The following is a 57,542-nucleotide window of genomic DNA, read 5'->3' on the forward strand; positions in this document are numbered from 1 at the left end:
GGGTCCCGGTGGTGGCGGTGATCGAAAGCCTGCTCGGCGATCTCGATCGCTATGCGCGGCCGTTGCTGCTGGTGCTCGACGACCTGCACCTGGTTAGCAACCCGGACATCTTCACCGGCCTCAACCGCCTGGTGCAGTACGCGCCGCCCGGGCTGGTCCTGGCCCTGGGCACGCGTTCGCAGCCGGCGCTGAGCCTGGCTACCTGGCGGGCCAAGGGGCTGTTGCTGGAAATCGGCCTCGAGGAGCTGCGCCTCGGCTTCGAGGAAACCCGCGAATACCTCGAGCGCAGCGGTCTCTATCTGGACGAGCCCTGCCTGAAGGCGCTCTATGGCCAGACCGAAGGCTGGGTGGTGGGCGTGCATCTCGTCAGCCTGTGGCTGCGCCAGCAACCGCAGGTGCAGGAAATGGCCCTGCTCGACGGCGACAAGCAGGCGGTCAGCGCCTATCTGCTGGCGGCGGTCTTCGAACGCTTGCCTGGCGACCTGCAGGAAGCGCTGCTGGCCCTTGGCGTTGCCAGCCAATTGAGCGGCGACCTGGCCAACGCCCTGACCGGGCGCCAGGACGGCCAGGCGCTGCTGGAGCGCCTGGAGTCCATGCAATTGTTCCTCCTGCCGCTGGATCGCGAACGCCAGTGGTATCGCTTCCACCTGCTGTTCGCCGATTTCCTCCGCAACCGCCTGCGCGACTCCGATCCGGACCGTTTCAAGCAACTGCATTTCAACGCCAGCCTGTGGTTCACCAACCACCACATGCCGACGTTCGCCATCGAGCATGCCTGTGCGGCGGAAGACCCGGAGATGATCGCCGCGCTGGTCGACGGATGCGGACTGGAGCTGATCAACCGCGGCCAGCTCAGCCTGATCTACCGTTGGCGCAAGCATGTGCCGGACGAAATCGCCGAGCGCTATCCGATCCTGGTCCTTACCGATGTCTGGTCGCGGGCCAGCGACCTCAGCCTGGGCGAGGCCAACCGGATCATCGACGAACTGCTGGCGCGCTGGGGGGAGAGCCGCGGCGACGGACCGATGGGCGACCAGTACCTCTCCGCGCTGGCGGTGAAAGCGGTGGTGGCGTTGCAGAAGGACGATCTGGAACTGTGCATCGCCCTGGCTCGCCGGGTCGAGGTCCAGCTCGGGCAGAACGCTGCCTTCCTCGAAGTGGCGGTGTTGATCACCGCCGCGCTGGCCCAGGTGGTCCGTGGCCAGGGCGACCAGGCGCGGCGCCTGCTGGGACTGGCGCAGCAGCGCAATCATTTCCTCGAAGGGCGCTACCTGGACATGCAACTGGCCAACGTCGAGGTGATCCTCGCACTCGAGCAGGGCCAGGTGAAGCAGGCGCAACTGCTCATCGAGCGGCTCCGCCAGCGTGCCCGGCCGCTGTTCGAGAAGTCCAGGAGCGCGCTGGCGCTGCCGACCATCACCGAGGCCCTGACCGCCTACTACAGGATCGAGCTGGACGGGCTGGAAGAGCGCCTGGGCTGGGCGCTCGGGCATGTGGATGTGATCAATCCGATCGATTTCTATGCCCAGGGGCAGATCTGCCTGGCGCGCACCCAGCGCTTGCTGGGACGGCCGAAGGAGGCGCTGGCCAGCCTGGCGGCGATGCAGGCCCTGGCCTCGCGCAATCAGTCGTGGCGCTTCTTCGCCCAGGCCATGGCCGAAGAGATCAACCTGATCCTCCAGGACAGCGGCCCCGACCGCCTGAAGCGCGCCGAGCAGCGGTTGAAGAGCGTGGACTGGAACAAGATGGCGGCACACTACCGCAACATGGCCTTCAACCCGGTCAACTGGTCGCTGGGCGTGAGCCGCGTGCGCCTGTTGCAGGGGCGAGGACATTTCAGCGAGGCGCTGCACGAGATCACTCAGTTGCGCGGCACCTTGCAGCCCGGTTGGCACGGCCTGCAGCGCCTGCGCCTGGATATCCTGGCGGCGCTCAGCTATCAGCGCCTGGGCTACCAGGAACGGGCCAACAGCCTGCTCGGCGAATGCCTGATCAATGCCGAACGGGAAGGGGTGCGCAGCCTCTTCATCGAGGAAGGCGACGGCATTCGCCAGTTGCTCCAGCAACTCGAATCCACCGAGCGCCAGCCGGCGCTACAGACCTTCATTCGCGGCCTGCTCGGCATCTGGCCCGGGCAGGGCGTGCGCAAGCCCCAGGATGCGCTCGAGGAAGGCCTGACGGAGCGCGAGCGCGAAGTGGTCTGCCTGGCCGCACAGGGCCTATCCAACGAAGAAATCGGCCAGCGCCTGTCGCTGGCCCTGGGGACCGTCAAATGGCATCTGCACAACATCTACGAAAAGCTCAAGGTGCGCAATCGCACCCAGGCGATCCGGCGAGCCCGCGAGCTGAGCCTGCTCTGACCATGGGCCATCGCGACGGGGTTCCCGCCAGCACCATCCCGCTGTTGCAGACCAAGCTGTTCCCGCCAGGCGCCGGAGGGCTGCCGCTGCTGCCCCGCCAGGCGCTGATCGACCGCCTGTACGAGGCCCGCGCGCGACGCGCGATGGTGCTCAGCGCGCCGGCCGGCTTCGGCAAGAGCACCATCCTCTGCCAGTTGCGCCTGCGCCTGCTGGAGCAGGGCGCGGCGGTGGCATGGTTGTCCTGCGACGAGACCGACAGCGAACCGCAGCGTCTGATCCAGTACCTGCTGGCGAGCATCCAGCGAGTGGTCCCGGCATTCGGCGGCAATACCGCCAATCTGCTCGGCACCGACGTCGCGGTGCCGCTGGAGGGCATCCTGGATGCCTTCCTCGCCGACCTGCGTCGCCTGGAAGGCCCCTTGTACCTGTTCCTCGACGATTTCCACCGCATCCGCCACGCCGCCTTGCCGCATGGGGTTCGCTACCTGATCGAGAACCTGCCCGATCACGTGCGGGTGGTGGCCTCGACCCGCTTCCGCCCGCGCTTCCTGGTCGACGAACCGACCCTCAAGCCCTGGACCTTCTGCCTGAGCGCGGAAGACCTGCGACTTTCGCGCGAGGAGAGCGATGCGTTTCTCCTCGACCTCAAGGGGCTGGAGCTGGGCGAGCGCGAGCTGAAGCTGCTGTTCAAGCGCACCGAAGGCTGGATCACGGCGTTGCACCTGGCGGCCCTGGCCCTCAGTCGCAATACCGACCGGGAAGGTTTCCTCCGCGGGCTCTCCGGGACCGAACGGAACATCGCCGACTACCTGGCGGAAGACGTGCTGGCCAGCCTGCCCGCCGACCTGCAGCTGTTCCTCGACCAGACCTCGGTGCTCGATGAGTTCAATGCGGAACTGTGCAATGCGCTGACCGGGCGTCGCGACGGCCTGGACATGCTCATGCGCCTGCAGAACGAGCAGTTGTTCGTCATCGCCCTGGACGACCAGCGCGAATGGTTCCGCTACCACCATCTGTTCGCCGAGTTCCTCCAGGGGCGGCTATCCCGGCATGCCGATCCGACCCCGTTGCTGCATGCGGCGGCGCGCTGGTGCGAGGGGCGCGACCTGGCCGACCGGGCGATCAAGTACGCCCTTCGCGCCCGCGACTACCTGTTCGCCGCCGAGTTGCTGGAGCGCCAGGGCGCGCGCCTGATCGCCGGTAACCGGGTGTACGGCATCCTCGGCATGCTCAACGGCATTCCCGCCGAGGTGATCCGCGAGCATCCGGTGTTCCAGATCTTCTACGCCTGGCAACTGGCGTTCGAGCAACGCTTCGCCGAGGCCGAGGCGTTGATCGAGGAGGTCAGCCACCGCCTCTTGCAGGGGCGCGGCAAGGTCATGCACTTCGGGCTCGGCGAGTTGCTCGCCGCCGCCCAGGTGCTCAAGGCCCTGGTGTTGCTCTACCAGGACAAGCTCGAAGCCTGCCTGAAGGTCGCCCGTCACTGGCTGTCCATGGTCCCGAGCAACCAGCCGGTGTTCCGCGCCAGCCTGCTCTGCGTGCAGGCTTCGGCGCATGCGCTGCTCGGCGACTACGCCGAGGCCGCCGGCGCCATCGGTTCCGCGCGGGAGGACCTGAAAGTCGCCGACAGCGAGTACCTGCAGGTGGTGACCAGCCTGATCGAATCCCTGATCTGCAAGGAGAGTGGCGACCTGGAGCGGGGCAGGGCGATCGCCGAGTCGGCGCGCAACCGGGTCGAGCAGGTATTCGGCCGGCGCAGCCGGGTCGGCGGACCCTTGTCGCTGGCCTATGCCGACCTGCTCTACGAGCAGGACCGGCATGCCGGCGTGCTCGCCGAACTACCGCTGGCGACGGTCTGGCGGGATGTCGCGACGCCGGTGGAACTGCTCAGTCGCGGCCAGTTGGTCATGGCCAAGGCGCGCTTCTTCTCCGGCGCCGCCGAGCAGGGGCTGGCGCAACTCGACGAATGGCTGAGCGGTCTGCTCTCGCCCGGCTACGAGCGTGTCTATGCTCACGCCATGAGCTGCAAGGTGCAGTTCCTGCTGTGGCTGCGCCGTCCGAACGAAGCCGAACGGGTCTGCCTGCAACTGGAGCGGCATCTTGCCGGGCTCTCCGGCGAGCGGCATGCCGACGCACAGACCGCCCTGGTCCTGGCGGAGGCTCGGCTGGCATTGTCCGAGCGTCACGCGGAACGCGCGCAGAGCAAGCTGGAAAGCTGTCTGGCCGGCTACTCTTCCGCTTACCAGAGGGATCGGCGGCTGCGTTTGTCCTTGTTACTTTCTGTGGCGTATTGGCAGAAAGGTAACAGCGAAAAAGCCATCGGCCTGTTCCTCGCCACGCTCGAGGAAGCCTGGAATCTCGGCTATCGCCGGCTGTTCCAGGACGACGCGTTGTGGCTGTTGCCGATGTGGGAAAGCTGGAGGGAAGCGGAGCCCAAGCGTGCCGCGGCCTGGCAGGGGCTGGCCGACCTGCTCCGCGAGCAGTGCCGGAAGCTCTCCGTGGACCCGGAAAGTTTCGATGAAAATCAGGATGTTAGCCATCGCGAACGGGAAATCCTGCGGCTGGTGGCGGCGGGCTTGTCGAACCGCGATATCGCGCAGGCGGTGCACCTGTCGGAAGCCACCATCAAGTGGCACCTGCACAACCTGTTCGCCAAGCTGGGTGTGAAGAGCAGAACGCAAGCCGTACTAAAGGGTAAAAGCCTGGGACTGCTGAGCGAGGCGTGAGCGGCAGCCGCCATCGCTCCATCCCTTGGATGGGCTGGCGGCGGAAGGGGTGGCCCAGTAGCTTGGAATCCAGGACGAGAGAGCATGAGGCTCTACCGAATCCATGTCCGGGACACCTAGGGAAGCAGTACCGGACCTGGAGACCGGCGAGATGCCGGTCGATCTGCCGGGGACAGGATGCAAACGGCAGTGCCCTGGGGCAAACCACACCTGAACACTGGAGAAATAACAATGAAAAAGCACCTGTTCCTTGCAACTGCTGTTCTGGCTGCTCCCTTGCTGGCGCATGCCGACCTGAAAGCCATGGACGATGGCGCGCTGTCCGACGTGACCGGCCAGGCAGGCATCAGCATTTCCGGTACTTTCCAGGGCTCCGTCGGGGCCGTGACCTACACCGATACCGACACCAACGGCGGCTCCCTGCGGCTGGAGAACATCAGCCTGCCGGCGCTGACCATCGACGATACCAAGCCGCTGACCATCGACGTCGTCACCACCGATATCGGCGGCAAGTCGACCCAGCAACTGGCCATCGGCCTGCCGGCCATCACCGGCGACGTGACCGTTGGCGCCATCAAGGTGGGCGACACCAGCGCCGCCAGCATCGGCTCGCTGACCGTCTCCGGGCTGAACATGGCCGGTTCCACCATCAAGGTCTGGGGTCACTGATCCAGGAACCGAGTCGAGACGCGAAGACCTCGCCGAGGCATCGGCGGGGTCTTTCTCCGAAAGAGGTACGACGGGGCGATGTTCGAGATTTTGCTGGGAAGTCTGATCGGACTGTTCGGGTTCACCCAGACGGTCGATACCAAGCCGCAACCGCAGGGCACGGTCAACCTCAGCCAGCCTCTGACCCCCAATGGACCCTACCGCGAATCGGTGCAACTGGAGCCGATGAGCCAGTTGCAGTTCCGCAACGTCATCCGCCAGGCCTATGACTACAGCTGCGGCTCGGCGGCGCTTACCACGCTGCTGGACTACTACCTCGGGCGCAACCTCGAGGAACGCCAGGTCATGGAAGGACTGCTGCGCTATGGCGAGGCCGATAAGATCGTGCAGCGCCGCGGTTTCTCGCTGCTCGACATGAAGCGCTACGCCGCTGCGCTGGGCTACAAGAGCGGTGGTTTTCGCGCCGAGTTCAGCGACCTGGACGCTCTCGAGCATCCGGCGCTGGTCCCCATCCACTATGCCGGCTTCAAGCATTTCGTGGTGGTGCGCGATGTCTACAACGATCACGTCTTCGTCGCCGATCCGGCCTTGGGCAACATCAGCTTCACCCGGACGCGCTTCGAGGAAATCTGGGACCAGAACGTCCTGTTCGTGATCTTCCCGAGTGGGCAGGAGCCCCGCAACGCGCTGGCGCTGAACGATCGCGACATGCGCCTGGTGGACGACCGCACCGTCAGCCTGCTGGCGTTCCGCGAGTTTCCGCAGATCAACAAGATCACTGAAAACCAGGTCCGTGAGCTGGGCACTGGTGGCGACGTCATACACCTGCGCACCAAGTAGCAGATACCCAAAAACAAGAACAATCTCTGGGGATAGCGCCATGAGAATCAGGGGGTACACATGCGCGGCGGCGCTGATGCTGTCTATCAGCGGTTTGTCCGTTGCCGAGGAAGCCTCGGTCGACCAGGCCCGTGACGCGCTGGCCAAGAAGAATGACGATGCCGACAGCGCCAAGGCGCTGGAGGAAGTCTTCCAGGCCGCCGAGAAGAGCTACACCTTGCTGAAGAAGGGCGAGCGGACCCTGACCTACGGTTTCGACTACGCGCTGGTGCGCGACCAGCGGCTGACCCTGGTGCCGCTGACCAAGACCAGCGGCGGCACGCAGATCTACGGCCTCGCCGGCCGGCAGAGCCAGTCCCAGCACACCTTCACCAACTCCTTCACCTTCGACTACGGGATCTGGGACAACCTCACCTTCAGTTTCCGCCTGCCGCTGGTAGCCAAGTACGACACCGAGATGGATACCCACGCCTACAGCCTCGGCGACGTGTCCGCGACCTTGCGCTGGCAGCCCTGGGCGGCGGTGCGCGGGCGGCCGGTCACCACGCTGTATACCACCATCGGCCTGCCGACCGGCGACAGTCCCTACAAGACCAACCTGGACAAGGACATCTCCACCGGCAACGGCTACTACAGCCTGGGCTTCGGCGCGAACATGTCCTATGTGATCGACCCGGTGGTCCTCTACGGCTCGCTCGGCTACACCTGGAACCTGCCGGTGGACGACGTGCACCAGACCCTGGCCGACAACTCCCAGCTGGAGAAGGTCTCGCCCGGCAACACGATCAACTTCAACATGGGCATGGCCTACGCGCTGTCCTACGACGTCTCGCTGGCGACTTCGTACCAGATGGCCTACACGCTGAAGAACCGCTACCACACCACTGCCGGTACGTTCGAGTCGTCCGAACAGACCAGTAGCATCATGAACTTCTCGCTCGGCTTGCGGACGTCACCGGACTACATCGTCAACGTCAACGCCGGTTTCGGCCTCACGGAAGACTCGCCGGATGTACTGCTGGGGTTATCCGTACCCCTCGATATCAAAGGGCTGAAGGCCCAGTAACCCGCGAGCGAGGCCTGTTATGAAGATGCGCATTGCGCCGCTCTGGCTGGCGCTGGCAGGGGTGTGCCTGGCCTGGATTCCGCCGGCCGGCGCGCAGATGGCCAACGACCTGACCATCGGCAACCCGAAAGCCATGGCCCTCGGCAACGCCGTGACCGCCGACGAGACCGGCATCGATTCGGTGCACTACAACCCGGCGGCGCTGACCAGGATGAAGGGCCGCCAGGCGACCGTGAAGCTGCTCACCGGGGTGATGGACATCCGCGCCGGCTTCAAGGCGCCGCCGAACTACGGCGAAGGCACCTTCGGCCTGCGCGACGACCCGGTCGCCAACAGCCACAGCCGGACCCTGACCCCGACCATGTACCTGCCCGGCCTCGGCGGCATGACCGACGTGCCGTTGCTGGTGGCGCCGCTGGCCGGGATCTCGATCAACCCGCCGGGCTCCAAGTTCACCTTCGCCACCAACGTCTACACCCCGCAAGCGCTGGGCTACAGCCGCGATTCCGATAGCGATCCGGCGCGCTACCAGGGACGCGAGGTGTCGTTGCAGCGGCTCACCTACTTCTCGCCGACCCTGGCCTACCAGGTCAACGACGAGCTGTCGGTCGGCCTGTCGGTGGGTTTTTCCCACCAGGCAGTAGCGTTGAACGAGGATTTCCGGGCGCCGAACCAGTTGCTCGGGCTGTTGCAGCAGACCAAGGAGATCGGTTGCCTGCCGGGAATGCAGGAGATCCTCGAGGTGTTCTTCAACGTCTGCGGCGGCAACATCGGTCCGTTCCAGAACCTGGCCAATATCGACCTGGACATGCAGCAGTCGCTTTCGCCCAGCTTCAACCTCGGCGTGCTCTGGGAGCCCACCGACTGGTTCGCCTGGGGCGCGACCTACCAGAGCGAGTCGCGGATGAGGCTCAAGGGCAAGTACCGGGTCGACTACGGCCAGGGCTGGCAGGGTTTCTGGACCGGGGTGCACAAGTCGCTCGGCGGTGCGATCCTCGGCCAGATGTTCCCCTACGGGAACGTCGACGAAGAGCATGGCAACGCCACGATGAACATGGTCTATCCGGATGCCTTCTCCACCGGCGTGAAGCTGCGCCCGTTCAAGAAGTGGCAATTCAACTTCGACCTGAAATGGAACGGCTACAGCGACTGGAACGAGTTCAAGATCGAGTTCGACCGCGAGCTCGACCTGTTGCGCATCGCCAAGTACCTCGACTCGAAGGACGCCACCAGCCACAGCATCACCCTCGACCGCGGCTACCGCGATACCTGGAGCTGGGCCATGGGCGTGCAGTACGACGTCAACGACCGTTTGCAGCTGCGCGCCGGCTACGAATACCGGCCTTCGGCGATCCCCAAGGGCCAGGCGGACATCCTGGTGCCGATCGGCGATGCCAATCTCTACGGCCTGGGGCTGGGCTACCAGTGGGACAAGGACACGGTGATCGATGTCGGTTTCAACTACTTCGTCACCAAGCAGAGCGTCAAGGCCGATACCAGCTGCAACCTGAACTGCACCGGGCTCGACAACCTGGTGTACAACCCCTACGCGGGACTGGACGTGGACACCACGGTGAAGGCCTATATTTTCGCCATGACCTACCGTACGACCTTCTGAGGGCTGGAGCATGATGCGCGCATCCATCGTACTTTGCGTCTTCTCCCTGGCGCTGCCGGCATCTTCGCCGGGCTGGGCCTCCGGCGGGCGCTACCTGACCTGGGTGGACGACAATGGCGGGGTGCACAACACCTTCGTCGACGGCCAGTTCGACCGCCAGCAGCGCCAGGCGCGGCAGCGCATCGGCCAGAGCGACCAGGCGCGGGTGCTGAACAAGGCGGACAACGCCACGCAGTGGCCGGGGAACAGCAGCGGAGGGGAGAGCAAGCGTCGCTACTACACCTGGATCGATGCCAACGGCAACGTGCAGAACAGCTTCTATGCCGGCGCCCAGGTCGCCGGCCAGCGCGCCGACTACGTCCTGCCCAACGGCGAGCACTCCGTCGAATACATCGATGCCGAGGCCTTCGAGGGCAAGGGTTTCGTTCGCAGCGAGAACGGCAGTCCCTACTACACCTGGGTGGACGAGAAGGGCCGCATGCACAACTCGCAGATCCCGCCCGAGGAGCGCGCGGCGCGCTTCAAGCGGGAGGCCGCGCCTTCGTCGCAGATCGCCTTCACCGAGGGCCGGCAGATCGAGTTCAAGCAGCGTCCGGCGGCGTTGCCCGGCCTGGATGGCGCCGGCCAGCAGAGCGATGCGCTGAAGGCTTTGCTCAAGGGCACCGAGATGACCATCGACGATCTCTACCAGGACCTGCAACGGCGCTGCTGCGAGCAGATCGCCGAGAGCGACTTCACCGAACTGGATGCCGACGAACCGCGCTACGAGGAGTTGAACCGCTTCTCGCCGAGCTTCGACTTTCCCATGGGCAGGAGCTTCTACGCGGCGATCCGGCTGCCGCGCTCCCAGGGGGTCTACGGCCTGCGCATCCGCAGTTTCGCCAATCGCCAGGTGGTCTACCCGTCGCTGCTGTTCCTCGACGAGCACAAGCGGCCAACCCGGCTGGTCAGCGACGCGGTGTACAAGCTGAACCCGGAAACCTGGTATCGCTACGCTTTCATCGAGGGTACGGTGCCGGTGCGGGCCAATCGCGGCGAGCGCTACGTGCTGCTGCTGACCACCGACGAGGACCGCTCGCTGCAAACCCTCGACAACAAGCCGTTCAAGCGTCCGCTACAGGGCCTGGCGGTGAACGAGGCGGGCATGCAGGTGCATGAGCACGCCCGGCAGGGCGGCTTCGAGCTGGCCGTGGTGCGTTGAAATCCGAGACATGAAAAAGCCCGGCCGGAGCCGGGCTTTTTCATACCGGAAGCACGTCAGCCCTGGTGCTGCTGGACGTGGCCGAACAACTGCTGGGAGAAGCGTACGCGCTCTTCCGCGGACTCTTCGATGCCTTTCGCCTTGAGTTCTTCCAGTCGCGCCTCGACGGCGTGGCAGCGGTGCACCAGGCCGCTGTCGTTGGCGATCTGGATGTTCAGGCCCGGGCGGGCGTTGAGTTCGAGGATCAGCGGGCCTTTCTCCTGGTCGAGAACCATGTCCACGCCGATGTAGCCGAGGCCCGACAACTCGTAGCAACCGGCCGCCAGCTTCATGAAGCCGTCCCAGTTCGGCAGTTGCACGCCGTCCACCGCGTTGGTGGTGTCCGGGTGCTTGGCGATCTTGTTGTTCAGCCAGGTGCCGCGCAGGGTGACGCCGGTGGCCAGGTCGACGCCCACGCCGATGGCGCCCTGGTGCAGGTTGGCCTTGCCGCCCGACTGCCGAGTCGGCAGGCGCAGCATGGCCATCACCGGGTAGCCCATCAGTACGATGATGCGGATGTCCGGCACACCTTCGTAGCTGATGCTCTTGAAGATCTGGTCGGGGGTCACCCGGTACTCGATCAGTACGCGGTCGCGATGGCCGCCGAGGGAGTAGAGGCCGGAGAGGATGCTCGAGATGTGGTGCTCGATCTCCTCGTGGCTGACGATCTTCCCCGACACGGTCTTGTAGCGGCCCTCGAAGCGGTCGGCGATCACCATGATGCCGTCGCCGCCGGCGCCCTGCGCCGGCTTGATGACGAAATCGTTGTGCTCGCCGATGATCTCGTTGAGCTTGTCGATGCCTTTCTCGGTCTCGATGATGCCGTACATCTCCGGCACGTGGATGCCGGCCTCGAGCGCGCGTTCCTTGGTGATGATCTTGTCGTCCACCACCGGATACAGGTGCCGCTTGTTGTACTTCAGGACGTAATCGGCATTGCGTCGGTTGATGCCCATCACGCCTTTCGCGGTCAGGTCTTTCCAGGTCTTCCAGATCGACATGGTTCAGTCCTTGAGCAGGGCCTTGAAGCGGAACAGCTCGGTCAGGCGGTAGCCGCGGTAGCGGCCCATGGCGAGCATGAAGGCGACCAGGATCAGCAGCACGGCCGGGAAGGTGAAGATGAAGTACACCAGTTCCGGGATGCGCATGAGGATGTGCGCCAGCGATGCCGCGAACAGGGTGCCGATGGCCACCTTCATCGCATGGCCGCCGCCGCGCTCTTCCCAGGTGATCGACAGGCGTTCGATGGTCATGGTCAGGATCACCATCGGGAACAGGGCGATCGACAGGCCGCTCTCGAAGCCGAGCTTGTGGCTGAACAGGCTGATCACCGCGATCATCACCACCACGAAGGTCAGCACCACCGAGAGGCGCGGCAGCATCTGCAGCTTCAGGTGCTCGAGATAGGAGCGCAGCGACAGGCCCAGGGCGGTGATCACGGTGAACAGGGCGATACCCCATTGCAGGCCGGTCTCGCGGAAGGCCAGGGCGATCAGAACCGGGGTGAAGGTGCCAAGGGTCTGCAGGCCGATCAGGTTGCGCAGGATCAGGATCACCAGCACGCCGATCGGGATCATGATCATGATCTGGAAGGTCTGCTGGGTGGACAGCGGCAGGCCGTACAGGGAGTACTCGAGGAAGGCCGCCTCGGTGTTCTCGTCGGACAGCTTGGCCAGGCGGATGGCGTTCATCTCGCTGCTGTTCAGGCTGAAGCTGACCTGGGCCTTCTTGCCGCCGTCGATGGTCATCAGCGGCTCATCGCCAAGCCACCAGATCAGGCGATCGGAGGGCAGGCCCTGTTCGCCGGTGACCACGTTGAAATACAGCCAGTTCTCGCCGTTGAAGCTGCGCAGCCACAGTTCCGGGCTCTGTTGCAGGTCGGCGACCAGACGGATGGTGTGGACCCGCTCCATCGGCACGTGGGCGATGGACAGCAGGGTCTCGACGATATGCGCTTTCTTTTCCAGGCTGGTGTCGCCGGCCATCAGCAGCTTGACGTTGTCGTCGTTGCCGTTGTTGGCGCGCTTGATGGCTTCGCTGACGAAGGTCTCGACGTCGGCCGAGTGCTGGCGAATGGGGGCCAGCAGGGCTTCTGCGGCGATCTTCTCCGGGCCTTCCAGGGGCAGGCTGTCGCGGAAGATCGGGCCTTTCTCCTTGGTCTTCTCGCCGGTGTAGCGCTTGGTCAGCACCAGGCGGTAGTACAGGGTCTGCTTGCCGTTGGCGCGGCGGGCGGACCAGGTCACCTTGCGATTGCCGTCGGCGCGATTGATGCTGACGCCGTAATTGTTGGAGACGAAGCTTTCGTTGAGGCTGACGTAGTCCTGGCTCAACGGCGGAACGAACATCTGCACCTTGACCGGGGTTTTCGGCGTGGCGACGAAGTCGACCTTGGCATCGATGTTCCAGAGGTCATCGGTTTCGGCTTCGGTAACGGGAATACCCTGGACGAAAATCTGATAGGCGGTGATCGCCACACCCAGGGTCAGCAGGATGGCGATCAGGACTTTCAGATGCAGGTTGAGAGAGCGCATGTCGTTTACTCAGCAGGTTTTGCATCAGGTTTGCAGCCGGGTTTCCCGGCCGAGTATTTCAAACTCGGATCGACCAGTGCGTCGAATTTCTTCAAGGCCTCCGAGCCGATCAAAAGCGGGTATTGGAATGCACTTCGGTCGGTCAGGTTCACTTCGATGGTGCGAATCGCCTTGCCCATGCAGACCTGCAGCTCGATCACCGGACGGGCGGTATAGGCCTTGCCCTCGTCGGGGTTGAAGTCGCCGTGGCGGCGCTTGATCTTGCTGATCCGCGCCAGGGGCTTCTCGATCGGGGTGTCGTCGGCGTTGTCGGTGGCCAGGTAGAAGCGCACCCAGGTTTCGCCGTCGCGCTTGAAACGCTTGATGTCGCGGGCGCTGAGGGAGGCGGTCTTGGCGCCGGTGTCGAGCTTGGCGGCCAGCTGGATGTCCGGGTCGTTGATGCGCGCGTATTCGTTCAGGCCGTAGACCGTCTTTTCGGCGGCTACGCTCAGGCCTGGTACGGCGATGAATAGGCAGAGCAGGGGAGCTAAGGGCTTGAGTTTCATAAGTCCTGGTTGGTGTCGCGTTCGGCGGGTCGATCTTGCGATCGCTGTCCAGTCCGTGACGGAAAACCCTGCGTCATCGACCTGCGCTCGGCAGGCCGGGCATGCCGGGCGCCCCGCCAGGCGCATGCGGGCCGCATTCTATCACGCGGTTTTTCGGCAGCGACAGCCGCTTATACCACTTGGTCGGGGTTTTGCCCCTGGGATGAAACGAAATTCCATCCAGGGGCTCGAAGCGTTACCGGAAGCGGGCAAGAGACCTTGGCGGTGCCGAGCCGCTGGCCCCGGAGCGGTTATTTGAAGCGCCGTTCCACGCCTTTTTCGACGAGAATCTTTGCGGAAATCTCCTCTACCGAGAAATGCGTGGAGTTGATATAGGCGATGTTTTCGCGGCGGAACAGGCTTTCGACCTCGCGTACCTCGAATTCGCACTGGGCGAAGCTGGCGTAGCGACTGTTGGGCTTGCGCTCGTTGCGGATCGCGGTGAGGCGATCGGGGTCGATGGTCAGGCCGAACAGCTTGTGCTTGTACTGCTTGAGGGCGTTCGGCAGTTGCAGGCGCTCCATGTCCTCTTCCGTCAACGGATAGTTGGCGGCGCGGATGCCATACTGCAGGGCCATGTACAGGCAGGTGGGCGTCTTGCCGCAGCGCGAGACGCCGACCAGGATCAGGTCGGCCTTGTCATAGTAGTGGGTGCGGGCGCCGTCGTCGTTGTCGAGGGCGAAGTTCACCGCCTCGATGCGATCCATGTAGTTGGAGTTGTGGCCGATGGAGTGGGACTTGCCGACCGAATAGGACGAGTCGGCCGAAAGCTCCTGTTCCAGAGGCGAAAGAAAGGTGGCGAAGATATCGATCATGAAACCGTTGGATTGCGCCAGGACCGCCCGGATGTCGCGGTTCACGATGGTATCGAAGATGATCGGGCGGGCCCCGTCCGACTCGGCAGCATTATTGATTTGCTGTACCATGGCGCGCGCTTTTTCTTCGGTATCGATGTACGGTCTCGTCAGTTTGACGAAGCTGATGTTCTCGAACTGTGCCAGAAGGCTTTGGCCCAGGGTTTCGGCGGTGATACCGGTGCCGTCCGAGATGAAGAATGCGGTTCGTTTCATTTGCACCGAAAGCCTTAAGGTAGGAACGATTCTTGGCTATGATAGGCCGCGCGTTGTCAGAGGCCTTTCTGTCGCAGCATTGTCACTTATTTCTAAGGGCCAGGCCAGAATCCAGCGGAGCTGCTCCTGGCCCCGCTTGAGCTTTTCCAATTCAATAGTGGAGAGATCACCTTGGTAGAGTACGTAGTTTCCCTCGATAAGCTCGGCGTCCATGATGTAGAGCATGTGGGGGGCAAGAACGCATCCCTCGGCGAGATGATCAGCAACCTGGCCGGTGCCGGCGTTTCCGTACCCGGCGGATTTGCCACCACCGCCCAGGCCTACCGTGACTTCCTCGAGCAGAGTGGCCTCAACGACCGTATCCACGCGGCCCTGGACGCCCTGGACGTCGACGACGTCAACGCCCTGGCCAAGACCGGCGCGCAGATCCGCCAGTGGGTGATGGAAGCCGAGTTCCCGGCCCGTCTCGACAGCGAGATCCGCCAGGCCTTCGCCGCCCTGGCCAACGGCAACGACAACCTCGCCGTGGCAGTGCGTTCCTCCGCTACCGCCGAAGACCTTCCGGACGCCTCGTTCGCCGGCCAGCAGGAAACCTTCCTCAATATCCGCGGCGTGGACAATGTGATCCGCGCAGCAAAAGAGGTCTTCGCCTCCCTGTTCAACGACCGCGCCATCGCCTACCGCGTGCACCAGGGCTTCGATCACAAGCTGGTCGCCTTGTCCGCCGGCGTGCAGCGCATGGTCCGCTCGGAAACCGGCACCGCCGGGGTGATGTTCACCCTGGACACCGAATCCGGCTTCCGCGACGTGGTCTTCATCACCGGTGCCTACGGCCTGGGCGAGACCGTGGTCCAGGGCGCGGTGAACCCCGACGAGTTCTACGTCCACAAGCCGACCCTGGAAGCCGGGCGTCCGGCCATCCTGCGCCGCAACCTGGGTAGCAAGGCGATCAAGATGATCTACGGCGACGAAGCCAAGGCCGGTCGCTCGGTCAAGGTAGTGGACGTCGATCGCGCCGATCGCGCCCGCTTCGCCCTGAGCGACGCCGAGGTCACCGAGCTGGCCAAGCAGGCCATGATCATCGAGAAGCACTATGGCCGCCCGATGGACATCGAATGGGCCAAGGACGGTGACGACGGCAAGCTGTACATCGTCCAGGCACGCCCGGAAACCGTGAAGAGCCGCGCCAGCGCCACGGTCATGGAGCGCTACCTGCTGAAAGAGAAGGGGACCGTCCTGGTGGAAGGGCGTGCCATCGGCCAGCGCATCGGTGCCGGTCCGGTCAAAGTGATCAACGACGTGTCGGAAATGGACAAGGTCCAACCGGGTGACGTCCTGGTCTCCGACATGACCGACCCGGACTGGGAGCCAGTGATGAAGCGCGCCAGCGCCATCGTCACCAACCGCGGCGGGCGCACCTGCCACGCGGCGATCATCGCTCGCGAACTGGGCATCCCGGCGGTGGTCGGTTGCGGCAACGCCACCCAGATCCTGCAGGATGGCCAGGGGGTGACCGTTTCCTGTGCCGAAGGCGATACCGGCTTCATCTTCGAAGGCGAACTCGGTTTCGATGTGCGCAAGAACTCGGTCGACGCCATGCCCGACCTTCCGTTCAAGATCATGATGAACGTCGGCAATCCCGATCGCGCTTTCGATTTCGCCCAGTTGCCGAACGAAGGCGTGGGCCTGGCCCGCCTCGAATTCATCATCAACCGCATGATCGGCGTGCATCCCAAGGCGTTGCTGAACTTCGCCGGCCTGCCGGCGGACATCAAGGAAAGCGTGGAGAAGCGCATCGCCGGCTATCCCGATCCGGTCGGCTTCTACGTCGAGAAGCTGGTGGAGGGCATCAGCACCCTGGCCGCGGCGTTCTGGCCGAAGAAGGTCATCGTGCGCCTGTCCGACTTCAAGTCCAATGAGTACGCCAACCTGATCGGCGGCAAGCTCTACGAGCCGGAAGAAGAGAACCCGATGCTCGGCTTCCGTGGCGCCTCGCGCTACATCAGCGAGTCGTTCCGCGACTGCTTCGAGCTGGAGTGCCGTGCGCTGAAGAAGGTCCGCAACGAAATGGGCCTGACCAACGTCGAGATCATGGTGCCCTTCGTGCGCACCCTGGGCGAGGCGAGCCAGGTGGTCGAGCTGCTGGCCGGGAACGGCCTGAAGCGCGGCGAGAACGGCCTTAAGGTCATCATGATGTGCGAACTGCCGTCGAACGCCCTGCTGGCCGACGAGTTCCTCGAGTTCTTCGATGGCTTCTCCATCGGTTCCAACGACCTGACCCAGCTGACCCTGGGCCTGGATCGCGATTCCGGCATCGTTGCCCACCTGTTCGACGAGCGCAATCCGGCGGTGAAGAAGCTGCTGGCCAACGCCATCGCTGCCTGCAACAAGGCCGGCAAGTACATCGGCATCTGCGGCCAGGGTCCGTCGGACCACCCGGACCTGGCCCGCTGGCTGATGGAGCAGGGCATCGAGAGCGTCTCGCTGAACCCCGACTCGGTGCTGGATACCTGGTTCTTCCTTGCCGAGGGGCAAGACCAGGCCTGATCGGTCCTCGCTGTATCCGGAAAGGGCGGGTAACACCGCCCTTTTTCGTGCCTCCTGTACAAGACAAGCATGCAAAGCAGTAGTCGCCTCTTTCCTGTCGCCCTGGTCAGCGCCGAGTTACGCGCCGACCTTACCGAAGACATCTATCGCCTGAAGCCCGGCAACAGCCCCGATGCCAGCGTCGAGCTGGTCGTAACCCGGCTTGGACAGCAGGCCGCCGGCGAGCGGCGCGGACCGCCTGTGATCCTCCTGCACGGGAGTTTTTCCAACCGCCGCTTCTGGTACTCGCCGCGTGCGCTCGGACTAGGTCCTTACCTGGCGCGGGCGGGGTTCGATGTCTGGCTGCCGGAAATGCGCGGCCATGGCCTGTCGATTCGCAACGATGGTTACCGGGACAACCGGGTCGCCGACTACGCGCGCTACGACCTGCCGGCGCTGGCCTCCTTCATCCACGAGCAGTGCGGGCAGCCGGCGCACTGGATTGGCCACTCCCTCGGTGGGGTGGTGCTGGCGGCGGGACTGGGCGGGGGTTACCTGGACCAGGCGCGGATCGCTTCCGTGGCGTTGTTCGGTAGCCAGGTCAGCACCGCGCACTGGCTGTTCAGGTTGCCCATGGCAGGCATCCTCGCGCGCCTGCTGCTGCGCCGCGTCGATGCGCTGTCCGGAAGCCGTTGGCGGCAGGGGCCGGAAGACGAGCCGGTCGGCCTGGCGCTGGAGGTCCTGCGTTGGCATGGGCTGTTCGGCCGCTTCGGCGAGCCGGGCAACGACTGGTGGAAGGGGCTCGCTGCAGTCGACGTACCGCTATTGGCGGTCGCCGGGGCTGGGGACCGGCAGGACCCGTCCTGGGCCTGTCGCAAGTTGTTCGAGCAGTTCGCCTCGTCCGAGCGCGAATACCTGTTGCTCGGACGCGAGGCTGGCTACGCCGAGGACTACGGGCATATCGAGATGCTGATCGGCAAGGCGGCCCAGCTAGAGGTCTGGCCCTTGGTGGAGCGCTGGCTGCGCCAGCGATCGCCGGCGGGCGACGAATCCGCGTGGAGCGAGGCGCTAGACGTATCGGAAGCCGGAATCAGCGGCTAACATGTGACGCAAATGGCGGCTCCGGTCACGCCGGCGCCGCCGGGGCGGGCGGCCGATGATCCTCCGGAGCTGCCCGAGCCGATCCCTTCACCCACAGGAGCTTCCCATGCATTACGTCACTCCCGATCTGTGCGATGCCTATCCTGAGCTGGTCCAGGTCGTCGAACCCATGTTCAGCAACTTCGGCGGCCGCGACTCCTTCGGCGGCGAGATCGTCACCATCAAGTGCTTCGAAGACAACTCGTTGGTCAAGGAGCAGGTCGACAAGGACGGCAAGGGCAAGGTCCTGGTCGTCGATGGCGGTGGTTCGCTGCGCCGCGCCCTGCTGGGCGACATGCTGGCCGAGAAAGCGGCGAAGAACGGCTGGGAAGGGATCGTCGTATATGGCTGCATCCGTGACGTCGACGTGATCGCCCAGACCGACCTCGGCGTCCAGGCCCTGGCCAGTCATCCGCTGAAGACCGACAAGCGCGGCATCGGCGATCTGAACGTCGCCGTGACCTTCGGCGGCGTCACCTTCCGCCCCGGCGAGTTCGTGTATGCCGACAACAACGGCATCATCGTTTCTCCGCAGGCCTTGAAGATGCCCGAATAGGGCTTTTTAACAGCCGTTCCGGCCCCGGTGACGCAGGCAGCGTCCCGGGGCTTTTTGCTGGAATGAACCCGAGGCGCGCATATGGGTCTCAGGACTGGCTTTAAGGTTATGCCGCAAGTCCATGAATTGACTGGTACCGGACTTGTGTTTTTACTGTCGAAATGGTCGTTTTACCAAGGGAAGCGCAATGCAAGCGTACGAGTCGGGTGACGAGCGCGGCTTGATCTATGGCTACGTCCTCAACGGGCGCGGCGGCGGACGCCGTGTCGGACGCAACCAGATAGCGGTGCTCGACCTGCTGCCGGAGGAGAGCCTTTGGCTGCACTGGGACCGCGGCGTACCGGAAGCGCAGGCCTGGCTGCGGGATTCCGCGGGGCTCAGCGAGTTCGCCTGCGATCTGCTGCTGGAGGAGGCGACTCGCCCCCGTTTGCTCGATCTCGGGGCCGAAAGCCTGCTGGTGTTCCTCCGTGGAGTGAACCTGAATCCGGGCGCGGAGCCGGAAGACATGGTTTCGCTGCGGGTATTCGCCGACGCGCGCCGGGTGATCTCGCTGCGCCTGCGGCCGCTGAAGGCGGTGGCCGATCTGCTCGAGGACCTGGAGGCGGGGAAAGGGCCGAAGACGGCATCCGAGGTCGTGTACTACCTCGCGCACTACCTGACCGATCGCGTCGACACGCTGATCAGCGGGATAGCCGACCAGCTCGATGCTGTCGAGGAGCTGGTCGAGGCGGACGAGCGCGCCAGTCCCGACCAGCACCAGTTGCGTACCCTGCGCCGCCGGTCGGCGGGGTTGCGGCGCTACCTGGCGCCGCAGCGGGACATCTACTCGCAACTGGCGCGCTACAAGCTGTCCTGGTTCGTCGAGGACGACGCCGATTACTGGAACGAGCTGAACAACCGGCTGACGCGGAATCTCGAAGAGCTCGAGTTGATACGGGAGCGCATCAGCGTCCTGCAGGAAGCCGAGTCGCGGCGAATCACCGAACGGATGAACCGCACCATGTATCTCCTTGGTATAATCACCGGCTTTTTCCTGCCGATGAGCTTCGTCACCGGCCTGCTGGGAATCAATGTCGGCGGCATTCCGGGGGCGGATGCACCGCATGGGTTCTGGCTGGCCTGCCTGCTGATCGGCGGGGTCGCCACCTTCCAGTGGTGGGTATTTCGTCGGCTGCGCTGGCTCTGACGTGACCTGGGGTGAGGAGAGGGCGTCACTCCCTCGTATAGACATGAGGTGTGCATGCACGATCCGTTCGAAGAGTCCCTGCGGGACCTGCTCAAGGCTTCGGCTCCCCAGCCGGACGACGACGCGCGTCTGGGACGGGTGCTGAAGACGGCCAATCGCCAGGTTGGCGCCGGTGACCTGTTCAGCCTCATGGGGCACTGGCTGCAGGCGCTGATGATCGGCATCAATAACGGTTCGCCGCATCTGGCGCCGGTTTCCCGTATTTCCGCGAAAAACGCATCTTCTGCTGACAAGGCTGAGTGAACATGCAATTCGATATCTGGACCCAGAGCTTGCTGACCGCGATGAACACCCTGTGGGGCAAGCTGGCAGGCTTCATTCCCAACCTGCTCGGCGCCCTGGTGGTCGTTCTGCTCGGCTTCGTCATCGCCAAGCTGCTCGATGCGCTGCTTTCCAAGCTGCTGGCCAAGCTGGGCCTGGACCGGCTGATGGGTGGCACCGGCCTGACCAAGCTGCTGGCCCGGGTCGGCATCCAGGTTCCGGTCTCGACGCTGGTCGGCAAGATCGTCTACTGGTTCGTACTGCTCGTCTTCCTCGTATCCGCCGCCGAGTCGCTCGGCCTGCAGCGGGTATCCGCCACGCTGGACGTCCTCGCCCTGTACCTGCCCAAGGTGTTCGGCGCGGCCCTGGTGCTGATCGTCGGCGTGCTCCTGGCGCAACTGGTGAACAGCGTCGTGCGCGGCGCGGCGGACGGCGTCGGCCTCGAATACGCGAACGGCCTGGGGCGGATCGCCCAGTGGCTGGTCATCATCATCAGCATCTCGGTGGCGGTGGGGCAACTCGAGGTCAAGACCGACCTGCTCAACTACATCATCGCCATCGTCCTGATCACCGTCGGCCTGGCCGCTGCGCTGGCCCTGGGCCTGGGCAGCCGCGAGGTCGCCGGGCAGATCATTGCAGGAATCTACGTCCGCGAGCTGTATCAGGTCGGACAACAGGTGAAAGTGGGTGACGTTGAAGGCACTATTGAAGAGATAGGTACGGTCAAGACCATCCTGCTGACGGAAGAGGGAGAGCTTGTGTCGCTGGCCAACCGTCTACTGCTCGATCAGCGAGTTACCAGCCGCTGATCCGGGAGAGATAATGGACGTGGCTGCTCTGCAGGGCGGCCCGGCTTACGATATGACTGGCCTGATCTCACTTGAATAAGCCTCACCCCCTGTCACAGCGGTATGACCCCCGCCAGCTTTCCGATGAAGAGCTGGTCGAGCGTGCGCACTCGGAGCTGTTCCACGTGACGCGCGCCTATGAAGAATTGATGCGGCGTTACCAGCGCACGCTGTTCAACGTCTGTGCCCGCTACCTGGGCAACGACCGCGACGCGGACGACGTGTGCCAGGAGGTGATGCTGAAAGTTTTGTACGGGTTGAAGAACTTTGAGGGCAAGTCGAAGTTCAAAACGTGGCTATATAGCATCACGTACAACGAGTGCATCACGCAGTACCGCAAGGAGCGCCGCAAGCGCCGATTGATGGATGCGCTCAGCCTCGACCCGCTGGAGGAGGCTTCCGAGGAGAAGTCGCCGAAGGTTGAGGAGCGGGGCGGATTGGATCGTTGGCTCGTCCATGTCAATCCGATAGATCGGGAGATTCTGGTTCTTCGCTTCGTCGCGGAACTGGAGTTTCAGGAGATAGCGGATATCATGCACATGGGTCTGAGTGCGACGAAAATGCGCTACAAGCGGGCACTGGACCGCCTGCGCGAAAAGTTTTCAGATGCGACCGAAACATAGTTGGGTAAATATTGTCTCTCTATGCGGGAAGTTCTGATAAACTTGCCACCCAAGTTGTGCGGCTGATTGTTGGACAACTAACTGACCATCAAGATGGGGATTTAACGGATGAAACTGAAGAACACCTTAGGCGTTGTCATCGGCTCGCTGGTTGCCGCTTCGGCAATGAACGCCTTTGCCCAGGGCCAGAACTCGGTAGAGATCGAAGCCTTCGGCAAGCGCTACTTCACCGACAGCGTTCGCAACATGAAGAACGCGGACCTGTACGGCGGCTCGATCGGTTACTTCCTGACCGACGACGTCGAGCTGGCGCTGTCCTACGGTGAGTACCATGACGTTCGTGGCACCTACGAAACCGGCAACAAGAAGGTCCACGGCAACCTGACCTCCCTGGACGCCATCTACCACTTCGGTACCCCGGGCGTAGGTCTGCGTCCGTACGTGTCGGCTGGTCTGGCTCACCAGAACATCACCAACATCAACAGCGACAGCCAAGGCCGTCAGCAGATGACCATGGCCAACATCGGCGCTGGTCTGAAGTACTACTTCACCGAGAACTTCTTCGCCAAGGCCAGCCTCGACGGCCAGTATGGTCTGGAGAAGCGTGACAACGGTCACCAGGGCGAGTGGATGGCTGGCCTGGGCGTCGGCTTCAACTTCGGTGGTTCGAAAGCCGCTCCGGCTCCGGAACCGGTTGCCGACGTTTGCTCCGACTCCGACAACGACGGCGTTTGCGACAACGTCGACAAGTGCCCGGATACCCCGGCCAACGTCACCGTTGACGCCAACGGCTGCCCGGCTGTCGCCGAAGTCGTACGCGTACAGCTGGACGTGAAGTTCGACTTCGACAAGTCCAAGGTCAAAGAGAACAGCTACGCTGACATCAAGAACCTGGCTGACTTCATGAAGCAGTACCCGTCCACTTCCACCACCGTTGAAGGTCACACCGACTCCGTCGGCACCGACGCTTACAACCAGAAGCTGTCCGAGCGTCGTGCCAACGCCGTTCGTGACGTACTGGTCAACGAGTACGGTGTAGAAGGTGGTCGCGTGAACGCTGTTGGTTACGGCGAGTCCCGCCCGGTTGCCGACAACGCCACCGCTGAAGGCCGCGCTATCAACCGTCGCGTTGAAGCCGAAGTAGAAGCTGAAGCCAAGTAATCGGCTGAGCCTCTAAGGAAAAACCCGGCTCAGGCCGGGTTTTTCTTTGCCTGGAAAAAGACCGCTCGTCAGGCGCTCAGGGAAATCGGTTGCGACACGATGTCGCGGGTTACTTCGCCGATCACCAGGATCGCCGGGCTTTTCAAGGCGAAACGTCCGGCGTCCCGCAGTAGCTCGCCGAGGTTGCTGCGGCATTCGCGCTGGTTGCCCAAGGTGGCGTTCTCGATCATCGCCAGCGGCGTATCCTCGGCCATGCCTCCAGCCAGCAGCCCGGCCTGGATCTCCGCGAGTCGGGCGACGCCCATGTAGACCACCAGCGTGGTACCGCTGCGTGCCAGGGCTTCCCAGGCCAGGGGGCTGTCGTCCTGGGTATGCGCGGTCACCAGGGTCACGCCGCGGCTGATGCCGCGGTAGGTCAGCGGTATGCCGCAGGCAGTGGCGCCAGCCTGCCCGGCGGTGATGCCGTTCACTATCTCGCTGTCTATCCCGTGCCGGGCCAGCCATTCGGCTTCTTCGCCGGCGCGGCCGAAGATGCATGGGTCGCCGCCTTTCAGGCGCACCACGCTGCGTCCCTGGCGGGCATGCCGCAGCATCAGGCGCTGGATGAAGTCCTGCGGTGTGGAGCGGCAGCCGCCGCGTTTGCCGACCCGGACCAGCCGGGCGGACGGACAGTGCTCCAGTATGCTCGGGTTGACCAGATCGTCGACCATCACCACATCCGCGTCCTGCAGGGCGCGAACTGCCTTCAGGGTCAACAGTTCCGGATCGCCGGGACCCGCACCCACCAGCCAGACCTTACCGCTCATCGTCGTTCTCCTCAGGCATTCGCCGCCATGGGCCGGGGGGCCGCCAGCAGTCTCTTGATTTCCGGTACGCAGGAGCCGCAGCCGGTGCCGCAGCCGAACTCGCGCTTCAATCCGTCCAGGTCCAATCCGCGGGCGATGCCGCCGAGCACCGTTTGCTGGCTGACGTTCTGGCAACTGCACAGGGTCTTGCCGCCCGCACCCTGGCTGGGGCGTCCCGGTGCCGCGCCGAGTGGCGCGAGCAGCCAGCGGCGTAGCTCGCTATCGGCCCGGCCGGTAAGCCAGAGTTCTTTCAACCAGTCGCGGGCGAGGGTTTCGCCGGCGAGCCGGACGGCGACGATGCGCCCGTCTTCGAGGCGCACGCGCTTGCCGATGGCGCGCCGTGGGTCGTCGTAGGCGAGGATCGGCCCGTCGAGCAATTCGAGTTGGCGATCTATCCGCTCCAGCAGGTCTGCGCCAGGTGCCTCATGGTGTGCGGCGCTGACCAGCAGGGCGGGGCGCTCGCGTCCGGCGAGACTGAAGCTGGCGTGGTCGAAGACTTCGCACAGCGCACGGAGGGCCTCGAAACGCGCCTGGATATCGGTTTCCACCAGCGCGAACAGGCGCCAGGGCAGTTCGACGGATTCGACCTGAACCCCGGCGTGCTTGAGTTCGGGTTGTTTCGACAGGGGGTCGAACGCCGGCAGGGTCAGGACATTGCAGCCCAGGCCCTTGAGGAAGCGATCGCCCCAGTGCATCGGCAGGAAGGCCTGGCCGGGGCGCACCGAGTCGTCTGCACTCACTGGCAGGATCAGGGCGCCACGCCGGCTCTTCAGGCGCACGAGCTGCCCGTCCTGCAGTTGGCGGCGGCGCAGTTCCTCGGGATGCAGGTGCACCAGGGCCTCCTCTTCATGGCCGAACAGGCGTGCGCAGGTGCCGGTCCGGCTCATGCCGTGCCACTGGTCGCGCAAGCGTCCGGTATTGAGGGTCAGCGGGTAGCGCGCGTCACGTTTTTCCTGGGCGGCGCGGTAGGGTTCGGCGACCAGTTGCGCGCGTCCCGAGGCGGTAGGGAAGCGGCCGTCTGCATAGAGCCGTGCGGTGCCTTGCTCCGCGCCAGTGGGAAATGGCCATTGCTGCGGCCCCAGGCGGTCGAGCAGTGCGTAGCTGAGGCCGGAAAGATCGAGGTCGCGGCCGGCGGTAAGCAGCTTGTATTCGTCGAACAGGCTGCGGCTGTCGGCAAAGGCGAACAGGCCGGGTTTAGCAGGACGCAGGTGCCCTTCCAGGCGGCGCGCGAAGTCGCAGACGATGTTCCAGTCCTGGCGCGCTTCACCGGGGGGCGGAACGGCCCGACGGACATGACTGATCCGCCGTTCCGAATTGGTCACGGAGCCTTCCTTTTCTCCCCAGGATGCGGCTGGAAGCAAAAGGTCGGCGTATTGGCAGGTTTCCGTGCCGGCGAAGGCTTCCTGGACCACCACGAAGGGACAGCGGGCAAGGGCCTCGTGGATCTTGCGCTGGTCCGGCAGCGATTGCGCGGGGTTGGTACAGGCGATCCAGAGCGCCTTGATCCGGCCGTCGTGGACCGCATCGAACAGCTCGATGGCGCTGAGACCGGGGGACGTGGGCAACTGTTCCACACCCCAGTAGTGCGCCACCTCGGCGCGATGGCCGGGATCGGCGGCTTCGCGGTGGCCGGGCAGCAGGTTGGCCAGGCTGCCGGTCTCGCGACCGCCCATGGCGTTCGGCTGGCCGGTGAGGGAAAACGGCCCGCATCCGGCGCGGCCGATCTTGCCGGTAGCCAGGTGCAGGTTGATCAGCGCGCTGTTCTTGGCGCTGCCGGCGCTGGACTGGTTGAGCCCCATGCACCAGAGCGAAAGGAAGCGCGGCGAACGGCCGATCCATTCGGCGCAGCGCTGCAGGTCGGCGCGGTCGATGCCGCAGATGTCGGCGACGGTGCCCGGGGTGTAGTCGCGCACCAGTTCCTTCAGGTCGGCGAAACCCTCGGTATGCTCGGCGATGAACGAACGGTCGATCCAGTCCTCCCAGAGCAGGATATGCAGGATGCCGTGGAACAGTGCGACGTCGGTACCGGGAAGCAGCGCCAGGTGCAGGTCGGCCAGCTCGCAGGTGTCGGTGCGCCGCGGGTCGATCACCATGATGCGCATCTCCGGCCGAGCGGCCTTGGCGGCTTCCAGGCGACGGAACAGGACCGGGTGGGCGAAGGCCATGTTGCTGCCGGCGATCAGCACGCAATCGGCGCAGTCGAGGTCTTCGTAGCTGCACGGTGGTGCGTCGGCGCCCAGGCTGCGCTTGTAGCCGACCACCGCCGAGGACATGCACAGGCGCGAATTGCTGTCGATGTTGTTGGTGCCGACCAGGGCCCGCGCCAGCTTGTTGAAGGCGTAGTAGTCCTCGGTCAGCAACTGGCCGGATATATAGAAGGCCACGCTGTCCGGCCCGTGTTCGCGAATGGTCTCGGCGAAACGCCCGGCGGCATGTTCCAGGGCACTCTCCCAGTCGCTGCGAGCCCGCGCCAGTTGCTTGCCTAGGCGCAGTTGGGGGTACAGCGCGCGGGCCTGGAGGTCGCCGGTCAGGTGCAGGCTGGCGCCTTTGCTGCACAGTCTGCCGAAGTTGGCCGGGTGCCGCGGATCGCCTTGCACGCCGAGGATGCGTTCGCCGTCGTGTTCGATCAGGACGCCACAACCCACGCCGCAGTAGCAGCAGGTCGAAGCGGTGGTGCGCAGCGGGGAATCTGTCGACATGCTCGGCTCCTGTTATCGGCGAGAGATCAGGCGCACAGCGCCACGCTGTCCAGGCCGAGCAGCACCCGCCCGTTCTCCACCCGCACCGGGTGGCGATGGGCGCAGCCCTGGTCCGGGGCCACGGCTTCGCCGCTCTCCAGTTCGATCTGCCAGTTGTGCAACGGACAGGCCACTCGCTTGCCGTAGATCAGGCCCTGGGACAGCGGGCCGCCCTTGTGCGGGCAGCGGTCATTGAGGGCGAAGACCTGGTCGTCGGCGGCGCGGAAGATGGCGATGTCGCCTTTCGGGCCGGCGACCACGCGCGAGCCCAGCGGGTTGATTTCATCGAGGGAGCAGATATCCAGCCAGTTCATCGGTTCACTCCGGTAGGGGGAGGGCCGCCGTGGGACGGCCCGGGCAAGGGATTCAGACGTTTTCCAGTTGCTTGAGCGGAATCCGTTCGAACTCCTTCTTCAATTGCGGCTGTTCGATGCGCTGCTTCCATGGGTCCTGCTCGAAGGACAGGGCGAATTGCAGGCGGTCGTTGAGCGCCTTGCGGTTTTCCGCGTCCTCGACCACCGCCTTGCGGATGTGCTCCATGCCGACCCGCTGCAGGTAATGCACCGTGCGCTCCAGGTAGAAGGCTTCCTCGCGGTAGAGCTGGAGGAAGGCGCCGTTGTATTCGCGCACCTCTTCGGCGGTCTTGAGCTTGACGAAGAACTCCGCGACCTCGGTCTTGATCCCGCCGTTGCCGCCGATGTACATCTCCCAGCCGGAGTCCACGCCGATGATGCCGACGTCCTTGATCCCGGCCTCGGCGCAATTGCGCGGGCAGCCGGAGACCGCCAGCTTGACCTTGTGCGGCGACCACATGTTGAACAGGTCGTGTTCCAGATCGATGCCCAGCTGCGTCGAGTTCTGCGTGCCGAAGCGGCAGAATTCGCTGCCGACACAGGTCTTCACGGTGCGGATGGATTTGCCGTAGGCATGTCCGGAGGGCATGTCGAGGTCTTTCCAGATGGCCGGCAGGTCGTCCTTCTTCACCCCCAGCAGGTCGATGCGCTGGCCGCCGGTGACCTTGACCATCGGCACCTGGTACTTGTCGGCGACGTCGGCGATGCGCCGCAACTCGGCGGCGTTGGTCACGCCGCCCCACATCCGCGGTACCACCGAGTAGGTGCCGTCCTTCTGGATGTTGGCGTGGGCGCGTTCGTTGATCAGGCGCGACTGCGGATCGTCCTTGGCTTCTCCCGGCCAGGTCGAGATCAGGTAGTAGTTCAGGGCCGGGCGGCAGGTGGCACAGCCGTTCGGGGTCTTCCAGTCCATGAAGCGCATGGCGGCGTCGAGACTGGTCAGCCGGTGTTCGCGAATGGCCTTGCGGATCTGCCCGTGGTTGAGGTCGCTGCAGCCGCAGATGGCCTTCTCGCTCTTCGGCTTGACGTCGGCGGCGCCGCCGACGGTGCTGATCAGGATCTGTTCCACCAATCCCGCGCAGGAGCCACAGGAGCTGGCGGCCTTGGTGTGTTTCTTGACTTCGTCGACGCTGAACAGGCCGTGTTCTTGTATGGCCTTGACGATGGTGCCCTTGCAGACGCCGTTGCAGCCGCATACTTCGGCCGTGTCGGGCATGCTCGCGGCGCTGTTCTGGCCCTGGTGGCCGACATCGCCGAGGGCGTTCTCGCCGAACATCAGGTGGTCGCGGATCTGCGCGACGTTGTGGTTCTCGCGGATCTGCCGGAAGTACCAGCCGCCGTCGGCGGTGTCGCCGTAGAGACAGGCGCCGACCAGTACATCGTCCTTGATTACCAGCTTCTTGTAGACGCCGCCGATGGGGTCGGAAAGAGTGATGGTCTCGCTGCCTTCGCCGCCGATGAAGTCGCCGGCGGAGAACAGGTCGATACCGGTCACCTTGAGCTTGGTCGAGGTCACCGAGCCCTGGTAGCGGGCGTAGCCGAGATGAGCCAGGTGGTTGGCGCAGACCTTGGCCTGCTCGAACAGCGGCGCAACCAGGCCGTAGGCGATGCCACGGTGGTTGGCGCATTCGCCGACCGCATAGATGCGTGGGTCGTAGGTCTGCAGGGTGTCGTTGACCAGGATGCCGCGATTGCAGGGGATGCCCGCGCTTTCGGCCAGCTCGGTATTGGGGCGGATGCCGGCGGCCATTACCACCAGGTCGGCGGGAATCACGTCGCCGTCGTTGAACTGCACGGCACAGACCCGGCCGCTGCCGTTGTCCATCAGTTCCTGGGTCTGGGTGTTCAGGCGGAAGCGGATGCCGCGGGCTTCCAGCGCGCCTTGCAGGAGTTTGCCGGCGGTGCGGTCCAGTTGGCGTTCCAGCAGCCAGTCGGAGAGGTGCACGACGGTCACGTCCATGCCGCGTTGCTTGAGGCCGTTGGCCGCCTCCAGGCCGAGCAGGCCGCCGCCGATCACCACCGCGTGGCTGTGGGTCCGGGCGCAGTCGATCATGGCCTGGGTGTCGGCGATGTCGCGGTAGCCGATCACGCCCTGCAGCCGATTGCCGGGTATCGGCAGGATGAAGGGGACCGAGCCGGTGGCCAGCAGCAGGCGGTCGTACTCGGCCTCGCTGCCGTCCGCGGCGACCACCCTGCGGCGGACCCGGTCGATCTGCACCACCTTGCGGTCGAGGAGGAGCTTGATGCCGTTTTTCGCATACCAGTTGAGGTCGTTGAGGACGATTTCCTCGAAGGTCTGCTCGCCGGCCAGCACCGGGGACAGCAGGATGCGGTTGTAGTTGGGATGGGGCTCGGCGCCGAACACCGTGATGTCGTAGAAGTCCGAGTTGAGCTTGAGCAGTTCTTCCAGGGTACGGACCCCGGCCATGCCGTTGCCGACCATCACCAGCTTGATCTTCTTCATGCGGAGTAGCTCCTGCATAAGGTTGGCGCAAACAAAAAAGGCGTCCCGCTGTTGCCAGCAGGACGCCTTTGTCCAGGTCCCGTTCGGTCGGGAAACGCCGCCTCGTCGTTGAGGCAGGCGCTTTGTTGTCGATTGTCGGGAGAACCCAAGCAGGCGCCGTGCCAACTTGCGCTATTGCCTATCTCCATGGCCTTGCAGGGATAACGCGGGGCCTCACCGCGGTCTTTCTGCCCCGTGCCGGGGCGTATCGCACCGGGCTGGTGCCTCTCAGCCCTTCAGCCAGACCAGGAGTAGCGCCAGGTTGGCGGCCAGGGACAGCAGGGCGATGGCGCGCCAGGTCTGCAGCGGTTCGCGCTCCAGCAATGGGCGGGTTGCCGCGGCCGGCAACGCTTCTCCCTGTTGCAGCGAGAGCAGCCATTCCTCGGCGGTCTCGAAGCGCTGTGCGGGGTCGCAGGCGACGGCGCGCAGCAGCAGGTCGTCGATCCAGGCCGGCAGGTCGGGGCGATAGCGGCTGGGCGGGACGGGGCGACCGAAGCGCGGGTGCTGGAAGGCTTCGATCTCGCCATAGGGATAGCGCCCGGTCAGCGCCTGGTAGAGGCAGACGCCGGTGGCGTAGAGATCCTGGCGCACCGAGGGCGAGGTGCCGGAGAAGCACTCCGGCGCCAGGTAGCTGGGCGTACCCGGTAGCAGATGGGGGTCTTCGCGCGACAATCCCGGACACCAGGCCAGGCCGAAATCCAGCAGGCGCAGCTCGCCGTCGCGGCCGAGGTGGAGATTTTCCGGCTTGAGGTCGCGGTGCAGCAGGTTGCGTCGATGCAACTGGCCAAGCCCGCGCAGCAGCTGGTTGGCCAGCCCCAGCCACTCCGGCAGCGACAGCGGGCCATGGTTGCGCAAGCGCTCGGCGAGAGTCTCTCCGGGGTGCTCGCGCATCAGGTAATACAGATGCTGGCGCTGCGCCAATCCGTGCAGCTCGGGGAAATGCCGGCCCTGGACGCGGCGCAGGAACCATTCCTCGAGCAGCAGGGCCTGGGTTGCCAGCGGATCGTCGGCACGTGCGGCGGGAAGGGTCTTCAGCAGCCAGGGTTGGCCCTGGCCATCCTCGACCCGGTAGAGCAGGGACTGGCGGGATTCGCCGAGTAACTGCCGGACCCGCCAGCCTTCGAAGAGCTGGCCGGGCTTCAGCGGCGGCGGCAGTGGCCAGTGGCCCAGTTGCGCGAGGGCGTCGCCGAGGCTGCCTGCGGGCACGCCTTCCACGCGTACCAGCAGGGCGCTGGCGTTGTCCTGGCTGCCTGCCAGGTGGGCGGCGCGAACCAGGGCCTCGGCGCTGCGCTGCGGCTCCTCGGCGTTGCGCAGGATGCTGCGGATGCCGCTGTCGCCCAGCGTCGCCCAGACGCCGTCGCTGACCAGTAGCCACTGGCTGCCGGGCTCCAGATCGCCTTCCAGATAGTCGACCACCAGATGCTGGTCCAGTCCCAGGGCGCGGGTCAGCACGTGTTGCATGTGCGGCTGTTCCCAGACGTGGTCGCTGGTCTGCCGGAGCAACTCGCCGTCGCGCCACAGGTAGGCCCGGCAATCGCCGACGTGGGCCAGGGTGTAGCGGGTGCCGCGCAGCACCAGGGCGGTGAGGGTGGTGAGCAGCGGCTGGCCGCCGCCGTTGGCCTGTAGCCAGCGGTTCTGCGCCAGCAGCAGGCGGTCCAGGGATTGCACGATGGCCCAGGTTTCCGGAGTCGCATAGTAATCCAGGGCCAGCGCTTGCAGGCTGCTGCGCGCCGCCAGGCCGCCATCGGCGCACTGGCTGACACCGTCGGCGATGGCCAGCAGGTGTCCCTTGCTGGCGGCCAGGGCCGGCGCCGGGGTGACCACCCGCAGCGCGTCCTGGTTTTCCGTGCGAGGCCCGCAGGCGCTGGCTTCGCCAATGCTCAGTCGCAACCCCACGCTCAGACCCGCGCGGCGGTGACCGCGGCCGAGCCCCAGGTGGTGCGCCAGCGCCGCTTCACCCCGTGGAGGCCGAACCAGGCCAGCACGCCGAGACTGGCGAACAGCCACAGGCCGAGCTGGTAGTCGCCGGTGCTTTGCTTGATCGCGCCGAGGCCGGCAGTCAGGCAGAAGCCGCCGATGCCGCCGGCCATGCCGATCAGCCCGGTCATCACGCCGATTTCCTTGTGGAAGCGCTGCGGTACCAGCTGGAACACCGCGCCATTACCGGCACCGAGACTGAGCATGGCGACCACGAACAGGCCGAGGGCGGCCATCGCGCTGGGCAAGTGGAAACCGACCGCGGCGATGCAGATGGCGGCCAGGGTGTACACCATCAGCAGGCTGCGGATGCCGCCGATGCGATCGGCGAGGGCGCCACCGAGCGGGCGCATCAGGCTGCCGGCGAAGACGCAGGCGGCGGTGTAGTAGCCGGCGGTCACCGGGTTCAGGTCGTACTGGTCGTGGAAATAGCCGGGCAGGGTGCTGGCCAGGCCGAGGAAGCCGCCGAAGGTGACGCTGTAGAAGAACATGAACCACCAGCTGTCGCGGTCGCCGAGGGCTTTCAGGTAATCGCCCATGGCCTTGGGCGCCGGCCGCTGCGGGGCGTTGCGCGCGACCATGGCGAACACCAGGAGGGTCAGGACGAGCGGCAGCAGGGCGAAGCCGAACACATTGTTCCAGCCGAACGCGGCGGCCAGGCCGGGGGCGAAGAGGGCGGCGAGCACGGTGCCGGAGTTGCCCGCGCCAGCGATGCCCATGGCCTTGCCCTGGTGTTGCGGCGGGTACCATTGCGATGCGAGCGGCAGGGCCACGGCGAAGGATGCCCCGGCGAAGCCGAGGAACAACCCCAGCAGCAGTGCCTGCGCATAGCTGTTCACGCCCAGCAGCCAGGCGGCCGCCAGGGCGGCGATGACGATGACCTGGGCGAGGATGCCGGCGCTCTTCGGCGACCAGCGATCGGCCAGCAGGCCGAGCAGGAAGCGCAGTACGGCGCCGGCGAGGATCGGCGTGGCGACCATCATCGCGCGCTGTTGGGTGCTCAGTTGCAGGTCGCCGGCAATCTGCACCCCCAGCGGGCCGAGCACGTACCAGACCATGAAGCTCAGGTCGAAATAGAGAAACGCCGCGAACAGGGTCGGCGCATGGCCGGCCTTCCAGAAGCTGTTGTTCATCGAACACCTCGTATCCAGCGGAATCGGGGCGGAACGGCCGCCCGGCGGAAGTTGCATCGCTACAAGGTGAGCGTCCGACAGCGGACCACCCACCCGCCCCGACGCTGGGGCGAAACGACGAAGACGCCACGGGCCTCTGCCGGGAAGGAGAGGCCGCGCGACGTCTTTGTCGGGGATGGGTAACCGCCGTTGGCTACCGTCAGGCAGGACGTAGCAAGCTCTTTGCCAAGTTGTCGAAAGCGCGGCGTAGAGCGGTTGCAGGGACAACCATGGCGTCGGGCGTGCACGCCGCGGTGGCAGGCGTCGGGGGCTTGCACAGGGCTGGGGCGGCGCGTCCGTGTGCCGTCGGCGGTTCAGCGATGGGCGGTGTTCAGGTGGTAGATGGTCACGCGGCTGCCTTCGCCGCTGTCGCCGGCGTTGTCGTTCACGTAGGCGCCGGCCTTGAAATAGAGCAACTGGTCGTTCCAGGCGCTGCCGAGGGTCTGGTAGTAAGCGTCCTCTTCGCCGTCCTGGCTGCGCGCGCGCACCGCCAACTCGCCGCTGGAGGTGACGCGCAGGCTGTAGTTGAAGCGCTCGCCCAGGCGTACCTGCTCGAGGATCGACACGTTGCGGCTATAGGAATCGTCCGGGTGGTTGCGTACCAGCGCCTCGACCCGGCCGAGGCCTTCCTCGGGCTTGTAGTAGTACTGCAGCTTCACCAGAGGTTCGCCGTCGTCGGTCTGTGGCGACTTGCTGTGGATCTGGCCGATGATCACCTTGTTCTTCGAGGGGACCTTCTCGACGCTCATGGTCACCCGCAGTTCGTTGTCGGCCTGCCAGTAGTACCAGTTGTCGAGGCTGCCGTCGGCCTGGGTTTCGCGCAGTTCGGTGCGAGGATAGGTGCTGTCCTCGGTGTGCGAGCCGTCGATGGGCACCCAGAAGACCAGGCCGCCATCGTTGCCTTGCTGGAAGTACCGGCTCTGGTAGCCGTTGTTGAGTTGCTGGGTGGTGATCACCTGCGGGGTGGGTTCGGTGGGAATAGTAAGGTTCCAGGTGCTGAGATCGATCATGCTGAGCATCTCCTGACCGCTGAGTCGGCGGTGCGGTTCGGGCGGACGCCTGCGGCTCCTAGCCCTGGGCGTCCACTGCGGGCCTCCCTGGTCATGCTAGTCGAGGGTGGCGAGGGGGTAGCTCCCAGAACGGATAGGGCCGTTCCGGGCGCACGAGCATAGCCGCGCCGCTCTGCGCCGGGGGCCAGCAGGGTGGCTGGCGATATGATCGCCAGCTGCCCAGCCGGATTCAGCCGCCGAGCATGTCGTGCATGGCGATGATCTGCTCGGCGACCTGGATCAGCTTCTGCTGGCGGCTCATGGCCTGGCGTCGCATCAGCGTGTAGGCCTCCTCCTCGCCGCAATGCTTCATCTTCATCAGCAGGCCCTTGGCCAGCTCGATGCGCTTGCGCTCGGCCAGCTGCGCCTCGCGCGCCTGCAGTTGAGCGCGCAGCGCCTGGTCGCTCTCGAAGCGCGCCATGGCGACGTCGAGGATCGGTTGCAGGCGGCTGGCCTGGATGCCTTCGACGATGTAGGCGCTGACCCCGGACTGGATGGCGCGGCGCATCACTCCCGGATCGTGCTCGTCGGTGAACATCACGATCGGGCGCGGCTGGTCGCGGCTGACCAGGCAGACCTGCTCCATCACGTCGCGGCCGGGAGACTCCGTGTCGATCAGGATCACGTCGGGACGCAGCGCTTCGACGCGCGCCGGCAGGTCGATGGTCAGCCCCGACTCGTCCACCACTTCGAAACCGCTCTCGAGCAGGGCGGCCCTGAGGCGTCCGACTTTCTTCGGCGTGTCGTCGATCAGCAGGATACGCAGCATGGCGGGCGCACCAGGGTCAGGGGGCGATGCTCTGGCCGGTTTCGGCCAGGGCGTGGATCGGGAAGCTGCGGGCGTAGCCGGCGGGGTCGCTGCCGTCCCAGGTGCGCCCGTCGATCAGTGTCGAGCGGCGCATGTCGGCGCCGTCCAGGCACAGGCCAAGGGCCGTCGCGGCATCGCGGTACAGTGCGGTCTGCTGGACCCTGCGGGCGATGCCCAGGTAGTCCGGGTCTTCGCGCAGCAGGCCCCAGCGGCGGAATTGGGTCATGAACCACATGCCATCCGAGAGCCAGGGCCGGTTGACTTCGCCGTCGGCATAGAAACGCAGCGGATGCGGGTCCTGCCAGGCGTTGCCGAGGCCGTCCTGGTAGCGGCCGAAGAAGCGCGGCTGGATCGCGCCGAGCGGAGCGTCGACATAGTCGCGGCCGCTGATCAGTTGCGCGGTGCCCAGGCGGTTCTCGGCGTTCTGTTCGATGAAGCGGCTGGCGTCGAGGACCGCCATGACCAGCGCGCGGGCGGTGTTCGGGTAGGCGTCGACGAAGGCGCGGGTAGTGCCGAGGACCTTTTCCGGGTGGTCCGGCCAGATCGCCTGGCTGGTGGCGATGGTGAAGCCCTGGCCCTGGTCCACGGCCAGGGCGCCCCAGGGTCCACCGGCGCAGAACCCGTCGATGCGCCCGGCCTGGAGATGGCCGACCATCTGCGCCGGTGGAACCACCACGCTGTGCACGTCGTGCAGCGGATGCAGACCGATGCTCGCCAGCCAGTAGTTCAGCCAGAGCGCGTGGGTACCGGTGGGAAAGGTCTGCGCCAGGGTCAGGCGTGCACCATTCTGGCGCCGATGCCGGAGCAGTGCCTCCGCACTGGTCACGCCAGCCTGCTTCAGCGGTTCGGAAAGATTGATCGCCTGGCCGTTCTGGCACAGTCCCATGAGCACCGCCATCTCGCTTGCCGCGCTGCCGCCGAGGCCGAGCTGGACGCCGTAGACCAGCCCGTACAGGCACTGCGCGGCATCCAGCTCGCCGCTGAGCAGTTTGTCGCGCAAGGTGGCCCAGGACGGTTGGCGCCTGAGATTGAGCGTGAGGCCGTAGGGCTGGGCGAAGCCCTGGGTGGCGGCCACGATCAGCGAGGCCGAATCGGTCAGCGCCATGAAACCGATGTCCAGGGCGCTCTTTTCCGGTGCGTCGGAACCGCCGGCCCAGGCCTGGCTGCGTATCGCTCTGTCTGTCATCACCACCTCGAGTGCGGGAGGGCGGCGCGGGCCGTCCCGTTTTCCAGTGCGCAGGCGCCGTCGTCGGCGCGCTTTTCCATAGCTGCCACAGCAAGCGCTATGCCAGGCGGCGCGGGGGGGTTCGCCGGGCAAGAAAAAGCCCCGCACGGGGCGGGGCTTGTTCGACGCGTCGCTGGATCAGGCCTGGACGACCGGGATCTTGGCGTTCGCAGCCGCTTCGCGGAACTCGGCGATCTGGTCGAAGCTCAGGTAGCGGTAGACGTCGGCAGCCATGCTGTCGATGTCCTTCGCGTAGGCCATGTACTCCTCCACGGTCGGCAGTTTGCCGAGGATCGAGGAGACCGCCGCCAGCTCGGCCGATGCCAGGAACACATCGGTGGCATCGCCCAGACGGTTCGGGAAGTTACGGGTCGAAGTGGAGACCACGGTGGAACCGGTCTGGACGCGAGCCTGGTTGCCCATGCACAGCGAGCAGCCCGGCATTTCCATGCGCGCGCCAGCCTTGCCGTAGATGCCGTAGTAGCCTTCCTCGGTCAGCTGGTGGGCGTCCATCTTGGTCGGCGGAGCCAGCCACAGACGGGTCGGGATGCCGCCCTTGACCTTGTCCAGCAGCTTGCCGGCGGCGCGGAAGTGACCGATGTTGGTCATGCAGGAGCCGATGAACACTTCATCGATCTTGCGGCCCTGTACGCTCGACAGCAGACGCGCGTCGTCCGGATCGTTCGGCGCGCAGAGCACCGGCTCTTTGACGTCGGCCAGGTCGATCTCGATCACCGCGGCGTACTCGGCGTCCTTGTCGGCTTCCAGCAGCTCCGGCTTGGCCAGCCAGGCTTCCATCGCCTGGGCGCGACGCTCCAGGGTGCGCGGGTCGCCGTAGCCTTCGCCGATCATCCAGCGCAGCAGGGTGATGTTGGACTTCAGGTACTCGGCGATCGCCTGTTCCGGCAGCTTGATGGTGCAGCCGGCGGCGGAACGCTCGGCCGAGGCGTCGGACAGCTCGAAGGCCTGCTCCACGGTCAGGTCGTTGAGGCCTTCGATCTCGAGGATGCGGCCGGAGAAGATGTTCTTCTTGCCCTTCTTCTCGACGGTCAGCAGGCCCTGCTGGATCGCGTAGTAAGGGATCGCATGGACCAGGTCACGCAGGGTGATGCCCGGTTGCAGCTTGCCCTTGAAGCGCACCAGCACCGACTCCGGCATGTCCAGCGGCATCACGCCGGTGGCGGCGGCGAAGGCCACCAGGCCGGAGCCGGCCGGGAACGAGATGCCGATCGGGAAGCGGGTGTGCGAGTCGCCGCCGGTACCAACGGTATCGGGCAGCAGCATGCGGTTCAGCCAGCTGTGGATGATGCCGTCGCCCGGACGCAGCGACACGCCGCCACGGGTCATGATGAAGTCGGGCAGGGTGTGGTGGGTCTTGACGTCGATCGGCTTCGGATAGGCCGCGGTGTGGCAGAAGGACTGCATCACCAGGTCGGCGGAGAAGCCGAGGCAGGCGAGGTCCTTCAGTTCGTCGCGGGTCATCGGGCCGGTGGTGTCCTGGGAACCGACGGTGGTCATCTTCGGTTCGCAGTAGGTGCCCGGGCGCACGCCCTGGCCTTCCGGCAGACCGCAGGCGCGGCCGACCATTTTCTGCGCCAGGGTGAAGCCCTTGCCGCTATCGGCCGGTGCTTCCGGCTTGCGGAACAGGTCGGAGGCGCCCAGGCCCAGCTCGGCGCGGGCCTTCTCGGTCAGGCCACGGCCGACGATCAGCGGGATACGGCCGCCGGCGCGGACTTCGTCGAGCAGGACCGGGGTCTTCAGCTCGAAGGTGGTGACCACTTCGCCGCTGTCGTGGCGAACGACCTTGCCTTCATAGGGGTATACGTCGATGACGTCGCCCATGGCCAGGTTGGTGCAGTCGAACTCGATCGGCAGGGCGCCGGCATCTTCCATGGTGTTGTAGAAGATCGGTGCGATCTTGGTGCCGAAGCAGAAGCCGCCGGCACGCTTGTTCGGCACGAACGGAATGTCGTCGCCGAAGAACCACAGCACCGAGTTGGTGGCGGATTTGCGCGAGGAACCGGTGCCGACCACGTCGCCGACGTAGGCGACCGGGAAGCCCTTGGCCTTGACCGCTTCGATCTGCTTCAGCGGACCGACCGAACCCGGCTGGACCGGCTCGATGCCGTCGCGGGCCATCTTCAGCATGGCCAGGGCGTGCAGCGGGATGTCCGGGCGCGACCAGGCGTCGGGGGCCGGGGAGAGGTCGTCGGTGTTGGTTTCGCCGGGGACCTTGAATACGGTGAGAGTCAGCTTTTCCGGGACTTCCGGCTTGGCCTTGAACCACTCGCCATCGGCCCAGGATTGCAGCACGGACTTGGCCGCGGCATTGCCCTTCTTGGCGCGCTCGGCGACGTCGTGGAAGGCGTCGAACATCAGCAGGGTGTGCTTCAGCTGTTCGGCGGCGGTGTTGGCCAGTTCGGCGTCGTCCAGCAGCTCGACCAGGGTGGCGATGTTGTAGCCGCCCTGCATGGTGCCCAGCAGCTCGGCGGCACGTTGCTTGTCGATAAGGGGGGAGGTGGCTTCGCCCTTGACGATGGCGGAAAGGAAACCGGCCTTGACGTAGGCGGCTTCGTCGACGCCCGGCGGTACGCGGTTGGTGATCAGGTCAAGGAGGAATTCTTCTTCGCCGGCCGGCGGGTTCTTCAGCAGCTCGACCAGGCCTGCGGTCTGTTCGGCGTTCAGCGGTTGGGGCACGACACCCTGGGCGGCACGCTCTTCTACGTGTTTGCGGTAGGCTTCAAGCACAGTATTTCCCTCATCAGTGGTCCCGGGGGACACGTATCCAGGAACCGACGCAGATCCGCTCGTCAGGCCCAGGTGGACGGTAATCCACCAACCTACGAGGGCATCGGCAGGTTCCAGACAGAAGCTGTTTTCAAAGTTTTACGCCGGCGGGCTGGGGTGGGGCTGGCGAGACGCTTGAGGGAGGCGCCGTCGCCAGCGTACCTGCCGGAAACTGTGCTCGTGACGCTTTGAAAACAGCTTCTAACGGACATTGGCGCCTAAAAAGGCGGGCCAATGTTACTGGAAACTCGACGCAAAGTTAAGTCGGAAACCCTAGGAACCACGGGGTGAACTTGATTAGACAAAGGGCTAAGATGCCGCTTTGTTTTCGTTGTCCCGGCCATGTCTTCGCAAAGAATCAAAACCCCCTGCGTAGGGCTTTGCTCCACGGTATACGGCGACCTGGTATGCCGTGGCTGCAAGCGTTTCCACCATGAGGTGGTCAACTGGAACCTCTACGACGCCGAGGAAAAGCGGGCTGTCTGGAGTCGCCTTGAGCAGTTGCTGGCCCAGGTGATGGCCGCCAAGCTGGAAGTCTTCGACGCCGCGCGCCTGCGCCTGCAACTGGAGCAGCGGCAGATCCGTTTCGTCCCCGAGCAGTCCCCCTATTGCTGGGCCTACCAGTTGATCGCCCGCGGTTCCCGGCTGATCAACCAGATCGAAGCCTACGGCGTGGCACTGCTGCCGGAATTCCGCGACTGGAGCCTGCCGGACCTGCGCGATGCCATCGACCGGGAATTCTTCCTGCTGTCGGAAGCGCATTACCAGCGCTACATCGCGCCCTCGTTCCTGCAGGCGATCGACAGATAGGCGGTGTCTCCAGCGAAAAAGCCGCCCTTGGGCGGCTTTTTCGTCCGACCAGCGGTCACTCCTTGCTGGCCAGCTCCTCCAGGTGGGCGATGATGTCGTCCGGCTTCAACACCAGCACGTCGCTTTCCAGGGTATCCAGCACCACTTCCGCGGTATTGCCGATCAGCGCGCCGGACAACCCTGTGCGCGCCACGGTGCCGATCACGGTGACCACCGCGTCGAGCTTCTGCGCGGTGCGCGGGATCAGCACGTCGGCCGGACCTTCCTCGATGTGCAATTGTTCGTCGCTGAAACCGTACTCGGCCTGGAAGGTGCGGCAGGCCTCGCGATAGCGGGCCTCGATGGTTTCGCTGAGCTGGAAGGTCGGGTCGGCAGAGGAGAGCATCGGCGAGGGGTGGGCGCTGATCACGTGCAGCGTGGCCTTGGCCAGGCCGGCGATGTCGTAGGCATGGCTGATGATCCCGGCGTGCAGGGAGCGGTGCTCGCCGTCGTTGTTGCCGACGTCGACCGCGGCGAGGATCTTTCCTCCCGTCCAGGGCCGGGCGGTCTTGGTCATCAGTACCGGACAGGGCGCGAAGCGCAGCAGCTTCCAGTCGTCCGGGGTGAGGATGGCCTTTTTCAGCGGGTTGTCGGGAAAGTGCTGCTTGATGATCAGCCCGCAGCCTTCGGCCTGTTGCTCGGCGATGATGGTCTGGTGCAGGGAGTCCTTCCAGGCCTGGTTGGTCGAGACGCTGTAGCCTTCCTCGCGCAGCTCCTGGGCCAGGTCGTTGAGAGCGGCGCTGTGGTCGCGGCGCTTCTCGCAGACCAGCAGGTGCAGGTGCGACTGGGTCACGCCGGCGATCAGTTGTGCCCGTTTCAGGGCGAGACCTTCCAGCTGGTCCGGTTCAATCACCACGAGGATGCTGCGAATGGCTTGCATGATCGTCTCCCTGAGTGCTTGTGGTTATCGCTGAAACAACTCTAGACGCAATCCAGCCGCTGCTCTTGATGCATATCAAACGGGTCGGCCTGCCCGACCGCCGCAGCTTCCGTATAATGCTCCGCCTTTCCTGCCCCGACCAGCGTCATGGCAGGCCCTTTCCAGAATGAGTGACCTGCACCATGTTGCCCGAGATCGACCAATTCCTTGCCTGTTCCACTCCCGCCGCCTGGGTCGAGGCGGCCCTGGAGCGCCAGGACGTCATGCTGCTGGACCACAAGGCCTGCGAGATGAAGGCCGCGGCGACGGCGATGCAACTGATCGGCAAGTACTCCGGCCGCCTGGACCTGGTGAACAAGATGAGCCGCCTGGCGCGCGAGGAGCTGCGCCACTTCGAGCAGGTGCTGGCGATCCTGAAGAAACGCGGTATCCGGGTGGTCAATGTCAGCGCCTCCCGCTACGCCTCGGCGCTGCGCGACCTGGTGCGCAAGCAGGAGCCGCAGCGGCTGACCGATACGCTGGTGGTCGGCGCCTTCATCGAGGCGCGTTCCTGCGAGCGCTTCGCCGCCCTGGTGCCGCACCTGGACGCGGAGCTGGCGAAATTCTACGGCGGTTTGCTGAAGTCCGAGTCGCGGCATTTCCAGGACTACCTGAAGCTGGCCTACCAGTACGGCGACGAGGCCGACGTGGAGCGGACGATCGAGGTGGTGCGGGCCAAGGAGGCCGAGCTGATCAGCAGTCCGGACAACGAATTCCGCTTCCACAGCGGCCTCCCGGTGGACCTGGTGGCCTGAGTCGGAAACAAGAAAGCGCCCCGCGGGGCGCTTTTTTTGCTGCCTGGATCAGTCCTTGACCTTGAGGTCGAGGGCCAGGTCGCGGGCGGCCTTGGTCGCCAGAACGCCCATCAGCTGGCCGATCTCGTCCTGGCGGCTCGCCGCGCCGTTGGCGCCGGCGCCCATCATTACGCTGGGGACGGGGGCCTGGGCGGCGGCTTCGGCCCAGACCTTGTTGATCGCGATCAGCGCGTCGAGCTTCGGCTGCAACGCGCCGTCCGCCTTAATCACCGCTTCGCGGGCGTAAGCCTCGGCGTCGGCGGTGATCTTGGTGGCCTGGGCGGTCACCGTGGCCTTGTCGCGCAGCAGTTCGGCGGTCTGCTTCTCGATCTCGGCGCGCTGCTTCTCGCGCTCGGCGTTGATCACCGCCAATTGCTTGTCGGTTTCCGCCTGGGTGGTGCGTTCGATCTGGTCGCGCAGGGTTTCCTGGCGCTTGGCCTCGACTTCCTTCTCGCCGCGGGCGGTGACCAGCAGCTTTTCCTCTTCTTCCTTCAGGCGGTTCTGCCGCGCCACCGCCAGCTCGGCGAGCGCCTGCTGGACCTTGACCATGCGCTGCTTGTACTGCGGGTTGGGATCGACGTTGGTGATCCGCGCTTCCACCACCTCGACGCCGAACTTGCGGAACTGCTGTTGCTTGCGTACCGGGATGCCCTTGGCATCGGTGACCTTCTCGGTGACGAACTGGCTGGCGTTGTTGTCGCCGAACGCTCCCTGCTCGGTGCCGGCCTGGAGGATCGCGGTCTGGTGCGGAATGGCGCCGCGCGGCCCGCGGACTTCCTTGCGCTTGATCAGGTACAGGCCGTCGTTGAGCTGGTTCTCGAACTCGGCGGCGAATTCGCTGCGGGCTCCGGCGTAGTAGTCGTCGGCGCTCATCAGCGAAGCGGTGGCCTGGAGGGTTTCCTTGATCGCCGGCACCAGTGCGGTGCGGATGAAATTGTCCGGGTTGCGGTATTCCTGGGCCATCTTCAGGAACGGCTCGCCGCCGGGCAGGCGAAAGCGCGCGGAAGATTCGACCTTGGCGTCGACGTTGCCGAGGAACACGATCGGGAAAGCCTCGATGGTGGCGCCGAGGCCGTCGTTGTCCGGATTGGTGTCGTTATCGTCCATGACCAGCACGGACTGCACGCTGATGGCCTTCTTCCAGGTGGTGGCGCGACCGAACCACTTGGTCGCGTAGCCGACGTCATCGACGATCTTCTCGTCGCCGAAGATGGTCCTTACGTGGGTCATGAAGCCGGCTTCGTTATAGAAGAACACGCCGTTGAACAGGCCGAAGCCGAGGGCGAGCATGCCGAGGGGGGCGGCGACGAACTTGATCAGGTTTCCCTTCGAGATGATCACGATCATTCCTTGATGCGGGGTGGGGGAGCGCGATCCTGCTGAAAGGTGGCCCGCGACGTCAAGATGGACGGTGGAAAAAATGCGAATCGCATAATGCTTCGCTGAAAGGCCCGCATGGCGGGCCTGGGGTGGGTCAGAGCGGGAAGGGCGCCTGGCGATGGCCGTTGGCGTCGATCTCCAGGGCCCAGCCCTGGCGGTCCCAGTCGCCGAGCACGATGCGCCGGGCGGGCTGGCCGTCGATGTCCAGCGGGTGTTCGGCCGGCCGATGAGTGTGGCCATGGATCAGGGTACGCACGCCATGCCCGCGCATGACCCGGGGCACTTCTTCGGGCGTGACATCGATGATGTCGACGGCTTTCATGCGGGTCTGCGCGCGGCTTTCCTTGCGCAGCTTGCGTGCCAGCTTGTGCCGGGTGGCCAGCGGCAGGTGGCGCAGTACCCAGAGCGTGAGCGGGTTGCGCAGCCAGCGGCGCAGGCGCATGTAGGCCTCGTCTCGGGTGCACAGGCTGTCCCCGTGCATCAGCAATACCGGCTCGCCGTACAGGTCGATAACGCTCGGGTCGGGCAGCAGCGTGCATCCGGCCTCGCGGCAGAACGCCTTGCCAATGAGGAAGTCGCGATTGCCGTGCATCAGGTAGATGCGCGTACCGTCGTCGGCCACCTGGCGCAGGGACTGGGCGATGGAGCGCTGGAAGGCGTCCATGCCGTCGTCGCCGATCCAGGCTTCGAAGAAGTCGCCGAGGATGTACAGGGCCTCGGCCCGACGGGCGCGCTCATCGAGGAAAGACAGAAACGCCCGGGTGATGTCCGGGCGTTCCGCTTCGAGATGCAGGTCCGAGATGAACAGGACGCTCATCGCTTCATTCTTCGACGATTTCGGCCTTCTCGATGATCACGTCCTCGGCCGGCACGTCCTGGTGGCCGCTGCGCATGGTGGTGGCCACGCCCTTGATCTTGTTGACCACGTCCATGCCCTCGACCACTTCGCCGAAGACGGCATAGCCCCAGCCCTGGGTGGTGGGGGCGGTATGGTTGAGGAAATCGTTGTCGGCGACGTTGATGAAGAACTGCGCGCTGGCCGAATGCGGGTCCATGGTACGAGCCATGGCGATGCTGCCGACCTTGTTGGTCAGGCCGTTGTTGGCTTCGTTCTTGATCGGTGCGCGAGTGGGCTTCTGCTTCATGCCCGGCTCGAAACCGCCGCCCTGGATCATGAAGTTGTTGATCACGCGGTGGAAGACGGTGTTGTCGTAGTGGCCACTTTTCACGTACTCCTTGAAGTTCGCCGCGGTTTCCGGGGCTTTCTCTTCATCGAGCTTCAGGGTGATGACGCCATGGTTGGTATGCAGCTTGATCATGTGGGTAATCCGCTTTGTCGTGAAAATCGAAGGCCTGTCAGGGGGTTGACAGCTTCGGCTATGATAAGCGCTTTGATTTGCCCGGCCTACCCTGGTCGGGCGAGAGCATGACCAAGGATCCCATGAGCAAGCCAGAGACCACCGCCGCCCCGAACTTCCTGCGCCAGATCGTTCAAGCCGACCTGGATGCCGGCAAGCACGCGAAGATCGTCACCCGTTTCCCCCCGGAGCCCAACGGTTACCTGCACATCGGCCACGCCAAGTCGATCTGCCTGAACTTCGGCCTGGCCCAGGAATTCGCTGGCGATTGCCATCTGCGCTTCGATGACACCAACCCGGCCAAGGAAGACCAGGAGTACATCGATGCCATCGAGGCCGACATCAAGTGGCTGGGCTTCCAGTGGTCCGGCGAGGTCTGCTATGCCTCCAACTATTTCGACCAGCTGCATGCCTGGGCCATCGAGCTGATCAAGGCCGGCAAGGCGTTCGTCTGCGACCTCGGTCCCGAGGAAATGCGCGAATACCGCGGCACCCTCACCGAGCCGGGCCGCAACAGCCCTTACCGTGACCGTTCGGTGGAGGAGAACCTCGACCTGTTCGCCCGCATGAAGGCCGGTGAGTTCCCCGACGGCGCCCGTTCGCTGCGGGCGAAGATCGACATGGGTTCGCCGAACATGAACCTGCGCGACCCGATCCTGTACCGCATCCGCCATGCGCATCACCACCAGACCGGCGACAAGTGGTGCATCTACCCGAGCTACGACTTCACCCACGGTCAGTCGGACGCCATCGAGGGCATCACCCATTCGATCTGCACCCTGGAATTCGAAGACCATCGTCCGCTCTACGAGTGGTTCCTGGCCAACCTGCCGGTGCCTGCGCAACCGCGCCAGTACGAATTCTCCCGGCTCAACCTGAACTACACCGTGACCAGCAAGCGCAAGCTCAAGCAACTGGTCGACGAAGGCCATGTCAGCGGCTGGGACGATCCGCGGATGTCGACCCTGTCCGGCTATCGCCGCCGCGGCTATACCCCGGAGTCGATCCGCAACTTCTGCGAGATGATCGGGGTGAACCGCGCCAGCGGCGTGGTCGACATCGGCATGCTCGAGTTCAGCATCCGCGACCACCTGGACGCCACCGCGCCGCGTGCCATGTGCGTGCTGAAACCGCTCAAGGTGGTGATCACCAACTACCCCGAAGGGCAGGTGGAGAACCTCGAGTTGCCGCGTCATCCGAAGGAAGACATGGGAGTGCGCGTACTGCCGTTCGGTCGCGAGCTGTTCATCGATGCCGGTGACTTCGAGGAAGTCCCGCCGGCCGGCTACAAGCGCCTGATCCCCGGTGGCGAGGTGCGTCTGCGCGGCAGCTACGTGATCCGTGCCGACGAAGCGATCAAGGATGCCGACGGCAATATCGTCGAACTGCGCTGCAGCTACGATCCGGACACCCTGGGCAAGAACCCGGAAGGCCGCAAGGTCAAGGGCGTGATCCACTGGGTGCCGGCCGAGGGCTGCGTCGAGTGCGAAGTGCGCCTGTACGATCGGCTGTTCCGCTCGGCCAATCCGGAGAAGGCGGAAGAGGGCGGCAGCTTCCTCGACAACATCAACGCCGACTCCCTGCAGGTACTGACCGGCTGTCGCGCCGAGCCGTCGCTGGGCCAGGCGAACCCGGAGGATCGCTTCCAGTTCGAGCGCGAAGGCTATTTCGTCGCCGACCTGAAGGACTCCAGGCCGGGCAAGCCGGTGTTCAACCGTACCGTCACCCTGCGTGACTCCTGGGGACAGGGCTGAGGAAAGACCGTGCTGCAGATCTACAACACGCTGAGCAAGACCAAAGAAGTCTTCACGCCGCTGGTCGGCAACCAGGTGCGCATGTACGTGTGCGGCATGACCGTGTACGACTACTGCCATCTGGGCCACGGCCGCAGCATGGTGGCGTTCGACGTGATCACCCGCTGGTTGCGCCACCGTGGCTACGACCTGACGTACGTGCGCAACATCACCGATATCGATGACAAGATCATCAATCGCGCCAACGAGAACGGCGAACCGTTCGATGTGCTGACCGAGCGCATGATCGCGGCGATGCACGAGGACGAGGCCCGGCTGAACATCCTCAAGCCGGACCAGGAGCCACGCGCCACCGATCACATCGCCGGCATGCACGCGATGATCCAGATCCTGATCGACAAGGGCTATGCCTACGCGCCGGGCAACGGTGACGTGTACTACCGGGTCGGCAAGTTCGCTGGCTACGGCAAGTTGTCGCGGCGGCGGGTCGAGGACCTGCGCATCGGTGCGCGGATCGAGCCGGGCGAAGCGAAGGAGGATCCGCTCGATTTCGTGCTCTGGAAGGGCGCCAAGCCTGGCGAACCGAGCTGGTCGTCGCCCTGGGGCGAGGGGCGCCCGGGCTGGCACATCGAATGCTCGGTGATGTCCACCTGCTGCCTGGGCGATTCCTTCGACATCCATGGCGGTGGCAACGACCTGGAGTTCCCTCATCACGAGAACGAGATCGCCCAGAGCGAGGCCGCGACCGGCAAGCCCTACGCCAAGTCCTGGCTGCACTGCGGGATGATCACCATCAACGGCGAGAAGATGTCCAAGTCGCTGGGCAATTTCTTCACCATCCGCGAAGTGCTGGAGAAATATCACCCCGAAGTGGTGCGTTACCTGCTGATCGCCAGCCATTACCGCAGTCCGATCAACTACTCGGAGGAGAACCTGCGCGAGGCCAAGGCGGCCCTGGACCGTTTCTACAACGCGCTCAAGGGGCTGCCCGAGGCGGCGCCGGCGGAAGCGGCGGAGTATGTCGAGCGCTTCGCCGCGGCGATGGACGACGACTTCAATACCGCGGGTGCCTGCTCGGTGCTGTTCGAGCTGGCGCGGGAGGTCAATCGTCTGCGCGAAAGCGACCTGTCGGCGGCGGCCGCGCTGGCCGCGCGCCTGAAGCAGTTGGCTGGCCTGCTGGGGGTGCTGCAACTGGAGCCGGAAGCCTTCCTGCAGGCGGGCGCCGAGGGCAAGGTCGATGCGGCCGAGGTCGAGGCGCTGATCCAGGCGCGCCTGGAGGCGCGGGCGGCGAAGAACTGGGCGGAGTCCGACCGGATTCGCGATCAGCTCACCGCCATGGGCGTAGTGCTGGAGGATGGCAAGGGCGGCACTACCTGGCGCCTGGCCGACTGAACCCGCAGCGATAAATGAAAAGCCCCGCGAACGCGGGGCTTTTCATTACCGGCGACCTCAGTCGTGCAGGTGTTCGGCGGCGTGCAGGGTATTTTCCAGCAGGCAGGCGCGGGTCATCGGCCCGACGCCGCCCGGCACCGGGGTGATCCAGCTGGCGCGTTGCGCTGCCACTTCGTATTCCACGTCGCCGACCAGTCGGCCGTCGGCCTGGCGGTTGATGCCGACGTCGATGACGATGGCGCCTTCCTTGATCCACTCGCCCTTGACCAGTCCCGGCTTGCCGGCAGCGACCACCACCAGGTCGGCGCGCGACACATGGTCGGCCAGGTCGCGGGTGAAGCGGTGGGTCACGGTGACGGTGCAGCCACCCAGCAGCAACTCCAGAGCCATGGGCCGGCCGACGATGTTCGAGGCGCCGACCACGACCGCATCCATGCCGTACAGGTCGGCGCCGGTGCTGGCGAGCAGGGTCATGATGCCTTTCGGGGTGCAGGGGCGCAGGAGGGGCATGCGCTGGGCCAGGCGGCCGATGTTGTAGGGATGGAAACCGTCCACGTCCTTGTCCGGGTGGATGCGCTCCAGCAGCAGGGAGGCGTCCAGGTGGGCGGGCAGGGGTAGCTGGACCAGGATGCCGTCGATGGCGGGGTCGTCGTTCAGGCGGTCGATCAGGGCCAGCAGGTCGTCCTGGCTGGTTTCGGCGGGAAGATCGTAGGCCTGGGAGAGAAAGCCGACTTCCTCGCAGTCCTTGCGCTTGTGCGCCACATAGACCTGAGAGGCCGGATCGGTGCCGACCAGGATCACCGCCAGGCCGGGAACGCGCAGGCCTTGCTGGCGGCGCTCGGTCACGCGTTGGGCTATCTGCTGGCGAAGGTTGGCGGCGATCGCTTTGCCGTCGATCAGTTGTGCGGTCATGTCGGAAGGGTAACCATCGAATCGGGTGGAAAAAGGACGCGCATTTTCGCATGGACGCCGCCCGGGGCAAAGGAGGCGACCCGTGGATTTGCCGTAACTCCTTTATATAGCTGAATTTTTTTAAAAAACCCGTTGACGGCCTTTCGCCCCCTGTATAACATGCGCCCCGCTTGCCGAGCACAGCCGGACGCAGGGTAAGAGGTAAAGCAAGTCGGTTGCTGACTTTGTGATTGCCAGAGCTTAAAGTTTGCGCTCAGCATTGAATGCAGATGAATAAAGCGCCCGTAGCTCAGCTGGATAGAGCATCCGCCTTCTAAGCGGATGGTCGCAGGTTCGAGTCCTGCCGGGTGCGCCATTCGGCGAATCGGCAAGAAGCAGGCGATGTTTTACCGCAAGTCGTAATATGGTGGGCGTAGCTCAGTTGGTAGAGCACAGGATTGTGGCTCCTGGTGTCGTGGGTTCGATTCCCATCGTCCACCCCATATTTCGAAGCGCCAGGCCTTGTGCCTGGCGTTTTCGTTTGCGCTTCACGATCTCTTCTCCGCTTGCCTTTCCGGTACCCAATCCGCCCTCATGGGCGCGACGGCAGGTTGAACTTGTTCCGGGTCCGGCGCTCTTAAGCGAGCCTGTCGTTCCTGGCGGGTCCGTATATGCAGTCTGGGTGAAACGACATGTCGATGAAATGGACCGAGCAGCGCTTGCGCAAGGCTCTCAAGCAGATGGCGAACAATCATGAATCGGCTGCGGTCGAGGTCATGCGCGCCGTCGAGCGGGCGAACGATCCGAAGCTGGCGCAGCGCCTGCTCGAGGTGATCGAGCAGATGCACCAGGATGCCGATGCGCTGCGCTCCATCGACGACGAAATCGCCAGCGGCGTGATCCGTTGCCAATGAGGCCGTAGACGCTCCGCAGTTCAGGACTTCCCGGCTGAAACCGGCGCATCCGGCCGGTTCGCCAGTTTCGGGCGCAAGGTCGCGCCCTGGGCTGTGTTCCGGCGAACGGTATAAGGTTGGCGGCCGCGGAAGGCGAAGGCGGTGAACATGTTCGTATTCTCTCTCGGTGTGTTTCAGAAACGGTATTCCACCAGGGCGCTCGGGCCGATGCTGTCATGCCACTCTTCGGCGACAGCGGCGGAGCAGAGGCTGGCGAGCGTGCCGGCGAGGCACAGGGAGGGGCTTCTCATGGGGACTCCTTCCGTTGCAGCCAGGGACGTGCCTTGGTGTCTTGCTGGGCGAAGCGGTAGCCGAGCGCGTTCAGACCGTCGAAGTCGCGACTGAAGGTGTCTCCCAGGCCCTGGCCGCTGCCGGCCAGGACGGCGTGTGCGCTGTCGATGGGTTGCAGGATGAACTCGCCGGAGCGGGTTCCTCCGGCTTGCCCGCGCACCAGCAGGAAGCCGTCTTCGATCCTGATGCTCAGGCCGTTCAGGTAGCTGTGCCGGCCCGTGCTGGCGACGCGGTAGGTGCCGACGGCTTCGGTCCAGGCCTGGGGCAGGGATGTCGGCTCGATGCGCTCGCCGAGGTAGGCGGTCTGGTCGTGGCGGCGGGACACCAGGATTCGGCGTTGGCCGTAGCTGACCACGTCCAGTTGCAACTGTCCGGCGCTGTCCACGCCGACAGGCCAGAACCCCAGCAGTCTTTTTCTCATCTGCAGCCAGCCCGAGGTGTCGCGCAACAGTTCCACGCGTTGTTCGCCGAAATCCGCGTACAGGCGACCCCTGCGCTCGTACAGGCGAATCTGGCCTTGGCGGGTTGCGTAGCGACCGTATAGCTGTCGCCGGTCCTCCGGGCTCGGCACCTCCAGTGCGGGGGCGCGCGCGGGGGTGGGCTGTACGGCGGGGCGACGAGCGCCCTGTTTAACCTGCAGCATGAGCGACGCCGCTTGCCGGGCCAGGGAGGCAGTGAGCGACCCGCTGTCATCGGCGTTGCTCATGACAATGGCGGCGAGGCGCTGTTCCGGCAGCAGAATCAGATGGGCGCTGAATCCTGGGGTGGCGCTGGCGTACTCATAGTGACGGATGCCTCCTTCCAGCGGTGCGGAGCCGCACGGGCTGAGGAACCAGGCCAGGCCCACCTGGCAGTCGAAGTCCAGGGCATTGCCGGCGTTCTGCTGGCGGAACATCTCCTCGACGGAGTGTTTCCTGAGAAGCTGGCGCTCCTTGTGGCGCCCGTTGGCGAACAGCATGCGGACGAAGCGGCTGAGGTCGACCGGGCTGCTCCACAGATCGTTGACCGGGAGGTCGCTGGCGGAGCCGGGGCGACCGCCGCCGCTGTAGCCGTGGGCGCGTTGCGCCTGGGGCAGGGCGTTCCTGGCGAAGCTGGAGCGAGTCATCTGCAAAGGGTCCAGCAGGTGCTCGCGCATGTGCTGCTCGAAGTGCTTTCCGGTGTTGCGCTCGATGGCCGCGCCGACCAGTTCGTAGCCAAGGTTGGAATGGGCGACCTGGGTTCCCGGCGGATTGCTCAGCCAGACACCGGATACTTTCGCCGGCAGTTGGCCGAGTGAGTTCGGGCGTTCGCCGAACAGGGGCGGCAGGTGTTCGCCAGGAAGGCCGGACTGATGGCTGAGCAGCCGGCGGAAAGTGATCGCGCGATCCGCCTCGCTCTGGTCGGCATGGAAGCGTGAGCGTACGTAGAACTCGCGCAAGGTGTCCTGGAGCGGAGCGTCGAGAGAGAGTTGGCCGCGTTCGGCCAGTTGCAGGGTCGCGCTGGCGATCAGTAGCTTGGACAGGTCGCCGGCGTGGAATGCGGTGTGCTCGCTGGCGTTGATCCTGTGCTGTCGGTCGGCATAGCCGAAACCGCGGGCCCAGACCAGTTGCTGGTCGTCGACCAATGCCAGGGCCAGGCCGGGCACGTCCTGCCTTTCCATTTCCCGGCGGATGTGGCGTTGCAGATAGTCGATGACCTCGCCGTAGTTGCCCACGGCGGCGCTCGGCGCTGGCGGGGCGGGCGGCAGTCCGTGGCAGCCGCTGGTGCCGAGCAGGCAGCCGAGAAGGGAAAGATGCATTGCACGAAACATGGAACACCTGGCGGAAAGGCGAGGTGTCCCATGCTAGGGCGGGCCTGGCTGGCAGTCCTTACGGCTTTGTCAGCAATCTGTGAAAGATTGTTAAGCCTCCGCTGTCAACGGGGTCGCTCCCAGGTCAGGCGGAAGGAGGCGCCTCCCTGCGGCGTTTCCAGCGCTTCCGCATAGCCGCCGTGCCATTGCGCGACCCGGCGGACGATCGCCAGGCCCAGGCCGAAGCCGCCGGTGCTGCGATCGCGGCTGTCGTCCAGGCGCGAAAAGGGTTCGAAGATCTTCTGCCGGGCGTCCGCCGGTATCCCGGGGCCGTCGTCGTTGACCCGTATCTGACAGCTGTCGCCTTGATCGAGGAGGGCGATTTCGACGCGCGAGTGTGCGTGGCGAATGGCGTTGCGCAGCAGGTTGATCACTGCGCGCGCCATGAAGCGAGGCTCGATGCGGATCTGTTCGACCTGGCAGGCGCTGATCTCGCAGGTGACTCCGGCGGCTTCGGCTTCCAGGGCGACGTCGGCGACGACGCTATCCAGCCAGCTCGCGGCGTCGACGATTTCCCGGTGGCTCCCGACGTTGCCGTGCTCCAGGCGGGCGTAGGTCAGCAGTTCGGAGACCATTTCCTCCAGTTCGCCGAGATCGGCGCGCATGTCCTCTATCAGGTCGTGGCGTACTTCGGCGTCGACCTGCTTGTTCAATTGCTCGAGTTCGAAGGACAGGCGGGAGATCGGCGTGCGCAATTCGTGGGATACCGCGTTGGTCAGTTCACGCTGGTTGCTGATCAGGCTTTCGATGCGGTCGGCCATCTGGTTGAAGTGCTGGGCCAGGGTGCGGATGTCGGAGCGTCGGAAAATGCGCGTGCGCGATGACAGGTCGCCGTCGCCGAAGCGTTGCGCGGCCAGGCGCAGGGTCTCGAGGTCGCGCCAGTGCGGGCGGACCCATACCAGCAGGGCGATGCCGACCAGCACGCCGAGCAGGATGTAGGCCAGCACGGTGAATAGTGGGGTCAGCGAGGGTTCCGGCGGCAGCTTGATGTCGAGCAGTTGCGGGCCCGCGTCGATGCGGCTGATGAATTCCGTGAAGTCCTCGCGTACCACCAGCAGGTTCTTGTCGAGGAGGGCCTGCTCTTCCTGCGTCAGCTTCGCCTGCCTGGCATCCGTCAGGCTCAGCTCGAGCCCGTAGTGGGGACGCCAGTCTTCGAGCTGTCGCTGGCGTCCGGCCTGGTCCAGCGGGGCCAGCTTTTCCACCAGCGAATAGGCCTGGCCGCGAACGGCGTCGCGGTGATAGTTCTCGACGATGCTGTCGTAGAACGCGTCGATGACATGGTCGACCACGAAGATCGCGGCGGCGAACCCCAGGGCCAGCAGCAGGTAGAGGCGCAGGAACAGGCGCAGCATTCAGAGCTCCCAGCCCAGCGGGTTGAACAGGTAGCCCTTGCCCCAGACAGTCTTGATTCGGACCGGCTCGCGCGGATTGTCCTTCAGTTTATTGCGCAGCTTGCTGATGCAGACGTCGACGCTGCGGTTCAGGCCGTCGAAACCGATGCCGCGGATCTGGTTGAGGATCTCGTCGCGGGAAAGTATTTCCCCTGCCTGGCTGGCCAGCAGCCAGAGCAGCTCGAACTCCATCGTGGTCAGTTCGATGCCGAGGCCTTCGAGTTCCGCTTCGCGCCGCCGTCGGTCGATGTTCAGCTTGCCGAATGTCAGGCTTTCCGGGGACGCGGGAAGGGGCGCGTGCCGGCGCATCAGGGCGCGCAGGCGGGCGAGCAGCACCGGTGGCTCGATCGGCTTGATCACGTAGTCGTCGGCGCCGGACTCCAGGCCGAGGATGTGATCGAGATCGTCCTCCTGGGCGGTGAGTATGAGGATCGGCAGGTTCGCGACCCGGCGGATCTCCCGGCACACCTGCAGACCATTCTGTCCGGGGAGCATGAGGTCGAGAACCACCACTTGCGGCTTGAAGTCGAGGAAGGCGGCGAACGCGGCATCACCGCGATGCACCTGGCGCACTTCGAAACCATGCTGGGAAAGGAAACTGGCGATCAGGCGGGCGAGCTTCTGGTCGTCTTCGACGAGCAATACCTTGCTGAGGGTAGGGCAGTCCATAGGGTTTCATCGGTCGGAGCGGAATCGGCTGGCATTATATGCGCCCGCTTCCGGCGAAGCTCCAGCGACTCGTTCGAGATCGGGCTGCGATCGGCGGAAGCGGCCGGAAACACCCCGGGGATCCGCCTGCACCCTGGCGGGGTGACTTCTGCTTTTCCCTCTACTAGAATGCATGCCCTTGATTCTGGGAGCCGGAAGGACCGGCTTACGTCTGTGCAACGAGGAATATCCATGCAAGTTTCTGTTGAAAGCACTTCCGCTCTTGAGCGCCGCATGACCGTTGGTGTGCCTGCCGAGCGTATCGAGACCGAAGTCAACAAGCGTCTGCAGCAGACCGCCCGTCGTGCCAAGATTCCAGGTTTCCGCCCCGGCAAGGTGCCGATGAGTGTCATTCGTCAGCGCTACGAAGCTTCCGCGCGCCAGGAAGCCATGGGCGATCTGATCCAGGAAACCTTCTACGAAGCCGTGGTCGAGCAGAAGCTGAATCCGGCCGGTTCGCCGTCGGTAGAGCCCAAGTCCTTCGAGAAAGGCAAGGACCTGGAATACATCGCAACCTTCGAAGTCTTCCCGGAATTTACCGTTTCCGGCCTGGAAGACATCAAGGTCGAGCGCCTGCAGGCCGAAGTTTCCGATGCTGATGTCGACAATATGCTCGACGTCCTGCGCAAGCAGAACACCCGTTTCGAAGTAGTCGAGCGTGCCGCCCAGAACGATGACCAGTTGAACATCGACTTCGTCGGCAAGATCGACGGCGAAGCCTTCGCCGGCGGTTCCGCCAAAGGCACCCTGCTGGTACTGGGCTCCGGTCGCATGATCGCCGGCTTCGAAGAAGGGCTGGTGGGGGCGAAGGCCGGTGAAGAGCGTGTGCTCAACCTGACCTTCCCCGAGGACTACCAGAACCTGGACCTGGCCAACAAGGCTGCCGAGTTCACCGTTACCGTCAATAGCGTAGCCGAGCCCAAGCTGCCGGAACTGAACGAAGAGTTCTTCGCTCTGTTCGGCGTGAAGGAAACCGGTCTCGATGGCTTCCGCGCCGAAGTGCAGAAGAACATGGAGCGCGAGCTGCGCCAGGCGATCAAGTCCAAGGTCAAGAACCAGGTCATGGAAGGTCTGCTGCAGGCCAACCCGATCGAAGTGCCCAAGGCCCTGATCGGCAACGAAGTGAACCGTCTGCGCGTGCAGGCCGTCCAGCAGTTCGGTGGCAACATCAAGCCTGACCAACTGCCGGCCGAGCTGTTCGAAGAGCAGGCCAAGCGCCGTGTGGTGCTGGGCCTGATCGTCGCCGAAGTGGTCAAGCAGCACGAGCTGAAGGCCGACGAAGGTCGCGTTCGCGAAATGATCGAGGAAATGGCCTCGGCCTACCAGGAGCCCGAGCAGGTCGTCGCCTGGTACTTCAAGAACGAGCCCCAGCTGAACGAAGTCCGTTCTGTTGTACTGGAAGAACAAGTCGTAGATACTGTCCTGCAAAAGGCCACTGTGACCGATAAGCAGGTATCCTACGAAGAAGCGGTCAAGCCGGCCGAAGCTCCGCAAGCGGCCTGATTCGTTCCTCTCGTTCGAATCCCACAAGCCAGCCTTAGTGCTGGCTTGTGCGTCTTTGAGGCTTCACTATCTGTTAGGGAGTGATCGCAAGACATGTCTCGCAACTCTTTTATTCCGCACGTTCCCGATATCCAGGCCGCCGGTGGCCTGGTGCCCATGGTGGTGGAGCAGTCCGCCCGCGGCGAGCGAGCCTACGACATCTATTCGCGCCTGCTGAAGGAACGGATCATCTTCCTGGTCGGCCAGGTCGAGGACTACATGGCCAACCTGGTGGTTGCCCAGTTGCTGTTCCTGGAGGCTGAAAATCCCGAGAAGGACATTCATCTCTACATCAACTCGCCGGGTGGTTCGGTGACTGCCGGGATGTCCATCTACGACACCATGCAGTTCATCAAGCCCAACGTCTCGACCACCTGTATCGGCCAGGCGTGCAGCATGGGTGCCCTGCTGCTTGCGGGCGGTGCCGCCGGCAAGCGCTACTGCCTGCCGCATTCGCGGATGATGATCCACCAGCCGCTGGGCGGTTTCCAGGGCCAGGCCTCGGATATCGAGATCCATGCCAAGGAAATCCTCTTCATCAAGGAGCGTCTGAACCAGATCCTGGCGCACCACACCGGCCAGCCCCTGGACGTTATTGCCCGCGATACCGATCGTGACCGCTTCATGAGCGGTGACGAAGCCGTCAAGTATGGCCTGATCGACAAGGTCATGACCCAGCGCGACCTGGCCGTCTAAGGCTCCGCAATACTGGCGGTCGAGACATTCGGCCGCCTCGTGGGCTTGAAAATGCCCACAATTGCCTTCATCTTGTGTTTGAAGCTACCCATTGGATCGATCGAATGACTGATACCCGCAACGGCGAGGACAACGGCAAGCTGCTGTATTGCTCCTTCTGCGGCAAGAGCCAGCACGAAGTGCGCAAGTTGATTGCCGGCCCCTCGGTCTTTATCTGCGACGAGTGTGTCGACCTGTGCAATGACATCATCCGCGAGGAGGTGCAGGAAGCGCAGGCGGAAAGTAGTGGGCACAAACTTCCGGCGCCGAAAGAGATCCGCACCATCCTCGATCAGTACGTGATCGGGCAGGAGCGGGCCAAGAAGGTTCTGGCGGTAGCGGTATACAACCACTACAAGCGCCTCAACCAGCGTGACAAGAAGGACGATATCGAGCTCGGCAAGAGCAACATTCTGATGATCGGCCCAACCGGCTCGGGCAAGACCCTGCTGGCCGAGACCCTCGCACGTCTGCTGAACGTGCCGTTCACCATCGCCGATGCGACCACGCTGACGGAAGCGGGCTACGTGGGCGAGGATGTCGAGAACATCATCCAGAAGCTCTTGCAGAAGTGCGATTACGATGTGGAGAAGGCCCAGATGGGCATCGTCTACATCGACGAGATCGACAAGATCTCCCGGAAATCGGACAATCCCTCCATCACTCGCGACGTTTCCGGCGAGGGTGTGCAGCAGGCCCTGCTGAAGCTCATCGAGGGCACCGTTGCCTCGGTACCGCCGCAGGGCGGTCGCAAGCATCCGCAGCAGGAGTTCCTGCAGGTCGATACGCGCAACATCCTGTTCATCTGCGGCGGCGCTTTCGCCGGTCTGGAGCGGGTCATCCAGAACCGTTCCGCGCGCGGCGGCATCGGTTTCAATGCCGAAGTGCGCAGTCAGGAGATGGGCAAGAAGGTCGGCGAGGCGTTCAAGGAAGTCGAACCGGAAGATCTCGTCAAGTTCGGTCTTATTCCCGAGTTTGTAGGGCGTTTGCCGGTGATCGCGACTCTTGATGAGCTCGACGAGGCTGCGCTCATGCAGATCCTGACCGAGCCGAAGAACGCTCTCACCAAGCAGTACGCCAAGCTGTTCGAAATGGAAGGCGTCGATCTCGAATTCCGTCCGGACGCACTCAAGGCGGTTGCCCGCAAGGCGCTCGAACGCAAGACCGGTGCACGTGGCTTGCGTTCAATTCTCGAAGGTATCCTTCTCGATACCATGTACGAGATTCCCTCCCAGCAGGATGTCAGCAAGGTGGTCATCGATGAGAGTGTCATCGATGGCTCGTCGCAACCCCTGATGATCTACGAGAACAGCGAAAAGCCAGCCAAGGCTGCGCCTGAGGCATGAAAGAGCAGGGGCCTTCGGGCCCCTTTTCTTTTCCGACTGGCACGCTTGTTTTTTCCCGGGCCTAACCCCATCTTAGGCTGAAAGGTCTTCCTATCTGTTTCGTGGCCAAGTGCCGCTGTAGAGCCGACATTATGAAAACACTCGTCGAATTGCCCTTGCTGCCGCTACGTGACGTGGTGGTGTACCCGCACATGGTCATCCCGTTGTTCGTCGGTCGGGAAAAGTCCATCGAGGCCCTGGAGGCAGCGATGACCGGCGACAAGCAAATCCTCCTGCTGGCGCAGAAAAACCCCGCGGACGATGATCCGGGCGAAGATGGCCTGTACCGCATGGGTACGGTCGCTACCGTGCTGCAGTTGCTCAAGCTGCCGGATGGCACCGTCAAGGTGCTGGTCGAAGGCGAGCAGCGCGGCCAGGTCGAGCGCTTCATCGAGGAAGAAGGGCACATTCGTGCCGCGGTCCAGGCCATCGACGACGCCAATGTCGGCGAGCGCGAGGCCGAGGTCTTCACTCGCAGCCTGCTGAGCCAGTTCGAGCAATACGTCCAGTTGGGCAAGAAAGTCCCCGCCGAGGTGCTTTCCTCGCTGAACAGCATCGACGAGCCGAGCAGGCTGGTCGATACCATGGCCGCGCACATGGCGCTGAAGATCGAGCAGAAGCAGGACATCCTGGAGATCACCGACCTGTCGTCGCGGGTCGAGCATGTCCTGGCGCTGCTGGATGCCGAGATCGACCTGCTGCAGGTGGAAAAGCGTATCCGCGGCCGGGTCAAGAAGCAGATGGAGCGCAGCCAGCGCGAGTACTACCTGAATGAGCAGATGAAGGCCATTCAGAAGGAACTCGGCGATATCGACGAAGGGCACAACGAAGTCGAGGAGCTGAAGAAGCG

General features: G+C 64.5%; 46 protein-coding genes and 2 tRNA genes (2 of these 48 running past the window's edge). 26 read left to right on the top strand and 22 right to left on the bottom strand.

Translation table 11 applies throughout. The annotated features are described in order from the left end of the window. The 7 genes from HMPREF2716_RS21685 to HMPREF2716_RS21715 all read left to right on the top strand — a co-directional run. On the top strand, nt 1–2,360 hold the 3' portion of the coding sequence (locus tag HMPREF2716_RS21685; RefSeq protein WP_017002214.1) for a winged helix-turn-helix domain-containing protein. Its footprint begins 346 nt before the window's first position; the window shows 2,360 of its 2,706 coding nt (coding positions 347–2,706); the start codon falls outside the window, past its left edge; the stop codon is at nt 2,358–2,360. Between the two features lie 2 nt (nt 2,361–2,362). Beyond that, a complete protein-coding gene (locus HMPREF2716_RS21690) occupies nt 2,363–5,086 on the top strand; it encodes a winged helix-turn-helix domain-containing protein (RefSeq protein WP_009314633.1) in 2,724 nt (907 codons plus the stop codon). A gap of 231 nt (nt 5,087–5,317) precedes the next feature. Then, nucleotides 5,318–5,755, top strand: a complete 438-nt coding sequence (locus HMPREF2716_RS21695; RefSeq protein ID WP_003098074.1) for a DUF6160 family protein — start codon at nt 5,318–5,320, stop codon at nt 5,753–5,755. Nucleotides 5,756–5,833: 78 nt separating this feature from the next. Beyond that, nucleotides 5,834–6,595 (top strand): C39 family peptidase, encoded by a 762-nt coding sequence (locus tag HMPREF2716_RS21700; RefSeq protein WP_003098072.1) that lies wholly within the window; start codon nt 5,834–5,836, stop codon nt 6,593–6,595. A gap of 40 nt (nt 6,596–6,635) precedes the next feature. Then, the gene (locus tag HMPREF2716_RS21705) at nt 6,636–7,661 is read left to right on the top strand and encodes a transporter (protein WP_003120313.1); all 1,026 of its coding nucleotides are present in this window, start codon (nt 6,636–6,638) and stop codon (nt 7,659–7,661) included. A 19-nt stretch (nt 7,662–7,680) separates the two neighbouring features. After that, nucleotides 7,681–9,279 (top strand): outer membrane protein transport protein, encoded by a 1,599-nt coding sequence (locus tag HMPREF2716_RS21710; RefSeq protein WP_003098070.1) that lies wholly within the window; start codon nt 7,681–7,683, stop codon nt 9,277–9,279. A 13-nt stretch (nt 9,280–9,292) separates the two neighbouring features. Next, nucleotides 9,293–10,480, top strand: coding sequence for a MalM family protein (locus HMPREF2716_RS21715; RefSeq protein ID WP_031654167.1), 1,188 nt, complete (start codon nt 9,293–9,295; stop codon nt 10,478–10,480). Nucleotides 10,481–10,536: 56 nt separating this feature from the next. On the opposite strand, the gene HMPREF2716_RS21720 is transcribed toward HMPREF2716_RS21715, so the two are convergent. From HMPREF2716_RS21720 to HMPREF2716_RS21735, 4 genes are all read right to left on the bottom strand, one after another. Then, nucleotides 10,537–11,520: an alpha-L-glutamate ligase-like protein gene (locus HMPREF2716_RS21720; RefSeq protein WP_003087807.1), complete on the bottom strand. Its 984-nt coding sequence runs from the start codon at nt 11,518–11,520 to the stop codon at nt 10,537–10,539. 3 nt (nt 11,521–11,523) lie between these two features. Next, nucleotides 11,524–13,050, bottom strand: a complete 1,527-nt coding sequence (locus tag HMPREF2716_RS21725) for an osmotic stress tolerance membrane protein RloB (RefSeq protein ID WP_003087809.1) — start codon at nt 13,048–13,050, stop codon at nt 11,524–11,526. Nucleotides 13,051–13,055: 5 nt separating this feature from the next. Beyond that, the gene (locus HMPREF2716_RS21730; RefSeq protein WP_003087811.1) at nt 13,056–13,595 is read right to left on the bottom strand and encodes a retropepsin-like aspartic peptidase RloA; all 540 of its coding nucleotides are present in this window, start codon (nt 13,593–13,595) and stop codon (nt 13,056–13,058) included. 290 nt (nt 13,596–13,885) lie between these two features. After that, nucleotides 13,886–14,704: a posphoenolpyruvate synthetase regulatory kinase/phosphorylase PpsR gene (locus tag HMPREF2716_RS21735; RefSeq protein WP_003087813.1), complete on the bottom strand. Its 819-nt coding sequence runs from the start codon at nt 14,702–14,704 to the stop codon at nt 13,886–13,888. A gap of 171 nt (nt 14,705–14,875) precedes the next feature. On the opposite strand from HMPREF2716_RS21735, the gene ppsA reads away from it, so the two are divergent. The 8 genes from ppsA (at nt 14,876) to oprF (ending at nt 23,065) form a co-directional block, all read left to right on the top strand. Further along, on the top strand, nt 14,876–17,251 hold the full coding sequence (ppsA, locus tag HMPREF2716_RS21745; RefSeq protein WP_003098065.1) for a phosphoenolpyruvate synthase: 2,376 nt from the start codon (nt 14,876–14,878) through the stop codon (nt 17,249–17,251). 69 nt (nt 17,252–17,320) lie between these two features. Then, the gene (locus tag HMPREF2716_RS21750; RefSeq protein ID WP_003120309.1) at nt 17,321–18,331 is read left to right on the top strand and encodes an alpha/beta fold hydrolase; all 1,011 of its coding nucleotides are present in this window, start codon (nt 17,321–17,323) and stop codon (nt 18,329–18,331) included. Between the two features lie 106 nt (nt 18,332–18,437). After that, nucleotides 18,438–18,926 carry a ribonuclease E activity regulator RraA gene (gene rraA / locus HMPREF2716_RS21755; protein WP_003087823.1) on the top strand — a complete coding sequence of 163 codons (489 nt, stop codon included), beginning with the start codon at nt 18,438–18,440 and terminating at the stop codon, nt 18,924–18,926. Nucleotides 18,927–19,113: 187 nt separating this feature from the next. Continuing rightward, nucleotides 19,114–20,112, top strand: a complete 999-nt coding sequence (locus HMPREF2716_RS21760; RefSeq protein WP_003098062.1) for a zinc transporter ZntB — start codon at nt 19,114–19,116, stop codon at nt 20,110–20,112. Between the two features lie 48 nt (nt 20,113–20,160). After that, entirely contained in the window at nt 20,161–20,415 is a 255-nt protein-coding gene (locus HMPREF2716_RS21765) for a hypothetical protein (RefSeq protein ID WP_003122844.1), read from the top strand. Nucleotides 20,416–20,417: 2 nt separating this feature from the next. After that, a complete protein-coding gene (locus HMPREF2716_RS21770; RefSeq protein ID WP_003087830.1) occupies nt 20,418–21,242 on the top strand; it encodes a mechanosensitive ion channel family protein in 825 nt (274 codons plus the stop codon). 71 nt (nt 21,243–21,313) lie between these two features. After that, entirely contained in the window at nt 21,314–21,904 is a 591-nt protein-coding gene (gene sigX / locus HMPREF2716_RS21775) for an RNA polymerase sigma factor SigX (RefSeq protein WP_003098059.1), read from the top strand. 108 nt (nt 21,905–22,012) lie between these two features. After that, the gene (gene oprF / locus HMPREF2716_RS21780) at nt 22,013–23,065 is read left to right on the top strand and encodes an outer membrane porin OprF (protein ID WP_003087843.1); all 1,053 of its coding nucleotides are present in this window, start codon (nt 22,013–22,015) and stop codon (nt 23,063–23,065) included. 68 nt (nt 23,066–23,133) lie between these two features. Here oprF and cobA read toward each other — a convergent pair whose 3' ends face one another. The 10 genes from cobA to acnB form a co-directional block, all read right to left on the bottom strand. After that, nucleotides 23,134–23,871, bottom strand: a complete 738-nt coding sequence (gene cobA, locus HMPREF2716_RS21785) for a uroporphyrinogen-III C-methyltransferase (protein WP_016561769.1) — start codon at nt 23,869–23,871, stop codon at nt 23,134–23,136. Between the two features lie 11 nt (nt 23,872–23,882). Continuing rightward, nucleotides 23,883–26,609: a nitrate reductase gene (locus tag HMPREF2716_RS21790; protein ID WP_031801352.1), complete on the bottom strand. Its 2,727-nt coding sequence runs from the start codon at nt 26,607–26,609 to the stop codon at nt 23,883–23,885. Nucleotides 26,610–26,635: 26 nt separating this feature from the next. After that, nucleotides 26,636–26,962 (bottom strand): nitrite reductase small subunit NirD, encoded by a 327-nt coding sequence (nirD, locus tag HMPREF2716_RS21795; protein WP_023110148.1) that lies wholly within the window; start codon nt 26,960–26,962, stop codon nt 26,636–26,638. Nucleotides 26,963–27,014: 52 nt separating this feature from the next. Next, entirely contained in the window at nt 27,015–29,465 is a 2,451-nt protein-coding gene (gene nirB / locus HMPREF2716_RS21800; RefSeq protein WP_070622003.1) for a nitrite reductase large subunit NirB, read from the bottom strand. 267 nt (nt 29,466–29,732) lie between these two features. After that, on the bottom strand, nt 29,733–31,328 hold the full coding sequence (locus HMPREF2716_RS21805; RefSeq protein ID WP_240128283.1) for a bifunctional protein-serine/threonine kinase/phosphatase: 1,596 nt from the start codon (nt 31,326–31,328) through the stop codon (nt 29,733–29,735). 74 nt (nt 31,329–31,402) lie between these two features. After that, nucleotides 31,403–32,614, bottom strand: coding sequence for a NarK family nitrate/nitrite MFS transporter (locus HMPREF2716_RS21810; RefSeq protein WP_070622004.1), 1,212 nt, complete (start codon nt 32,612–32,614; stop codon nt 31,403–31,405). Nucleotides 32,615–32,967: 353 nt separating this feature from the next. Next, nucleotides 32,968–33,663 (bottom strand): polysaccharide lyase family 7 protein, encoded by a 696-nt coding sequence (locus HMPREF2716_RS21815; RefSeq protein ID WP_003087865.1) that lies wholly within the window; start codon nt 33,661–33,663, stop codon nt 32,968–32,970. Nucleotides 33,664–33,892: 229 nt separating this feature from the next. Then, entirely contained in the window at nt 33,893–34,471 is a 579-nt protein-coding gene (locus HMPREF2716_RS21820; protein WP_003087868.1) for an ANTAR domain-containing response regulator, read from the bottom strand. A gap of 16 nt (nt 34,472–34,487) precedes the next feature. Further along, nucleotides 34,488–35,696 carry a CmpA/NrtA family ABC transporter substrate-binding protein gene (locus HMPREF2716_RS21825; protein ID WP_003144726.1) on the bottom strand — a complete coding sequence of 403 codons (1,209 nt, stop codon included), beginning with the start codon at nt 35,694–35,696 and terminating at the stop codon, nt 34,488–34,490. Between the two features lie 177 nt (nt 35,697–35,873). Further along, on the bottom strand, nt 35,874–38,483 hold the full coding sequence (acnB, locus tag HMPREF2716_RS21830) for a bifunctional aconitate hydratase 2/2-methylisocitrate dehydratase (protein ID WP_003087875.1): 2,610 nt from the start codon (nt 38,481–38,483) through the stop codon (nt 35,874–35,876). A gap of 381 nt (nt 38,484–38,864) precedes the next feature. On the opposite strand from acnB, the gene HMPREF2716_RS21835 reads away from it, so the two are divergent. Then, nucleotides 38,865–39,332, top strand: a complete 468-nt coding sequence (locus HMPREF2716_RS21835) for a DUF1289 domain-containing protein (protein WP_003098041.1) — start codon at nt 38,865–38,867, stop codon at nt 39,330–39,332. Nucleotides 39,333–39,387: 55 nt separating this feature from the next. Here the strand turns inward: HMPREF2716_RS21835 and HMPREF2716_RS21840 are convergent, their stop codons facing one another. Further along, the gene (locus HMPREF2716_RS21840; protein WP_003087881.1) at nt 39,388–40,251 is read right to left on the bottom strand and encodes a universal stress protein; all 864 of its coding nucleotides are present in this window, start codon (nt 40,249–40,251) and stop codon (nt 39,388–39,390) included. Nucleotides 40,252–40,421: 170 nt separating this feature from the next. Here HMPREF2716_RS21840 and HMPREF2716_RS21845 point away from each other — a divergent pair, with 170 nt between their 5' ends. After that, nucleotides 40,422–41,045, top strand: coding sequence for a tRNA isopentenyl-2-thiomethyl-A-37 hydroxylase MiaE (locus HMPREF2716_RS21845; protein ID WP_003122839.1), 624 nt, complete (start codon nt 40,422–40,424; stop codon nt 41,043–41,045). A gap of 48 nt (nt 41,046–41,093) precedes the next feature. On the opposite strand, the gene HMPREF2716_RS21850 is transcribed toward HMPREF2716_RS21845, so the two are convergent. The 3 genes from HMPREF2716_RS21850 to HMPREF2716_RS21860 form a co-directional block, all read right to left on the bottom strand. Beyond that, nucleotides 41,094–42,425, bottom strand: a complete 1,332-nt coding sequence (locus HMPREF2716_RS21850) for an SPFH domain-containing protein (protein ID WP_003120298.1) — start codon at nt 42,423–42,425, stop codon at nt 41,094–41,096. A 133-nt stretch (nt 42,426–42,558) separates the two neighbouring features. After that, nucleotides 42,559–43,281 (bottom strand): UDP-2,3-diacylglucosamine diphosphatase, encoded by a 723-nt coding sequence (gene lpxH / locus HMPREF2716_RS21855; protein WP_003122838.1) that lies wholly within the window; start codon nt 43,279–43,281, stop codon nt 42,559–42,561. A gap of 4 nt (nt 43,282–43,285) precedes the next feature. Further along, on the bottom strand, nt 43,286–43,783 hold the full coding sequence (locus HMPREF2716_RS21860; protein WP_003087890.1) for a peptidylprolyl isomerase: 498 nt from the start codon (nt 43,781–43,783) through the stop codon (nt 43,286–43,288). Nucleotides 43,784–43,905: 122 nt separating this feature from the next. Between HMPREF2716_RS21860 and HMPREF2716_RS21865 the strand changes: the two genes are divergently transcribed. Both HMPREF2716_RS21865 and cysS read left to right on the top strand, forming a co-directional pair. Next, a complete protein-coding gene (locus HMPREF2716_RS21865; protein WP_043495201.1) occupies nt 43,906–45,576 on the top strand; it encodes a glutamine--tRNA ligase/YqeY domain fusion protein in 1,671 nt (556 codons plus the stop codon). Between the two features lie 9 nt (nt 45,577–45,585). Then, the gene (gene cysS, locus HMPREF2716_RS21870; protein ID WP_016561775.1) at nt 45,586–46,968 is read left to right on the top strand and encodes a cysteine--tRNA ligase; all 1,383 of its coding nucleotides are present in this window, start codon (nt 45,586–45,588) and stop codon (nt 46,966–46,968) included. Between the two features lie 57 nt (nt 46,969–47,025). On the opposite strand, the gene folD is transcribed toward cysS, so the two are convergent. Continuing rightward, nucleotides 47,026–47,880, bottom strand: a complete 855-nt coding sequence (gene folD / locus HMPREF2716_RS21875; RefSeq protein ID WP_003087898.1) for a bifunctional methylenetetrahydrofolate dehydrogenase/methenyltetrahydrofolate cyclohydrolase FolD — start codon at nt 47,878–47,880, stop codon at nt 47,026–47,028. Nucleotides 47,881–48,158: 278 nt separating this feature from the next. On the opposite strand from folD, the gene HMPREF2716_RS21880 reads away from it, so the two are divergent. The 3 genes from HMPREF2716_RS21880 (at nt 48,159) to HMPREF2716_RS21890 (ending at nt 48,773) form a co-directional block, all read left to right on the top strand. Continuing rightward, nucleotides 48,159–48,235 (top strand) — tRNA-Arg (locus HMPREF2716_RS21880). Nucleotides 48,236–48,286: 51 nt separating this feature from the next. Then, a tRNA-His gene (locus HMPREF2716_RS21885) sits at nt 48,287–48,362 on the top strand. 189 nt (nt 48,363–48,551) lie between these two features. Beyond that, the gene (locus HMPREF2716_RS21890) at nt 48,552–48,773 is read left to right on the top strand and encodes a hypothetical protein (RefSeq protein ID WP_003087901.1); all 222 of its coding nucleotides are present in this window, start codon (nt 48,552–48,554) and stop codon (nt 48,771–48,773) included. A 286-nt stretch (nt 48,774–49,059) separates the two neighbouring features. Here the strand turns inward: HMPREF2716_RS21890 and HMPREF2716_RS21895 are convergent, their stop codons facing one another. From HMPREF2716_RS21895 to parR, 3 genes are all read right to left on the bottom strand, one after another. Next, nucleotides 49,060–50,892 carry a serine hydrolase domain-containing protein gene (locus HMPREF2716_RS21895; RefSeq protein WP_010895584.1) on the bottom strand — a complete coding sequence of 611 codons (1,833 nt, stop codon included), beginning with the start codon at nt 50,890–50,892 and terminating at the stop codon, nt 49,060–49,062. Nucleotides 50,893–50,996: 104 nt separating this feature from the next. Further along, nucleotides 50,997–52,283 carry a sensor histidine kinase ParS gene (gene parS, locus HMPREF2716_RS21900; protein WP_003087912.1) on the bottom strand — a complete coding sequence of 429 codons (1,287 nt, stop codon included), beginning with the start codon at nt 52,281–52,283 and terminating at the stop codon, nt 50,997–50,999. Then, nucleotides 52,284–52,991, bottom strand: coding sequence for a response regulator transcription factor ParR (gene parR, locus HMPREF2716_RS21905; protein WP_003098126.1), 708 nt, complete (start codon nt 52,989–52,991; stop codon nt 52,284–52,286). It lies immediately after the preceding gene. Nucleotides 52,992–53,222: 231 nt separating this feature from the next. Between parR and tig the strand changes: the two genes are divergently transcribed. The 4 genes from tig to lon form a co-directional block, all read left to right on the top strand. Then, nucleotides 53,223–54,533, top strand: coding sequence for a trigger factor (gene tig / locus HMPREF2716_RS21910; RefSeq protein WP_003087920.1), 1,311 nt, complete (start codon nt 53,223–53,225; stop codon nt 54,531–54,533). A gap of 93 nt (nt 54,534–54,626) precedes the next feature. Beyond that, nucleotides 54,627–55,268, top strand: a complete 642-nt coding sequence (gene clpP / locus HMPREF2716_RS21915) for an ATP-dependent Clp endopeptidase proteolytic subunit ClpP (protein ID WP_003098129.1) — start codon at nt 54,627–54,629, stop codon at nt 55,266–55,268. Between the two features lie 104 nt (nt 55,269–55,372). Next, nucleotides 55,373–56,653, top strand: a complete 1,281-nt coding sequence (clpX, locus tag HMPREF2716_RS21920; RefSeq protein ID WP_003087924.1) for an ATP-dependent Clp protease ATP-binding subunit ClpX — start codon at nt 55,373–55,375, stop codon at nt 56,651–56,653. 131 nt (nt 56,654–56,784) lie between these two features. After that, a protein-coding gene (gene lon, locus HMPREF2716_RS21925; protein ID WP_003087926.1) for an endopeptidase La crosses the window boundary here: on the top strand, nt 56,785–57,542 show its 5' end (the start). Its footprint extends 1,639 nt past the window's final position; 758 of the gene's 2,397 nt are visible here — the first part of the coding sequence; it begins with the start codon at nt 56,785–56,787; the stop codon falls past the right edge of the window.

The organism is Pseudomonas sp. HMSC076A11 (assembly GCF_001810205.1).
Classification (GTDB): domain Bacteria; phylum Pseudomonadota; class Gammaproteobacteria; order Pseudomonadales; family Pseudomonadaceae; genus Pseudomonas; species Pseudomonas aeruginosa.

Excerpts from the sequence above, each read along its gene's own strand:
- HMPREF2716_RS21690 (WP_009314633.1), top strand. The coding sequence starts at position 2,363 with ATGGGCCATCGCGACGGGGTTCCCGCCAGCACCATCCCGCTGTTGCAG.
- HMPREF2716_RS21695 (WP_003098074.1), top strand. The coding sequence starts at position 5,318 with ATGAAAAAGCACCTGTTCCTTGCAACTGCTGTTCTGGCTGCTCCCTTG.
- HMPREF2716_RS21700 (WP_003098072.1), top strand. The coding sequence starts at position 5,834 with ATGTTCGAGATTTTGCTGGGAAGTCTGATCGGACTGTTCGGGTTCACC.
- HMPREF2716_RS21705 (WP_003120313.1), top strand. The coding sequence starts at position 6,636 with ATGAGAATCAGGGGGTACACATGCGCGGCGGCGCTGATGCTGTCTATC.
- HMPREF2716_RS21710 (WP_003098070.1), top strand. The coding sequence starts at position 7,681 with ATGAAGATGCGCATTGCGCCGCTCTGGCTGGCGCTGGCAGGGGTGTGC.
- HMPREF2716_RS21715 (WP_031654167.1), top strand. The coding sequence starts at position 9,293 with ATGCGCGCATCCATCGTACTTTGCGTCTTCTCCCTGGCGCTGCCGGCA.
- HMPREF2716_RS21720 (WP_003087807.1), bottom strand. The coding sequence starts at position 11,520 with ATGTCGATCTGGAAGACCTGGAAAGACCTGACCGCGAAAGGCGTGATG.
- HMPREF2716_RS21725 (WP_003087809.1), bottom strand. The coding sequence starts at position 13,050 with ATGCGCTCTCTCAACCTGCATCTGAAAGTCCTGATCGCCATCCTGCTG.
- HMPREF2716_RS21730 (WP_003087811.1), bottom strand. The coding sequence starts at position 13,595 with ATGAAACTCAAGCCCTTAGCTCCCCTGCTCTGCCTATTCATCGCCGTA.
- HMPREF2716_RS21735 (WP_003087813.1), bottom strand. The coding sequence starts at position 14,704 with ATGAAACGAACCGCATTCTTCATCTCGGACGGCACCGGTATCACCGCC.
- HMPREF2716_RS21750 (WP_003120309.1), top strand. The coding sequence starts at position 17,321 with ATGCAAAGCAGTAGTCGCCTCTTTCCTGTCGCCCTGGTCAGCGCCGAG.
- rraA (WP_003087823.1), top strand. The coding sequence starts at position 18,438 with ATGCATTACGTCACTCCCGATCTGTGCGATGCCTATCCTGAGCTGGTC.
- HMPREF2716_RS21760 (WP_003098062.1), top strand. The coding sequence starts at position 19,114 with ATGCAAGCGTACGAGTCGGGTGACGAGCGCGGCTTGATCTATGGCTAC.
- HMPREF2716_RS21770 (WP_003087830.1), top strand. The coding sequence starts at position 20,418 with ATGCAATTCGATATCTGGACCCAGAGCTTGCTGACCGCGATGAACACC.
- oprF (WP_003087843.1), top strand. The coding sequence starts at position 22,013 with ATGAAACTGAAGAACACCTTAGGCGTTGTCATCGGCTCGCTGGTTGCC.
- cobA (WP_016561769.1), bottom strand. The coding sequence starts at position 23,871 with ATGAGCGGTAAGGTCTGGCTGGTGGGTGCGGGTCCCGGCGATCCGGAA.
- HMPREF2716_RS21790 (WP_031801352.1), bottom strand. The coding sequence starts at position 26,609 with ATGTCGACAGATTCCCCGCTGCGCACCACCGCTTCGACCTGCTGCTAC.
- nirD (WP_023110148.1), bottom strand. The coding sequence starts at position 26,962 with ATGAACTGGCTGGATATCTGCTCCCTCGATGAAATCAACCCGCTGGGC.
- nirB (WP_070622003.1), bottom strand. The coding sequence starts at position 29,465 with ATGAAGAAGATCAAGCTGGTGATGGTCGGCAACGGCATGGCCGGGGTC.
- HMPREF2716_RS21810 (WP_070622004.1), bottom strand. The coding sequence starts at position 32,614 with ATGAACAACAGCTTCTGGAAGGCCGGCCATGCGCCGACCCTGTTCGCG.
- HMPREF2716_RS21815 (WP_003087865.1), bottom strand. The coding sequence starts at position 33,663 with ATGATCGATCTCAGCACCTGGAACCTTACTATTCCCACCGAACCCACC.
- HMPREF2716_RS21820 (WP_003087868.1), bottom strand. The coding sequence starts at position 34,471 with ATGCTGCGTATCCTGCTGATCGACGACACGCCGAAGAAAGTCGGACGC.
- HMPREF2716_RS21825 (WP_003144726.1), bottom strand. The coding sequence starts at position 35,696 with ATGACAGACAGAGCGATACGCAGCCAGGCCTGGGCCGGCGGTTCCGAC.
- HMPREF2716_RS21835 (WP_003098041.1), top strand. The coding sequence starts at position 38,865 with ATGTCTTCGCAAAGAATCAAAACCCCCTGCGTAGGGCTTTGCTCCACG.
- HMPREF2716_RS21840 (WP_003087881.1), bottom strand. The coding sequence starts at position 40,251 with ATGCAAGCCATTCGCAGCATCCTCGTGGTGATTGAACCGGACCAGCTG.
- lpxH (WP_003122838.1), bottom strand. The coding sequence starts at position 43,281 with ATGAGCGTCCTGTTCATCTCGGACCTGCATCTCGAAGCGGAACGCCCG.
- HMPREF2716_RS21860 (WP_003087890.1), bottom strand. The coding sequence starts at position 43,783 with ATGATCAAGCTGCATACCAACCATGGCGTCATCACCCTGAAGCTCGAT.
- HMPREF2716_RS21865 (WP_043495201.1), top strand. The coding sequence starts at position 43,906 with ATGAGCAAGCCAGAGACCACCGCCGCCCCGAACTTCCTGCGCCAGATC.
- folD (WP_003087898.1), bottom strand. The coding sequence starts at position 47,880 with ATGACCGCACAACTGATCGACGGCAAAGCGATCGCCGCCAACCTTCGC.
- HMPREF2716_RS21890 (WP_003087901.1), top strand. The coding sequence starts at position 48,552 with ATGTCGATGAAATGGACCGAGCAGCGCTTGCGCAAGGCTCTCAAGCAG.
- HMPREF2716_RS21895 (WP_010895584.1), bottom strand. The coding sequence starts at position 50,892 with ATGTTTCGTGCAATGCATCTTTCCCTTCTCGGCTGCCTGCTCGGCACC.
- parS (WP_003087912.1), bottom strand. The coding sequence starts at position 52,283 with ATGCTGCGCCTGTTCCTGCGCCTCTACCTGCTGCTGGCCCTGGGGTTC.
- parR (WP_003098126.1), bottom strand. The coding sequence starts at position 52,991 with ATGGACTGCCCTACCCTCAGCAAGGTATTGCTCGTCGAAGACGACCAG.
- tig (WP_003087920.1), top strand. The coding sequence starts at position 53,223 with ATGCAAGTTTCTGTTGAAAGCACTTCCGCTCTTGAGCGCCGCATGACC.
- clpP (WP_003098129.1), top strand. The coding sequence starts at position 54,627 with ATGTCTCGCAACTCTTTTATTCCGCACGTTCCCGATATCCAGGCCGCC.
- clpX (WP_003087924.1), top strand. The coding sequence starts at position 55,373 with ATGACTGATACCCGCAACGGCGAGGACAACGGCAAGCTGCTGTATTGC.